Source organism: Bacillus sp. MUM 116 (assembly GCF_001866655.1).
In the GTDB taxonomy this organism is placed as follows: Bacteria; Bacillota; Bacilli; order Bacillales; family Cytobacillaceae; genus Neobacillus.
The window spans coordinates 1-57671 of the sequence record NZ_MLYR01000021.1 but is presented as its reverse complement, the minus strand read 5'-3'; the positions used below and the strand labels follow the sequence as shown (position 1 = coordinate 57671).

60 protein-coding genes and 3 pseudogenes (1 of these 63 running past the window's edge) are annotated in these 57671 nt (G+C 42.3%); 25 read left to right on the top strand and 38 right to left on the bottom strand.

All coding sequences use genetic code 11. The features are described 5' to 3' along the window. Window positions 1-430 carry the final stretch of a cardiolipin synthase gene (gene cls / locus BIV60_RS06305; RefSeq protein ID WP_071354879.1) on the top strand. The gene continues 773 nt to the left of window position 1, outside the view, so the window shows 430 of its 1203 coding nt (coding positions 774-1203); the start codon falls outside the window, past its left edge; it ends in the stop codon at window positions 428-430. On the opposite strand, the gene BIV60_RS06300 is transcribed toward cls, so the two are convergent. Further along, window positions 418-1047: a YitT family protein gene (locus BIV60_RS06300; RefSeq protein ID WP_071354878.1), complete on the bottom strand. Its 630-nt coding sequence runs from the start codon at window positions 1045-1047 to the stop codon at window positions 418-420. The two genes, cls and BIV60_RS06300, sit on opposite strands and share 13 nt — an antisense overlap. 140 nt (window positions 1048-1187) lie before the next feature. Between BIV60_RS06300 and BIV60_RS06295 the strand changes: the two genes are divergently transcribed. Next, window positions 1188-1319 carry a DUF4023 domain-containing protein gene (locus BIV60_RS06295; RefSeq protein WP_071354877.1) on the top strand — a complete coding sequence of 44 codons (132 nt, stop codon included), beginning with the start codon at window positions 1188-1190 and terminating at the stop codon, window positions 1317-1319. A gap of 202 nt (window positions 1320-1521) precedes the next feature. Here BIV60_RS06295 and BIV60_RS06290 read toward each other — a convergent pair whose 3' ends face one another. From BIV60_RS06290 to speE, 5 genes are all read right to left on the bottom strand, one after another. Continuing rightward, window positions 1522-1704 carry an H-type small acid-soluble spore protein gene (locus BIV60_RS06290; protein ID WP_071354876.1) on the bottom strand — a complete coding sequence of 61 codons (183 nt, stop codon included), beginning with the start codon at window positions 1702-1704 and terminating at the stop codon, window positions 1522-1524. Window positions 1705-1934: 230 nt separating this feature from the next. Continuing rightward, complete coding sequence (gene argS / locus BIV60_RS06285; protein WP_071354875.1) at window positions 1935-3593, bottom strand: arginine--tRNA ligase; 1659 nt, start codon at window positions 3591-3593, stop codon at window positions 1935-1937. Beyond that, the gene (locus tag BIV60_RS06280; RefSeq protein ID WP_256218309.1) at window positions 3590-4273 is read right to left on the bottom strand and encodes a YwiB family protein; all 684 of its coding nucleotides are present in this window, start codon (window positions 4271-4273) and stop codon (window positions 3590-3592) included. Before BIV60_RS06280 ends, argS begins: the two co-directional genes overlap by 4 nt. A 43-nt stretch (window positions 4274-4316) precedes the next feature. After that, a complete protein-coding gene (gene speB / locus BIV60_RS06275) occupies window positions 4317-5189 on the bottom strand; it encodes an agmatinase (protein ID WP_071354874.1) in 873 nt (290 codons plus the stop codon). 48 nt (window positions 5190-5237) lie between these two features. Then, entirely contained in the window at window positions 5238-6065 is an 828-nt protein-coding gene (gene speE / locus BIV60_RS06270) for a spermidine synthase (RefSeq protein WP_071354873.1), read from the bottom strand. 354 nt (window positions 6066-6419) lie between these two features. On the opposite strand from speE, the gene BIV60_RS06265 reads away from it, so the two are divergent. After that, window positions 6420-8486, top strand: coding sequence for a transglycosylase domain-containing protein (locus BIV60_RS06265; protein ID WP_071354872.1), 2067 nt, complete (start codon window positions 6420-6422; stop codon window positions 8484-8486). Between the two features lie 190 nt (window positions 8487-8676). Here BIV60_RS06265 and BIV60_RS06260 read toward each other — a convergent pair whose 3' ends face one another. Both BIV60_RS06260 and BIV60_RS06255 read right to left on the bottom strand, forming a co-directional pair. Beyond that, window positions 8677-9186: a YwhD family protein gene (locus tag BIV60_RS06260; protein ID WP_071354871.1), complete on the bottom strand. Its 510-nt coding sequence runs from the start codon at window positions 9184-9186 to the stop codon at window positions 8677-8679. A 15-nt stretch (window positions 9187-9201) separates the two neighbouring features. Beyond that, window positions 9202-9888, bottom strand: coding sequence for a site-2 protease family protein (locus tag BIV60_RS06255; protein ID WP_071354870.1), 687 nt, complete (start codon window positions 9886-9888; stop codon window positions 9202-9204). A gap of 189 nt (window positions 9889-10077) precedes the next feature. On the opposite strand from BIV60_RS06255, the gene BIV60_RS06250 reads away from it, so the two are divergent. Continuing rightward, window positions 10078-10263: a 2-hydroxymuconate tautomerase gene (locus BIV60_RS06250; protein ID WP_071354869.1), complete on the top strand. Its 186-nt coding sequence runs from the start codon at window positions 10078-10080 to the stop codon at window positions 10261-10263. Between the two features lie 23 nt (window positions 10264-10286). Here the strand turns inward: BIV60_RS06250 and BIV60_RS06245 are convergent, their stop codons facing one another. The 3 genes from BIV60_RS06245 to BIV60_RS06235 form a co-directional block, all read right to left on the bottom strand. After that, window positions 10287-10796 (bottom strand): YwgA family protein, encoded by a 510-nt coding sequence (locus BIV60_RS06245; protein ID WP_071354868.1) that lies wholly within the window; start codon window positions 10794-10796, stop codon window positions 10287-10289. Between the two features lie 21 nt (window positions 10797-10817). Then, the gene (locus BIV60_RS06240; protein ID WP_071354867.1) at window positions 10818-12125 is read right to left on the bottom strand and encodes an HD domain-containing protein; all 1308 of its coding nucleotides are present in this window, start codon (window positions 12123-12125) and stop codon (window positions 10818-10820) included. A 286-nt stretch (window positions 12126-12411) separates the two neighbouring features. Next, window positions 12412-12633, bottom strand: coding sequence for a YuzB family protein (locus BIV60_RS06235; protein WP_071354866.1), 222 nt, complete (start codon window positions 12631-12633; stop codon window positions 12412-12414). Window positions 12634-12922: 289 nt separating this feature from the next. On the opposite strand from BIV60_RS06235, the gene BIV60_RS06230 reads away from it, so the two are divergent. After that, the gene (locus tag BIV60_RS06230; RefSeq protein WP_071354865.1) at window positions 12923-13657 is read left to right on the top strand and encodes an RsfA family transcriptional regulator; all 735 of its coding nucleotides are present in this window, start codon (window positions 12923-12925) and stop codon (window positions 13655-13657) included. 229 nt (window positions 13658-13886) lie between these two features. Here BIV60_RS06230 and lipL read toward each other — a convergent pair whose 3' ends face one another. Together lipL and pta are read right to left on the bottom strand one after the other, a co-directional pair. Next, window positions 13887-14720 (bottom strand): octanoyl-[GcvH]:protein N-octanoyltransferase, encoded by an 834-nt coding sequence (lipL, locus tag BIV60_RS06225; RefSeq protein ID WP_071354864.1) that lies wholly within the window; start codon window positions 14718-14720, stop codon window positions 13887-13889. A gap of 292 nt (window positions 14721-15012) precedes the next feature. Further along, entirely contained in the window at window positions 15013-15984 is a 972-nt protein-coding gene (gene pta, locus BIV60_RS06220) for a phosphate acetyltransferase (RefSeq protein WP_071354863.1), read from the bottom strand. A gap of 245 nt (window positions 15985-16229) precedes the next feature. Here pta and hemQ point away from each other — a divergent pair, with 245 nt between their 5' ends. Together hemQ and gerQ are read left to right on the top strand one after the other, a co-directional pair. After that, on the top strand, window positions 16230-16973 hold the full coding sequence (gene hemQ / locus BIV60_RS06215) for a hydrogen peroxide-dependent heme synthase (protein WP_071354862.1): 744 nt from the start codon (window positions 16230-16232) through the stop codon (window positions 16971-16973). A gap of 228 nt (window positions 16974-17201) precedes the next feature. Next, window positions 17202-17666 carry a spore coat protein GerQ gene (gene gerQ, locus BIV60_RS06210; RefSeq protein WP_071354861.1) on the top strand — a complete coding sequence of 155 codons (465 nt, stop codon included), beginning with the start codon at window positions 17202-17204 and terminating at the stop codon, window positions 17664-17666. A gap of 140 nt (window positions 17667-17806) precedes the next feature. On the opposite strand, the gene BIV60_RS06205 is transcribed toward gerQ, so the two are convergent. The 6 genes from BIV60_RS06205 to mobA all read right to left on the bottom strand — a co-directional run bounded on the left by BIV60_RS06205 (window position 17807) and on the right by mobA (window position 21070). Beyond that, the gene (locus tag BIV60_RS06205; protein WP_071354860.1) at window positions 17807-18178 is read right to left on the bottom strand and encodes a DUF423 domain-containing protein; all 372 of its coding nucleotides are present in this window, start codon (window positions 18176-18178) and stop codon (window positions 17807-17809) included. Window positions 18179-18197: 19 nt separating this feature from the next. After that, complete coding sequence (locus BIV60_RS06200) at window positions 18198-18506, bottom strand: YwdI family protein (RefSeq protein ID WP_071354859.1); 309 nt, start codon at window positions 18504-18506, stop codon at window positions 18198-18200. A gap of 116 nt (window positions 18507-18622) precedes the next feature. Beyond that, window positions 18623-19642: a thiazole biosynthesis adenylyltransferase ThiF gene (locus tag BIV60_RS06195; RefSeq protein ID WP_071354858.1), complete on the bottom strand. Its 1020-nt coding sequence runs from the start codon at window positions 19640-19642 to the stop codon at window positions 18623-18625. Between the two features lie 19 nt (window positions 19643-19661). Further along, window positions 19662-19895 carry a molybdopterin converting factor subunit 1 gene (gene moaD / locus BIV60_RS06190; RefSeq protein ID WP_071354857.1) on the bottom strand — a complete coding sequence of 78 codons (234 nt, stop codon included), beginning with the start codon at window positions 19893-19895 and terminating at the stop codon, window positions 19662-19664. Beyond that, window positions 19888-20352, bottom strand: coding sequence for a molybdenum cofactor biosynthesis protein MoaE (locus BIV60_RS06185; RefSeq protein ID WP_071354856.1), 465 nt, complete (start codon window positions 20350-20352; stop codon window positions 19888-19890). The genes moaD and BIV60_RS06185 overlap by 8 nt, the downstream gene beginning before the upstream one ends. A gap of 76 nt (window positions 20353-20428) precedes the next feature. Next, a complete protein-coding gene (mobA, locus tag BIV60_RS06180; protein ID WP_256218308.1) occupies window positions 20429-21070 on the bottom strand; it encodes a molybdenum cofactor guanylyltransferase in 642 nt (213 codons plus the stop codon). Between the two features lie 87 nt (window positions 21071-21157). Between mobA and BIV60_RS29065 the strand changes: the two are divergent. The 10 genes and pseudogenes from BIV60_RS29065 to BIV60_RS06135 all read left to right on the top strand — a co-directional run. Beyond that, window positions 21158-21262 (top strand): annotated as a pseudogene (locus BIV60_RS29065) (pyridoxal kinase); the annotation flags it as partial. Window positions 21263-21576: 314 nt separating this feature from the next. Continuing rightward, on the top strand, window positions 21577-21924 hold the full coding sequence (locus tag BIV60_RS06175; protein WP_071354855.1) for a YojF family protein: 348 nt from the start codon (window positions 21577-21579) through the stop codon (window positions 21922-21924). 18 nt (window positions 21925-21942) lie between these two features. After that, entirely contained in the window at window positions 21943-22614 is a 672-nt protein-coding gene (gene bshB2, locus BIV60_RS06170) for a bacillithiol biosynthesis deacetylase BshB2 (RefSeq protein WP_071354854.1), read from the top strand. 372 nt (window positions 22615-22986) lie between these two features. Beyond that, window positions 22987-23442, top strand: a complete 456-nt coding sequence (locus BIV60_RS06165) for a hypothetical protein (protein ID WP_071354853.1) — start codon at window positions 22987-22989, stop codon at window positions 23440-23442. A gap of 17 nt (window positions 23443-23459) precedes the next feature. Next, window positions 23460-25331, top strand: a complete 1872-nt coding sequence (gene nosZ, locus BIV60_RS06160) for a Sec-dependent nitrous-oxide reductase (protein ID WP_071354852.1) — start codon at window positions 23460-23462, stop codon at window positions 25329-25331. 78 nt (window positions 25332-25409) lie between these two features. Continuing rightward, entirely contained in the window at window positions 25410-25985 is a 576-nt protein-coding gene (locus BIV60_RS06155) for a hypothetical protein (protein WP_071354851.1), read from the top strand. Window positions 25986-26047: 62 nt separating this feature from the next. Next, a complete protein-coding gene (gene nosD / locus BIV60_RS06150; protein WP_177177231.1) occupies window positions 26048-27325 on the top strand; it encodes a nitrous oxide reductase family maturation protein NosD in 1278 nt (425 codons plus the stop codon). Beyond that, complete coding sequence (locus BIV60_RS06145) at window positions 27289-28086, top strand: ABC transporter permease (protein WP_071354849.1); 798 nt, start codon at window positions 27289-27291, stop codon at window positions 28084-28086. Before nosD ends, BIV60_RS06145 begins: the two co-directional genes overlap by 37 nt. Then, window positions 28083-28760: an ABC transporter ATP-binding protein gene (locus BIV60_RS06140; protein ID WP_071354848.1), complete on the top strand. Its 678-nt coding sequence runs from the start codon at window positions 28083-28085 to the stop codon at window positions 28758-28760. The genes BIV60_RS06145 and BIV60_RS06140 overlap by 4 nt, the downstream gene beginning before the upstream one ends. Beyond that, on the top strand, window positions 28757-29659 hold the full coding sequence (locus tag BIV60_RS06135) for a FixH family protein (RefSeq protein ID WP_071354847.1): 903 nt from the start codon (window positions 28757-28759) through the stop codon (window positions 29657-29659). The genes BIV60_RS06140 and BIV60_RS06135 overlap by 4 nt, the downstream gene beginning before the upstream one ends. Before the next feature lie 156 nt (window positions 29660-29815). On the opposite strand, the pseudogene BIV60_RS06130 reads toward BIV60_RS06135, so the two are convergent. Next, window positions 29816-30369, bottom strand: a pseudogene (locus tag BIV60_RS06130) (recombinase family protein). 339 nt (window positions 30370-30708) lie between these two features. Between BIV60_RS06130 and BIV60_RS06125 the strand changes: the two are divergent. From BIV60_RS06125 to BIV60_RS06100, 6 genes are all read left to right on the top strand, one after another. Then, window positions 30709-32304, top strand: a complete 1596-nt coding sequence (locus BIV60_RS06125; RefSeq protein WP_071354846.1) for a spore germination protein — start codon at window positions 30709-30711, stop codon at window positions 32302-32304. Continuing rightward, entirely contained in the window at window positions 32301-33491 is a 1191-nt protein-coding gene (locus BIV60_RS06120) for a Ger(x)C family spore germination protein (RefSeq protein WP_071354845.1), read from the top strand. Before BIV60_RS06125 ends, BIV60_RS06120 begins: the two co-directional genes overlap by 4 nt. A 25-nt stretch (window positions 33492-33516) precedes the next feature. Next, a complete protein-coding gene (locus tag BIV60_RS06115) occupies window positions 33517-34611 on the top strand; it encodes a GerAB/ArcD/ProY family transporter (protein ID WP_071354948.1) in 1095 nt (364 codons plus the stop codon). A gap of 461 nt (window positions 34612-35072) precedes the next feature. After that, window positions 35073-35795, top strand: a complete 723-nt coding sequence (locus BIV60_RS06110; protein WP_071354844.1) for an ABC transporter ATP-binding protein — start codon at window positions 35073-35075, stop codon at window positions 35793-35795. Continuing rightward, window positions 35792-36898, top strand: coding sequence for an ABC transporter permease (locus BIV60_RS06105; RefSeq protein WP_071354843.1), 1107 nt, complete (start codon window positions 35792-35794; stop codon window positions 36896-36898). The genes BIV60_RS06110 and BIV60_RS06105 overlap by 4 nt, the downstream gene beginning before the upstream one ends. Window positions 36899-37066: 168 nt before the next feature. Beyond that, window positions 37067-37723 carry a TetR/AcrR family transcriptional regulator gene (locus tag BIV60_RS06100; RefSeq protein WP_071354842.1) on the top strand — a complete coding sequence of 219 codons (657 nt, stop codon included), beginning with the start codon at window positions 37067-37069 and terminating at the stop codon, window positions 37721-37723. A 24-nt stretch (window positions 37724-37747) separates the two neighbouring features. Here BIV60_RS06100 and BIV60_RS06095 read toward each other — a convergent pair whose 3' ends face one another. The 3 genes from BIV60_RS06095 to BIV60_RS06085 all read right to left on the bottom strand — a co-directional run bounded on the left by BIV60_RS06095 (window position 37748) and on the right by BIV60_RS06085 (window position 39823). After that, window positions 37748-37981, bottom strand: coding sequence for a hypothetical protein (locus BIV60_RS06095; protein WP_071354841.1), 234 nt, complete (start codon window positions 37979-37981; stop codon window positions 37748-37750). 66 nt (window positions 37982-38047) lie between these two features. After that, window positions 38048-39121 carry a PQQ-dependent sugar dehydrogenase gene (locus tag BIV60_RS06090; protein ID WP_071354840.1) on the bottom strand — a complete coding sequence of 358 codons (1074 nt, stop codon included), beginning with the start codon at window positions 39119-39121 and terminating at the stop codon, window positions 38048-38050. A gap of 18 nt (window positions 39122-39139) precedes the next feature. After that, on the bottom strand, window positions 39140-39823 hold the full coding sequence (locus BIV60_RS06085) for a DNA alkylation repair protein (protein ID WP_071354839.1): 684 nt from the start codon (window positions 39821-39823) through the stop codon (window positions 39140-39142). A gap of 125 nt (window positions 39824-39948) precedes the next feature. On the opposite strand from BIV60_RS06085, the gene BIV60_RS29505 reads away from it, so the two are divergent. After that, window positions 39949-40104, top strand: a complete 156-nt coding sequence (locus BIV60_RS29505; RefSeq protein WP_177177230.1) for a hypothetical protein — start codon at window positions 39949-39951, stop codon at window positions 40102-40104. Window positions 40105-40292: 188 nt separating this feature from the next. On the opposite strand, the gene BIV60_RS06080 is transcribed toward BIV60_RS29505, so the two are convergent. From BIV60_RS06080 to BIV60_RS06010, 15 genes and pseudogenes are all read right to left on the bottom strand, one after another. Next, window positions 40293-41402: a PRK06851 family protein gene (locus tag BIV60_RS06080; RefSeq protein ID WP_071354838.1), complete on the bottom strand. Its 1110-nt coding sequence runs from the start codon at window positions 41400-41402 to the stop codon at window positions 40293-40295. Between the two features lie 76 nt (window positions 41403-41478). Next, window positions 41479-41955: a Cys-tRNA(Pro) deacylase gene (gene ybaK, locus BIV60_RS06075; RefSeq protein WP_071354837.1), complete on the bottom strand. Its 477-nt coding sequence runs from the start codon at window positions 41953-41955 to the stop codon at window positions 41479-41481. A gap of 335 nt (window positions 41956-42290) precedes the next feature. Then, a complete protein-coding gene (locus BIV60_RS06070; RefSeq protein WP_071354836.1) occupies window positions 42291-42998 on the bottom strand; it encodes an ABC transporter ATP-binding protein in 708 nt (235 codons plus the stop codon). Continuing rightward, window positions 42998-43780, bottom strand: a complete 783-nt coding sequence (locus BIV60_RS06065) for an ABC transporter ATP-binding protein (RefSeq protein ID WP_071354835.1) — start codon at window positions 43778-43780, stop codon at window positions 42998-43000. The genes BIV60_RS06070 and BIV60_RS06065 overlap by 1 nt, the downstream gene beginning before the upstream one ends. Beyond that, window positions 43758-44727 (bottom strand): annotated as a pseudogene (locus tag BIV60_RS06060) (branched-chain amino acid ABC transporter permease); the annotation flags it as partial. The gene BIV60_RS06065 and the pseudogene BIV60_RS06060, both read right to left, overlap by 23 nt. A gap of 14 nt (window positions 44728-44741) precedes the next feature. Then, the gene (locus BIV60_RS06055) at window positions 44742-45620 is read right to left on the bottom strand and encodes a branched-chain amino acid ABC transporter permease (protein ID WP_071354833.1); all 879 of its coding nucleotides are present in this window, start codon (window positions 45618-45620) and stop codon (window positions 44742-44744) included. Between the two features lie 225 nt (window positions 45621-45845). Next, window positions 45846-47033, bottom strand: coding sequence for an ABC transporter substrate-binding protein (locus tag BIV60_RS06050; RefSeq protein WP_071354832.1), 1188 nt, complete (start codon window positions 47031-47033; stop codon window positions 45846-45848). Between the two features lie 300 nt (window positions 47034-47333). Further along, the gene (locus BIV60_RS06045) at window positions 47334-48536 is read right to left on the bottom strand and encodes an MFS transporter (RefSeq protein ID WP_071354947.1); all 1203 of its coding nucleotides are present in this window, start codon (window positions 48534-48536) and stop codon (window positions 47334-47336) included. A 406-nt stretch (window positions 48537-48942) separates the two neighbouring features. Beyond that, window positions 48943-50808, bottom strand: coding sequence for an ABC transporter ATP-binding protein (locus BIV60_RS06040; protein WP_071354831.1), 1866 nt, complete (start codon window positions 50806-50808; stop codon window positions 48943-48945). Next, complete coding sequence (locus BIV60_RS06035; protein WP_071354830.1) at window positions 50809-52536, bottom strand: ABC transporter ATP-binding protein; 1728 nt, start codon at window positions 52534-52536, stop codon at window positions 50809-50811. 178 nt (window positions 52537-52714) lie between these two features. Continuing rightward, window positions 52715-53053, bottom strand: a complete 339-nt coding sequence (locus BIV60_RS06030; protein WP_071354829.1) for an ASCH domain-containing protein — start codon at window positions 53051-53053, stop codon at window positions 52715-52717. A 118-nt stretch (window positions 53054-53171) separates the two neighbouring features. Continuing rightward, the gene (locus tag BIV60_RS06025) at window positions 53172-53972 is read right to left on the bottom strand and encodes an ABC transporter permease subunit (protein WP_071354828.1); all 801 of its coding nucleotides are present in this window, start codon (window positions 53970-53972) and stop codon (window positions 53172-53174) included. Window positions 53973-53984: 12 nt separating this feature from the next. Further along, entirely contained in the window at window positions 53985-54782 is a 798-nt protein-coding gene (locus tag BIV60_RS06020; RefSeq protein ID WP_071354827.1) for an ABC transporter permease subunit, read from the bottom strand. A 2-nt stretch (window positions 54783-54784) separates the two neighbouring features. Then, the gene (locus BIV60_RS06015) at window positions 54785-55663 is read right to left on the bottom strand and encodes an ABC transporter ATP-binding protein (RefSeq protein ID WP_071354826.1); all 879 of its coding nucleotides are present in this window, start codon (window positions 55661-55663) and stop codon (window positions 54785-54787) included. Between the two features lie 13 nt (window positions 55664-55676). Beyond that, entirely contained in the window at window positions 55677-56300 is a 624-nt protein-coding gene (locus tag BIV60_RS06010) for a TetR/AcrR family transcriptional regulator (RefSeq protein ID WP_071354825.1), read from the bottom strand. A gap of 197 nt (window positions 56301-56497) precedes the next feature. Between BIV60_RS06010 and BIV60_RS06005 the strand changes: the two genes are divergently transcribed. Continuing rightward, window positions 56498-57313, top strand: a complete 816-nt coding sequence (locus BIV60_RS06005) for a nuclease-related domain-containing protein (protein ID WP_256218305.1) — start codon at window positions 56498-56500, stop codon at window positions 57311-57313. The last annotated feature ends 358 nt before the right edge of the window (window positions 57314-57671 follow it).

Below are 57671 nucleotides of genomic sequence, written 5' to 3'. Positions count from 1 at the left end.
TATTCCCAGCAAGCTGCTTTTTCACGAACTAATTGGCGCACTCAGAAGGGGCGTTCAGCTTACGATTGTCGTCCCCTATACCTCGGACCATATTCTAGTTCAAGAGGCATCCCATCACTATTTAAAGGTACTGATCAGGGAAGGTGCAAAGGTTTTTCAATTTAAAAATGGATTCTATCATGCAAAAACGATTGTCATCGATGATAAGCTCTGCGATATTGGGACAGCTAATTTTGATAAAAGAAGTTTATTTTTAAACAAAGAAATTAATTGCTATATTTTTAATCCTGAATTTATCAGGCGTTTAAAATCGGTTTTACAAAAGGATATCGATGATTCCCGTCCATTAACGCTAGCCGATTTAACCAAGCCAAATCTGTTCCGGTCCATAAAGGAAGGCATCGCGGGAATTTTTTCTTACTTTTTGTAGATATTTTTAAGGGCGAGATCAATGGTTTTACAGGCAACGCAAAAGGTCGCTAAGGAATACGCCGCTTCGATCAGGCCAAAGACAAAAATCGCACTGAAAAAAATAAAGAAATTAAAAAACAATACGTATTGCCCAATCGAAAAAGATGTCCGTTTGCTTAATATAATTGCTAAAATTTCTGTGCCGTCAAGAGAACCCCCAAAGCGAATAATCATGCCAACCCCCATTCCTAAGCAGATCCCGCCGAGGAGGATGACGAGAATGGGGTTATTGGTAATGGCTGGGATAGGCTCAAGCATGTACAATTCCAGGCTCAAAAAAAGAAGTGAACCTAGGCTGATCATCAGAAACCTTTTTCCAAGGTAAAGTAGGCCAAGCAATAAAAATGGCGCATTTAACAGGAGAATATAATACTCCATCTCATGGTCGCTAATATGGGAAAGCAAGATGCTAATCCCCACGATTCCGCCATCAATAATATAATTTTTCACTAATAAAAGCTGCAAAGAAGCCGCAACAAGTGAAACTCCAATTAAGAGCCCTGTGCCCCGCTTAAAAAACGAGAAATGGGCTGATCTTTTTTCATTTATGTACGATTTAATCCGTTCCTTATACATATAGGCCCCCAAAGAATCCAATATCCTATTATGTATGTATGGTGGAATCCCTCATTTTATCCATGAAAAAATAAGACATGTTCCGTGGCATGATTTACGCCGCAAATGGTTAAAGTAACAAATATCAAGGAGGGATTAAGATGGAGAACACAAGTGAATTTGTACAAAAATTAAATGAGGACAAAAAGAAACAAGAATATAATAAAACGCACCAAGGCAATGGAAATCCGGACGATAAGCTTCCGAATAACAAGCACAGTAAGGCCAGATGAACAAAAGAAAAGCGCAAGCGCCTTGTTCTGCCTCAGGCATAGCCTAAGCCAAGCCGGCAAGAAGGTTGCTCTTGAACCTTCTTGACGGATTGGCTGTAGACCATCGAGGGGCAGGACGCTTGCGCTGGACAATTATCAAAGACGAAAATTTTATACTTTCTTTACTTTTGTAAAAAGCATCGGTTTATTCACCGATGCTTTTTCATTGTTCTTCGATTAAGTTAAGAACGGGAACATCCCTTTCTTCGTCCGGGTTATTCCGTGAATATATTCTCGCCATTTTCGTTGCTTCATCGACATGCTGAATGATCACCGGGTTCCCTTCATAGGAAACCTGGATGATATCCGACGACTCAGCGATTTCCTTCGCTCTACCTACATTCATGCAGCTCACTCCTAACTGAAAAAGTCTATTTTAATATTTGCTATTTTTTGGATGGTATTCATGTTTTGAGTGGCTTTTTTGAAGGAGTTGCATTTTACTGGCCAGTTCTTTGATTTTCTGGCTGAATTCCTGGGTTTACTGGTCGATCTAGAAAATTTACTGGCCACTTTTCCATCTTTACTGATCAAGCTAAAAATCCCCCTTTCAACCAAAGGGGGATTCGACACTAACTACATTTTTTCTGGAGCCGATACACCAATCAATGCAAGTGAATTGCGAAGAGTAATCTGGACCGCTTTAACCAGCCCCAAACGAGCTGCAGAACGTTCTGGATACTCGGGATCAAGGACTTTTTCCGCGTTATAAAAACTATGGAAGGTCGAAGCCAGTTCAAAAATATAGTTTGTAATGCGGTGTGGCACACGTTTCACGGCCGCCTCCCCTACCGCCAGTGGAAACTCGCCAAGCTTTTTCAATAAATCAATTTCCTTTTCTGAGTCAATTAAAGAAAAGTTCGCGTCTATGTCTACCTCTCCGCCCTGACGTAAAATACTTGAAATCCTTGCGTGAGCATATTGGGCATAATACACCGGGTTTTCATTGGATTCGGAAACGGCTAAATCCAGGTCAAAATCCATATGGGTGTCCGATGAGCGCATCGCAAAGAAGTACCGGGTGGCATCGAGGCCGACCTCATCGACCAAATCACGCATCGTTACAGCTTTTCCAGTCCGTTTCGACATCTTCATCTTTTCACCGTTTTTATAAAGGTGTACAAGCTGGATGATTTCCACCTCGAGGGCATCTCGGTCATACCCTAAGGCCTGAATCGCGGCCTTCATCCTTGGGATATAGCCGTGATGGTCAGCGCCCCAAATATTGATGAGTTGTTCAAAACCGCGGTCGAGCTTGTCTTTATGGTAAGCGATATCCGGCGTTAAATACGTATATGAGCCGTCCTGCTTAATCAGCACGCGGTCTTTGTCATCGCCGAAATCTGTGGAACGGAGCCAGGTTGCACCGTCCTCCTCGTAGATATAGCTGCTTTTACGCAATGCGGCAAGTGCCTCGTCAATTTTTCCATTTTTATAAAGGGAAGTTTCAGAGTACCAAACATCAAAACGCACGCGGAAATCCTCCAGGTCACGCTTTAATTTTTCCATTTCGTATTTCAAGCCATATTCACGGAAAAATTCAAAGCGCTCCACTTCATCGGCTTCGACATACTTATTGCCATACTCTTCCGCTAAGGTTTTTCCAATATTAATAATGTCCACACCGTGATAACCGTCTTCCGGCATTTCTTTTTCTAACCCTAACGCTTGGAAATAACGCGCTTCCACCGATTTGGCAAGATTATTAATCTGGTTTCCAGCGTCGTTGATATAATATTCCCGGGAAACATCATAGCCAGCCATTGCTAAAATATTGCAAAGCGAGTCGCCGACAGCCGCACCACGGGCATGCCCAAGATGAAGGTCACCGGTCGGGTTTGCTGATACAAACTCAACCTGGATTTTTTGCTTGTTTCCAATCGTTGTTTCCCCGTACTTTTCCCCTGCTTTCAGTACAGTTGGGATTAAATCCGTTAAATAGCTGTTATTCATATAAAAATTGATAAAGCCTGGTCCTGCTAATTCAATTTTTTCAATGGATGCCTTTGAACGGTCGAAATTCTCAATCAAGGCTTCGGCAATCATCCGTGGCGCCTTCTTTGCCACACGGGCAAGCTGCATCGCCATATTGGTCGAATAATCACCATGTACTTTTTCTTTTGGTGTCTCCAAAATCACATCGGGTAGCTGCTCTTCGGTGGCAAGGCCTGCCTTTAGAACCGCCGCTTTAATTTCCTCTTTAATTTTACTTTGGACTTGTTCCACTATATTCATTTTTGATCCTCCTGGAAGGTAATCTGTAAATGGTATGTACTTTTAGGCGAACCCTGCATCGTAAAGTCGTAGAGTATGTTAATTACGCCGCTACCCTTTTCATAAGAATGCTCGATGCTTTTGGCTTTGGTCGTTATGGCAAAATGGCCAAACGGCATTTCATAGCTGCCATTTAGTTTTCGATTTAATTCAAACGGCAGGCGCATTTTGATGGCGCCGCTACGCAAAATAAGGGCTTCATTTGAAGCTATTTTTACAATCGTCCGGACACTGCCTTCCTCCATTGCTTCCTCATATTGCAGATAGGAGGCATTCTCTTTTACAAAATATCGGCCAAACAATTGCAGCTCATACGTTTCATCTTGATCAATCGTCGTTTTCACATTTATTCTCACTGGTATCTCAGGGATCGACAAACCAACCGCACTCCCTCTAATCAAATTCACTTTTTCTATTATACCCATAATGGGCGGCAATTCAAAACGACAAAATTCGGGTGGTGTTTCTTTTACAAGAGCCATGGAGGGACATTTTGATTGGTTTTTCAAGGAATTTGTACTTCCAGACCTTCTGGAAATACACTTTCTCCCATTTCCTTCCGCGTTTTGTCCTTCCAGACCCGCTGGAGAGACACTTTCTCCGGTTCTCCCACCGACTTTGTCCCTTATGCCCCTTTTCATAAAAAATTGCCCCAAAATCAATTTGGGACAACCTTAAAATATATTATTTCACCCAACCAAGGATCATTTCGCGGATGAGTTTGCTGGCTGTGTTGGCGGTTTGCTCGGAATTGTCGTAGATTGGAGCTACTTCTACGAGGTCGCCACCGACGACGTTTACTTCGGAGCGGGCAATTTCATGGATGGAAGCCAATAGCTCTTTGGAGGTGATTCCGCCACAATCAACGGTACCTGTTCCTGGTGCATGTGCAGGATCCAATACGTCGATATCAATCGTTACATAGACAGGGCGGCCTGCAAGCTTCGGCAGAACCTCTTTAAGCGGCTCCAGCACCTCAAATTTGGCAATATGCATGCCGTTTTGTTTCGCCCATTCAAACTCTTCCTTCATGCCAGAACGAATCCCGAAGGAATAAACATTTTGCGGCCCAATCAATTCAGCAATTTTCCGAATCGGTGTTGAGTGCGATAATGGCTCGCCTTCGTAATTCTCGCGCAAATCGGTATGGGCATCAAAATGAATAATCGCTAAATCCGGATATTTTTTAAACACAGCTTTCATAACCGGCCAAGAAACTAAGTGTTCGCCGCCCATGCCAAGCGGGAATTTGCCGGCATCAAGCAATGAATCCACATACTCTTCAATTAAATCCAAGCTCTTCTGCGCATTTCCAAATGGCAACGGAATATCACCGGCATCAAAGTATTTAACATCCTCAAGCTCGCGGTCAAGGTATGGACTATATTCCTCAAGACCAATCGATACCTCGCGAATACGTGTCGGACCAAAACGAGAACCAGGGCGGTAACTTACCGTCCAATCCATTGGCATCCCGTACAGAACCGCTTTACTTTCTTCAAAATTCGGATGACTTTTAATAAAGACATTTCCAGAGTAAGCTTCATCGAAACGCATCTTAACACTCCTCTTTTATGGGGGTTAGACCCAACTTAAAACTCCTGCTTATTTCACTAAATCCCCAACAAACTTCGGCAATACGAATGCTGCTTTGTGAAGTTCTTTTGTGTAGTATTTAGTTTCGATTTCGTGGAAACGGTCGTCGCTTACTTCTAGTGGGTCATATTTTTTAGAACCGATGGTGAATGCCCATAGGCCGCTTGGGTATGTAGGAACATTTGCTACATACAGGCGGGTAATTGGGAAGATTTCTCTTACGTCGCGTTGCACATCGCGAATTAAATCTGCTTTAAACCATGGGTTATCGGATTGGGCCACGAAAATACCATCCTCTTTTAACGCCTTCGAAATTCCAGCGTAGAAGCCTTTTGTGAACAGGTTTACAGCAGGTCCAACAGGCTCTGTGGAGTCAACCAAGATCACATCATATTCATTTTCACTTTTGGCAATATGCATAAAGCCGTCATCGACACGAACATCCACACGCGGATCGTCTAATTTTCCGGCAATTCCTGGAAGGAATTTCTTTGAATACTCAATAACCTTACCATCAATATCAACAAGCGTCGCTTTTTTTACACTTGGATGCTTCAAGATTTCGCGAATAGCACCGCCATCACCGCCGCCAACAACTAAAACATTCTCAGGATTTGGGTGGGTGAATAATGGCACGTGTGCCACCATTTCATGGTAAACAAATTCGTCACGAACAGAAGTCATCACCATGTCATCTAAAAGAAGCATATTACCCCATTCTTCTGTTTCAACCATGTCGAGTTTTTGGAATTCTGTTTGCTCTGTATGTAAAGTCTTATTCACTTTCATTGTGATACCAAAATTTTCGGTTTGTTTTTCCGTAAACCAAATTGTCATGTTTATCATCCTCTCATCCATTTTCAACTTAGTAATCATTAAAGCTAATATTTATTCACTCAACTGATCACGAAGGGATTTCAATTTTTATCCTACCCAAACACTTAAATTACAAACAAGAAAAAGTATAGAGGAATCTAGCAAAATTTCAAGAAAAATTTTATTTTTTTACTAATCTAGCTCCGGGGTCTAGGGGTTCTAGGGGTCGCCCCTAAGCAAAAAGCCTCTGCTTTTTTGTTTGGGAAATGTTTAAAACCCATCCATTTTTTTCATACTAAAACTATAACAATTTTTAGAGAGAAAGTCTCGGACCAATCCAGAGACAGACAGTGAATGCAAAAAGGGGTGAACAATATGGAAATCATGACGAATCACGGGTTTCGGAAGACGATTAAGTATTTGCGCGCGATTATTTTCATCAGTTTGATCGGCATGGTTTGTATGCTCATTCTCTTTCTCGGCATTCTGGCCTATGCGAAAATTTTAGGAGCGCCGCCGCTTGCCGTTCCGCAATCCACCTTGTTTTTTTCCAATGACGGAACATTGATTGGTGAAAGTAACAGCGGGCAAAAGCGCTACTGGGTATCCTTAAAGGATATTTCCCCTGATTTAGTAGATGCGACCGTTTCGATTGAAGATAAAAACTTTTACCAACACCATGGATTTGATATGAAGCGGATTGCCGGTGCGGTCGTTGCCGATATACACGCATTCGGAAAGGTGCAAGGCGCGAGTACCATCACTCAGCAATACGCCCGGAACCTTTTTCTCGAGCACGATAAAACTTGGTCCAGGAAACTGCAAGAGGCCTTCTACACCATCCGCTTAGAAATGAATTATTCAAAAAAGCAAATCCTTGAAGGCTACTTGAACACGATTTATTACGGAAACGGTGCTTACGGTGTAGAAGCAGCAAGTCAGTTTTATTTTGGAAAAAAAGCTTCGGAGTTAACCCTTGCCGAGGCCTCGATGCTGGCAGGGATTCCGAAGGGGCCGGGGTATTACTCCCCGCTTGTATCGATGAAAAATGCGAAGCACCGTCAGTCGATTATTCTGAGGACAATGGTGACAAACGGCTATATCAAGGAAAACCAGGCAAAAAAGGTGGCACAACAATCGCTGACCTTTGTAGGCGCACACCCACACCAGCAAGTGAAGGTCGCTCCCTATTTTCAGGATGCGGTCAAGAATGCTTTAAAAGATCAATTGCATTTAGATGACCGAACGATTGCCCTTGGCGGCTTAAAAGTTTACACGACGCTTGACCTTAAGACACAGGAAGCAGCTGAAAAGCAGGTACAAAGTGTCATCGCCAGCGGCTCGGAAATTCAAACGGCGCTTGTGTCGATGGATCCGAAAACAGGCGGGGTCAAGGCGATGATTGGCGGCCGCGACTATGAAAAAAGTCAATATAACCGTGCAATCCAAGCGAAAAGGCAGCCAGGCTCAACGATCAAACCGATTCTTTATTACGCGGCGCTTGGCCAAGGTTTTACACCATCATCGACGATGCGGAGCGAGTCGACGACCTTTCATTTTGATGACGGCTCTAATTATACACCGCATAATTTTAACAATAAGTATGCTAACGGGGAAATCACCCTCGCCCAGGCACTCGCGTTATCCGATAATATTTATGCGGTTAAAACGCATTTATTTTTAGGAGAAGACACGTTAATCAAAACAGCGAAAAAGTTTGGCATTTCAACCGAAATGGCGAAGGTGCCATCGCTAGCCCTTGGGACATCAGGGGTCCGTATCATTGATATGGCTAATGCCTACAGCCTGTTTGCCAATGGCGGGAAAAAAGTTGAACCCACTTTGATTACACGTGTTGAAGATTATAATGGGAAGGTAATTTATGAAAAAGAGCAGGATAACAAACAGGTGTTAGATCCTGCTAAAGCCTACGTCATGACACAAATGTTGACAGGGATTTTTGATCCGAAGCTTGACGGGTATTCAAGAGTAACCGGAAGCACTGTCATCAAGGAATTGACTCGGCCTTATGCCGGTAAATCCGGTTCGACGGAAACGGACAGCTGGATGATTGGATTCTCACCTCAGCTCGTCACGGCGGTTTGGTCAGGTTTTGATGAAAGTAAACCGATTGATTATGTAGCGGAAAAGTCATACTCGAAAAAAATTTGGGCGCAGTTTATGGAGGAGGCGTTGAAGGATAAGCCTGTTAAGGCCTTTAAGCCGCCGAAAGATGGGGTCATTGGCGTTTATGTCAATCCGGAAAACGGCAAGCTCGCGACCAAGGAGTGCCCGGTGAGAAGGTTTACTTATTTTGTAAAAGGCACCGAGCCGACGGAATATTGTACCGAGCACATGAATCGTTCCGAATCAAATCCTTCCAAAAAGAACACCGAACATAAGGACCCATGGTACAAACGGATTTTTAAATGGGCGAATTAGTTTTTATAGACAGTTCTCTTTCAAACCGTAGATTTTTGTCTATAAAAATCCGCCTCAATTGTTTAAAATTAAACCCAATGTGAAAAGCTCCGGATGCCTCCGGAGCTTTTCGTGTCCTAGTTTTACGTGTATTCACGCTGTCTATAAGTTTACTTTTTTTCCAGTAAAACTACAAGAGATTTACCAAAATTTACTGAGTCAATAACCCTTTTTTTAGTTCTTCCGTCGAATTTTTCCATAAAACCTCATTGTGATTGTGCAAAAACTCTGCCAGCACTTTTTTCGATTTTTCATCCATATGCTCGACAATAATGTGGCGTTTTAGCGACTTATCCATCCGGTTCACATGCTCCGGAAGCAGCTTGTAGCCGCGGCGGATTTCCCGGTCAACCGTCATTTCACAGGCTGTCACCCCGGCATAATAAGGCCCTTCCTCATTGCGGTCAATCGTCACCCACACAATCCAGTACGGCTTTCCGTTTGGTACCTCATCCTTATTTGACAGGAACTTGATGCCCTTCTCGACCGCGCTGCGGGCATGCATCGCACCAACATCAATCTCTGCCTCCCCGGCATCCACATCAATAATTACCGGGGAAACATTATCAAGGCTAAGCGCCCCCTTGCCGTAGCCGCGATGCCCGTCAGTCGGGTCACTTTTAATAATATTAAAACCAACCTTCTTCTTTTTTTCTTCCATGTATCGATATTCCTCCTAGAAAAATAATCCATAATAAAAGTTGCTCAATCCACTTAACACCGATGGAATGACGCCATACATAAGCGGCGAAATCGTATACCTATCAAGCGGTGTAATTACAAGGATTAAAAAGATAAATGCCCCGTATGACTCATATTGAGTCATTTTTGCGCGGATTCCATTGGGGGCTAAATCCTCGATAATGCGGTACCCGTCAAGCGGCGGGAACGGCAGGAGATTAAAAATAAACAGAACAACATTAAGCTGAACAAATAATTCCAAAAAATCATGCAGGTTATTGGGAATATCCACGCCGCTCTTAAGCATCCCATACCAAATGATAAAGCCCAGCGAAGCTAAAACAAAATTACTGATAGGGCCGGCAACCGAAACGAGAACACCGGCAAGCCTTGGATTTTTAAAGAAAAAACGGTTTACCGGCACAGGGCGGGCCCAGCCAAACCCGGCGATAAAAATCAAGATCGTCCCAATCGGATCCAGATGCCGAATGGGATTTAATGTCAGCCTCCCTTGATTTTTTGCCGTCATATCCCCGAACTTATAGGCCACATAGGCATGGGCAAACTCATGGAACGTAAAGGCAATCACCAGCGTAATTACAACATAAGGAATATCCTTAAGTGGATAAGCTAAACTCAAATGGGTTTCTCCTCTCTTTTTTCTTTGTCTATATAGTTCCATTCACTGTATTCATTTTCCTTTTAGTATACATGAAACCGCCCTAAAAATGAAAAAAACAACCAACTTGAATTTTTTGATTTTTTATGAAAAACTTAAGAAAAGCTCCAGCGCCTTGATCAGGCGCTGGAGCTGGACAATTCTCAAAGCTATATACAAATTCTTATATTATAAAAAAGGAGGAATATACATATGCCAATCGTTACCGTAAAAATGTTGGAAGGCCGTTCTGATGAGCAAAAGCGTGCACTCGTTGAAAAAGTTACTGAGGCTGTAAGTGAAACATCGGGCGCTCCAAAAGAGAATATTTCCATCATTATCGAGGAAATGTCCAAAAATCATTACGCTGTCGCCGGCGTCCGCGCAATTGACAAATAAACCATGTAAAAAAGCTAAGACCCTTAATGATTCTTAGCTTTTTCTTTAAGCACCTCAATATATTGATATGCCTCATCAATTTCCGCTTCCGTATAGCGCTGCTTGCTTTTTAATGTAAAGACTTTATTCGCAACCTCTTCCTTGGGAAGATTATCAAAATATAAAACCGTGGAAACAAGCTCCAAAAATCTAGCATTTTGGCTGTTCATGTCCTCGAGACAATCTTGCAAATAAGGCATCTCTACCTCATTTAAGCTTAGAAACTCACTGCCATTTTCGGTTAGCGTATAACGATACTGGAAGTACCCGCCCTTTTTCTCTTTCACCTCATTCAGAAAGCCCATATTACATAATTCTTCTACTCTCAAAGTTAGTTCTTCCGAATAGGGGCCGTAAAAATGAAATTGAAACTTCTCATGGAATGGGAAAGACACTTTTTTGGCAATATAAATCATTTTTTGCAGCTTTTTTCTTCCGATGATTTCACCGGAAACCAAAACGGCCTTCATCAGCTTGGCGTGATCTTTTAACATCTTCACATCTCCTACTCCGGATCAATCGATCTCTATTTCTAAAAGGGCACGTATTTGTTGTTTAATCTCTTTTTTTGAAGATTCATCAAAAATAAAATCAGCAGGATAATAGAGCTTGTGATCTGTTCTCCTTTTTCCAGAGATTGCGTCGACAATCTCCGACTCTCTGGAAAGCTCGCGTAATTCCCCGCTTTTCATTAAAAGATGGATAGGAAGCCGCTCCTCCTCTTCACCTGGACGGTAAAAATCGTACGGTAAATCAGATGACGAGTCGACAACCAAATAATATTCAGGATCTAAATCCGCCTGTTTAAATAGCTCGTTCAGCTGCGCCAGCTTTTTGTATTCCTTAGCCGGGTCAAATTCAGCGTATTTAAACAGATTCCGGTTAACAAAGCGGCGGCAGAGGTCTTTTAAAATCGCATCCTCTTCCTCCTGCCAGATTTGAAAGTAATATAAAATCACAGCCTCATCCAATTTTAAATAGTCTTCTAAAATCGGTTGATTATGAAAGAACGAATAAAAATGAACCGGCTTATTTTTAAAAGTATAGTTTTGCTCAAATAAATCCTTTGCGCGGTGGAGGATTTTTGATAAAAGAACCTCGGCACTCCGGGAAACGGGATGGAAGTAGACCTGCCAGTACATTTGATAGCGGCTCATAATATAGTCTTCCACGGCATGCATACCGCTCTTTTTAATCACGACCTGATCTTCTCTTGGCCGCATCACACGCAAAATCCGTTCCATATCAAATTGACCGTAGCTCACCCCGGTAAAATAGGCGTCGCGCTGCAGGTAATCCATTCGGTCGGCATCAATCTGGCTGGATATTAAACTCACAACCAGCTTTTTTTCAGAGGTTTTCGCAATCACTTCGGCTACTTGTTCAGGAAAATCTCTTCCGGCCTTTGATAGCACTTTATTTACCTCTGTATCTCCTAAAATAATCGCCCGGGTAAAATCTTCATGGTCGAAGTCGAACACTTTTTCAAAGGAATGGGAAAAAGGGCCGTGCCCTAAATCATGGAGGAGTGCGGCACAAAGGGTCAGCAGACGTTCCCCATCATTCCACTCCGGACGTCCTGCAAAGACATCATCAATGATGCGGCGGACAATCTCATAAACTCCGAGGGAATGATTGAAACGGCTGTGCTCTGCACCGTGAAAAGTTAAAAATGTGGTTCCTAGCTGTTTAATTCGACGCAGACGCTGAAATTCCTTCGTTCCGATTAAATCCCATATCACACGGTCACGGACATGGACATAGCGATGAACCGGGTCTTTAAACACTTTTTCTTCACTCAGTTTTTCCATCGAATAAGCCATTTGATTCCCTCTTCCTCTTTTTCTTCTTTCTATTATAGCCCCAATTTATGGGATAATCACCCAAATTCCGGCAAAATCCCCCAGTAATTTTCGACAATCCTAATCGAAAGGTTGTTGATTTCCTCTCCAGGCTCTTCGCTTTCCGCGGGCGGTCAGGTGAGCCTCCCCTGCCCCGTGCTCCCGCAGGAGTCTTCGAGCCTTCCGCTCTAATCAACTTGGCTTCAAAATCAACTTCATACTACTAAACCAAAAAGAAAAACCACCCAGGTACATTTCAAAGGTGATTTTATTTAAGCTTCTTATTAATCTTTCCCATTAATTCCTCTTCCGATAAAGCCGCAAGCGGGCGGTTGTTCACGAACGCAAAGGTCTTTTTTCGGCCCGGACCGCAATAGGATTGGCAGCCAATCTTGATTTCAGCATTCGGGTCAATCTCTTTCAAACGAGGGATTAATGTCTTTAAATTTACGGCCTGGCAGTCATCACAAACACGAAATTCATTGGACATTTATTACAACCTCTTTCCATTTTTAACAAAAGCTTTATATTATTTTAGCCAACAAACCGCTGCAAAAATCAGCTTTTTGTTGAAAAAGTCGACATTTAACTCCATTGGTATTTTACAGTTTCTTGTTTTTGATTGCAAGGTGCATCTCCTTAGTAAACTCTAATAAAATCTACTATCCTTGCAACATTTTGGTATAAAGCATGGAAAACTTGTCCATCCTAAGACTAGAACTTTTAAAAACTCGTCACAAACGGGTTCATTGTATTAAATATTTAAGGGAGTTGAAAAAATGAAAGTTCGTCAAGATGCATGGACAGATGAAAACGATTTACTTTTGGCCGAAACGGTCCTTCGTCATGTTAGAGAAGGAAGTACCCAACTGAACGCATTTGAGGAGGTTGGCGATAAACTAAACCGGACTTCTGCTGCCTGTGGCTTTAGATGGAATGCCGTCGTGCGCCATCGTTATGAAAAAGCCTTGCAATTATCGAAAAAACAACGCAAGCAGCGCCAGCGGATTCTAGGAAAAGACCAAGGTGGCAAGAAGAAACTGCTTTACAATCCACCGGTTGTAGAGGAACTCGTTACGCTGGAGGTTCCAGTTGAAGCGGAAGAATCGTTTGAACTACCGGATATGAATACCGAAATGGCAGCGGAAACCTATACGCCTGCGGTACAAACCACTTACAGAACTGCACCTGCTTCGGCGTCAGGAGTTAGTCTTGATCATGTGATTGATTTCTTGCAAAACTTTAATCATTCCAATCTTCAAAATGAAGCACTAAAAAGTGAGAATGAAAGATTAAAGCGTGAAATTGCCGATTTGAAACGCCAAAACGATGAAATGTCGAAGAAAATTGAAGGTTTAGAGCAAAATACTGAAACGATTCAAGAAGATTATGAGACCTTAATGAAAATTATGAACCGTGCCAGAAAGCTTGTTCTCTTTGAAGAAGAAGAACGCCCGGCAACTACGAAGTTTAAAATGGACCGCAATGGCAACCTGGAAAAAGTAGCTGAGTAGAAAAAAGGTAAAGGGAGAAGCAAAGCATCCTCGTTAATTTAAAAGCGGAAGCGCCTTGGTCAGAGGCGACAAGTACAAGACGAGCCGGCGAGAAGGTTACTCTTTAACCTTCTTGATGGATTGGCTTGTGACCTAGAACCCTAGGACGCTTGCGCTGGACAATTCTCAAAGTCAAAATACATTTTTTTATACAACAAGAAGCCGTAAATCCATCATGGTATACGGCTTTTTACATTTTCTCATTGCGATCAATGACCCGCCCGTAGTAACCCGGGAAGAGCTCAAGCTCATAGTCATTTAACTGACCGGCATATAAGAAGTCACTATGACCCTTTAGTTCGTTTAACAGCCGAAGCATCACATCGGCAATGGTGAAATTTTGGTCCAGCAGTTCCGAAAGCGAAGCCATCACTTCGGGGACTACCTCCGGATAAGCAAATTTCGTCGCCTCACCCGCTTTAGCCATCTCATAAAATTGTTTAATAAGCTCAGCCCGTTTGCTGCCGCTGCCATTGACACAAAGGTAAATTTGCACTGCAACCCCCTTTTTTAAACGGCGCTGCGAGATGCCGGCAAACTTTTTCCCATCAATGCTCAGGTCATAGCTGCCAGGGCAATAGGATCCGATGATCTCCCTTGCTTCAATCGACCGGTCTGCAAAATCGGCAAACATTTGTTGAATAAGACGCCACATCGTATCATAGCCGCGGTTGATATCAATCCCTTTTTCCGTTTCTGGAAGAATCAGCGAGATATTCAATACCCCTTCATCCAAGACAACCGCTAAACCGCCTGAGTTTCGGACAATTGTCTGAAAGCCTTGCTGTTCAAGGAATTCCCTTCCTTTTTCTAAAAACGGCAGCCTCGTATCCTGAATGCCGAGGACAATTGTATTGTGGTGAACCCATGTCCTTGCTGTTGCCGGTGCATTACCGGTCCCGACGGAGGCGCAAAGGGTGTCATCTGTCCCAAATGACTGCAGAGCAGGAAAATGAATACCCACAGCTGACTGATCAATGACCCGCCACTGTGGCTGGCGCAGTAAATGGAGTGGTTTTTCCATTAGTGACACTCCTTTTTATTTAAAAATCCTTGTTTATTATACCAAAATGATTAGCCGAGTAGCCATTTGGGGAAGATATCAACACAATTTTTACGGATAACGACAGATTTTAAGAATATATCAACACAGTTTGGCGGAAAATCAACATAAATTTAATAGATATCAACAATTCCCCGGCAAGCCAGCGAAATCAACCAATCGCAATATCTACAAAATTACAAAATTATACAAAAGCCACACCTCTCAGCATAAAAAAAGCCAGCCCCCTAAAAAGGACCAGCTCCATAACCGATTATAACCCCTGTGCCGCCGTAATCAGCGCAAGCTTATAGACATCTTCTTCATTACAGCCGCGAGACAAATCATTCACCGGTTGATTCAACCCTTGTAAAATCGGCCCAACCGCTTCAAAGCCGCCTAAGCGCTGGGCAATTTTGTAGCCGATGTTTCCAGCTTCAAGGCTCGGGAAAATAAATACATTCGCATCCCCCTGCAGCACAGATCCAGGCGCTTTGCTTTTCGCAACAGACGGCACAAATGCTGCATCAAACTGGAACTCGCCATCCAAAACAAGTGACGGTTCACGACGCTTTGCTTCCTCCATCGCAGCGATAACCCGTTCCGTCTCCTCAGACTTCGCCGAACCCTTAGTGGAAAAGCTAAGCATTGCCACACGAGGGTCAATATCAAACATCGCAGCAGTTTTCGCACTTTCAAGCGCGATTTCCGCCAAATCCTGGCTGTCTGGCGCAATATTGATGGCGCAATCGGCAAACACATATTTCTCGTCACCGCGGACCATAATGAATACACCAGACGTCTTTTGCACGCCTTCTTTTGTTTTAATAATTTGCAGCGCAGGGCGTACTGTATCGGCCGTAGAGTGGGCCGCACCGCTGACAAGGCCGTTCGCTTTATTTACATACACAAGCATTGTGCCAAAGTAATTTTCGTCCAATAAAATCTTGCGCGCATCTTCTTCGGTTGCTTTACCATTACGACGTTCGACAAACGCCGAAACAAGCTCATCCATTCCCGCATAAGTCGCCGGATCATAAATTTCTGCCGCATCCAATGAAACACCAAGCTCTTTCGCCTTCGCTTGAATATGCTCAATGTTTCCTATCAAAATTGGAGTCATTAATTTTTCTGATGCAAGGCGGCCGCACGCCCGAATAATCCGCTCATCCATCCCTTCCGGAAAAACAATTTTCAAATCGCAGCCGGCAATTTTTCGCTTTAAACCTTCAAATAAATCACTCACGTTAACTCCTCCTCTAATAACCTATCTTTTATAAGCATACTTAACCAAAATGAATAATCAAGGTCAACCCTTATAGAGAACGTTTTCATAAAAAATAATTTTGTATTCAAAACAATCTAATTTTTATTATTTGTCTTTTTTAATAAACTTATCCAATTCTTACGTAAATGAAGTGTTTTATTCAAGCCATTTGGTCAAACTATGATATAGTATAAATGGTTAAAATTGAGTGAGGAGTGATCATAATGAGTGAAGCAGCACAAACGCTTGACGGCTGGTATTGCCTGCATGATTTCCGTACGGTCGATTGGACAACCTGGAAAATGCTATCCAGCGACGAACGCCAAGCAGCCATCCACGAGTTTCTAAGTCTAGTTGAAAAGTGGAACACTACCCAGGAACGCAATGAAGGTAGCCATGCATTATATACAATCGTTGGTCAAAAAGCCGATTTTATGATGATGATTTTAAGGCCGACAATGGAAGAGCTAAATGAAATTGAAAACGAATTCAACAAAACAAAATTGGCTGAATTCACCGTCCCGGCTCATTCCTATGTATCTGTTGTCGAACTCAGCAACTACCTGCCGCAAGGAGAAGACCCATACCAAAACCCGCAAATTTTGGCCCGCCTGTACCCAAAATTGCCGAAAGCAAAGCATGTATGCTTCTATCCAATGGATAAGCGCCGCCAAGGTAATGACAACTGGTACATGCTTCCGATGGAGGAGCGCAAAAATTTAATGCGCAGCCACGGAATGATTGGCCGTACATACGCAGGCAAAGTTAAGCAAATTATTACAGGTTCTGTTGGCTTTGACGATTACGAATGGGGCGTTACCCTATTTGCCGATGATGTTCTGCAATTTAAGAAGCTTATATATGAAATGCGCTTTGATGAAGTCAGCGCCCGCTATGGTGAATTCGGCGCCTTCTTCGTCGGCAATATTCTCGAAGAAGAACGCGTACCCGGATTTCTTCACGTTTAGGCCATTAAGTCCTCAGTCACTGGGGACTTTTTTCAATTTTAAGCAAGTCATATTTTTTCCTCTCCACACATACTTATAAAACAGCGAGTCTAAGAAAAGCTCTATCCAACTCGTAAAGAGAGGTGACAATCAAACATTGCACCTGCCCTATTGCAACCAAATGGGGATGAGTGGAGTAAGAATAGAATGTTTGGCCTTATCGTCATTCATATTTAGGAGGGGAAAAAGATGAGTCAATACTATCCACAAGGGTTTCAACCCTATACAGGAGTAGCAGGACAGCCGGGAGCACAACCGCAGCAGCAGGCGTTCTTTCCACAAACAGGAGCTCCGTCATTTCCGCCGGTCAGCACTGGTGGCCCATTATCGACCACCCCAGGTGCAGCAGGGCCAAAACTGCCCGGCCAATTACCGATTGAGCAATCCTACATTGAAAACATTTTACGATTAAATAAGGGCAAACTCGTCACCGTATTTGCCACCTTCGAAGGCAACAGCCAGTGGAACGCCAAAACCTTCAAAGGCATTATCGAGGCCGCAGGGCGTGACCATGTCATCCTCAGCGATCCACAATCTGGCACTCGCTTCCTCATTCCAATGGTTGCCGTTGACTACATCACTTTCAGCGAAGAAATCGAATATGAATATCCATTCGGAAGTGCGCCTGGTATGGGCACATATCCACCAAGATAAGCACAAACAACACCAATTGGAACCCCCAATTGGTGTTTTATTTCTTTTTAAAAAGGTCGCAAGCCTAGTTTCCAAACGAATACAGTGCCTTGAAAGTTTCCAACAAAAAAAGCACTGGAGCCTCGCCCCAATGCTTATTTTTATAAATGCTTCACGGCCCCAATCACCACTAAAATCCACGCTGCCAAGAAGCAAACGCCGCCAATCGGAGTAATCGCACCTAAAATTCCGATTTTGGTTACACTTAAAACATATAAGCTGCCGCTGAAGAAGATAATGCCAATCAGCATTAACCAGCCGGACCAGGTAAATAACGAGCTGTCTGCCACTTTTGCCAGCAGAAGACCGACCACCAAAATTCCAATTGCATGAAACATTTGATAGGTTACACCCGTTTTCCAAATCTCCAAATAATGAGCGTCCAGCTTATCCTTTAGTCCGTGTGCTCCAAAAGCCCCCAATGCCACGGCCAAAAAGGCATTAATCGCCCCAACAATAATAAAAGCCTTCATCCTTATTCCCTCATTTCTTTTAGAAATCAAACAATGAATCGCCATTTGCTTCGTCGCCCAAATCCAATTTTTTCGATTGATTGCTGGCGGCTTGCTGTTGAAAAACAGGCTGCTGGAAGGCAGGCTGCGCCATCACCGGCTGCTGGATCATCGCTTGATTGGATACATCCATCTTGGCCGGTATTTCCCCTTTTTCATCGAGGATGAGTTCGCATAATATTTTAATCGAGTAAACTCGTTCCCGCAAGCTTTCTCCCTTGGGGCTTACTTTTGCAGACTGCAATTCGTCTTCGATTTTCGCCAATAATTTTTGAACTGAAATATTCAAAGATCCTCACCTCACATTTCCGTACATTTTACGACAAATTCACCAATGTTTCACGTGAAACATGTCAGATCTTGCCATGCCATAAAAAAGAGACTGTAAAGTTCAGTCTCTACATTCTATCCTAAAATCTTTTGATACACTGATTTCGCGTGCGTCAAATCCTTCGTTCCGTGAATGAGGGCACGCCCGTCCTTAAAAAGGACCATACGCTCTTCCCCGAGTTCAACCGATAGCAAATAAGGATTTCCTTTCACTTCATATCCCAATGCACGAAGCTGCCCGGATAAGTTTTCAAGCGAAAGTTCTCCGTTACCCGCGGGGCGGATTTGCACTGTATCCCTGCCGCAAAGTACAGTCGTCTTTGTAGTATTTTCCTGATCCAAATAGGGATAGGTCGGGTGGTCGCCGCATGACAAGCATCCGGCAAACTTCGCCTTTGACATTTTCACGCTGGTGTATTGATTTCGCCACAAATCAAAGCTGACAAAGGACGCCCGAACTGCTTCCCAATCCCCAACAAGAATTTTTAGCGCCTCTGCTGTTTGATGGGCAATCACCATCTGCACCGCAGGCGAGATAATCCCGCCCGTATCACAGGTCATTCCCTGCAGTGGAATCGTTCGCAATAAGCAATTAAGGCATGGTGTTTTTCCGGGAAGAATCGAAAAACTCATCCCGAAGCTTCCCACACAAGCCCCGTAAATCCAAGGAACTTTGTACTTTTGCGAAACATCATTGATAATCATGCGGATCTCAAAATTATCCGTCGCATCGATGATGAGGTCGGCCTCACGGGCTTCTTCTTCCAGCCACTCAGCGGTTGCCTCACCTATGACAGCGTTAATCTTTACATCGGAGTTAATCGCCATTAACCGTTTTTCCGCTGCGGCCGCTTTAGGGAGCTTTTCGGCTACATCTTCTTCCGTATAGAGCTGCTGTCGCTGCAGATTGCTCGGCTCCACATAATCGCGGTCGATGATGGTCAGCTTGCCGATACCGGACCGCACCAGGATTTCAGCATTCCCCGAGCCGAGCGCCCCGGCGCCAATCATCAGTACATGTTTTTGGCGGATTTTTTCCTGCCCGGCTTGTCCAATTCCCGGAAAAAGAATCTGCCGCGAATACCGATCATTCATTTGTAAACCCCTCCCCAAATCAACCACCGCTAACTGGTGGTATAAAGGCAATGACGTCACCGTCATTGATGACCTCGTCATTGGAAGCAAATTCTTCATTAATTGCCGTCATAACGGTATCCATTTTGGGCAAGTTGTAAATAGCGGTAAGTTCAATTTTCAAATCGGAGACTGTTTTTCCAGCAGCCTTTAATGTCAATGATTCTTCCCCCACTGCATCCCGCAAATGTGCAAAAAACAATACCTTATTCATGTAAGTCTTCCTCCTCCGGTTTACCGGATGGGTAAGCAACGGTTTCTAGCTGATTCCCCATCCATTCTTCTCCATTTTCCCAATGTTCCTTTTTCCAAATTGGAACAATCTCTTTAATTCGTTCAATCGCATAGCGGTTCGCTTCATAGGCATCGGCGCGGTGCGGTGTTGAAACCGCAATGACGACGGCCACATCGGTAATATCGAGTTTGCCGACACGATGCGTGATGGCCACTTTCGAACCTTCCCAGCGTTCTTCAATTTCACGGCCAATCTGCTCCAATTTTTTAACCGCCATCGCCTCATAGGCTTCATATATAAGAAACAACGTTTTTTTCCCCTTGGTCAATTCACGGACCGTCCCGATAAACGTTGTAATCGCCCCAGCCTCACGTTGGACCACCTTATCAATTACCGCTTGAATTTGAATCGGCTCTTTCGAAATTTCATAGTTCATATCATCACCCTTTTTCGCACCACATTTTATCGTTATTATAGTGATTTTCGTCAGCTTCGGCAAATAATCACAATTGTCAGTTATCTTGTTTTGCCCATTTTTTTGCTTGCTCGTATTCCTCCGGATCGTTCATATTGAAAAAGGTAAGCTCTAACTTCCGGATGCTATACTCCGGAAGGTCCTTTTCCGTCAAATACAAGGCATGCAGTTTTTCAAAAAGCTCAGTCATCCTTAGTTTCCCTTTTTCGAGACTTTCCGCAATCACCGGTAAAATTCTTTTATGATAAACAGCGAATAATGGTTGTTTCTTTCCGTCGATGACAGGGATGACAGCATCGAAACCGTCGTTTTTTGCTGCTATTTTTTCGGCAAGCGAACCGGAAATAAACGGCATATCACAAGCCACGACCACATTTACTTCATGTGTCGATGCACTTAGGCCTGCCTGTAGACCCGCTAATGGACCCAAACCGGGAAATTGATCGGGAACCAACTTCACTCCTAAAAACCGGTAGTCATCAGGATGATTGGTGACGAGTATGATTTCTGCAAAAAAACCGTGTAGCTCCTCCACTATTCTTTCAATATTGGTTTTTTCATTTATTTTTAATAGGGCTTTATTCGTGCCCATCCTGCTTGATTTCCCGCCGGATAAAATAATCGCTGCTGCCTTCACCGCTTCACCCCGCTCCCGTTTAAAATAATTTGTTTTCCCCATTTTAAAACACTTTTTCCCCATTTGACAGCAGGAATAGATTTCCTTTGACACCCCTTAACAAAATACTGCTAAAAACTACTATATTTCGCCAAAGGTAAATCCGTTTATGAAGCTGTTCAAGTAGCAAAAGACTTTGTCTCTGCCGGTATCCGCCGCGGCTTCCGTTTGAACGAATTTGTAGGACCAACCTAGAACGGTGCTTACCGTGAAGGGTTAAATAAATAATTAGTTAGAGCGAATGGCTTGAGCCATTCGCTTTTCAATTTGTGAGTCGAGCAGCTATTTGCTGGTTGCCACGAGCTAAACGCCAGTTGGAGACAGTCTTGCGCCAGTTACGAGCCCTTTTCCGCCAGTCGCCCCTTCTTCAGTACTCACCATCCACCACTCTATTTTTTCAAGCTTTCCCTTCGCTTTTTTTTACTGATTTTAGTATGATAGTTACATTATTAATTACAATAGAAAAGTAGATAATATACATTTTAGTATCGGGAAAGGAGCCACAGGTTATGGAATTAATTGATGTTGCCAAAGTCCAGCAAGTGATCAACAACTTTGCACATAAAGATGTCTATCTTCACCTTGAAACCACGAATGGAGCTTATGCCTCACACTTCGATCAATCATTTTTTTCTGCAGGCGCCTATATCCGCAATGCCCTTGTTCAATATGAATTAGGAAAAATCACCGGAAACGGCCCCTATCGAATTGGTTTAAAAATCAATCTCGGCTGGGTCTATGCAGAAGGACTCACCCATTTTGAAATTGACGAACAAAACCGCCTTCTTCTGGCCGGCCACGACAGTAAAGGAAAACTCGCCGTTGCCCTGGAAATCAGCAACACTCCATTTGAATAAAGGAAGGAGAAAACCATAATGGAAAAAGAACGTCAGGTATTAGTCATTTTTCCGCATCCGGATGATGAAGCATTTGGGGTATCCGGCACTATTGCCACTCATGTCGAGAATGGAACCCCCGTCACCTATGCTTGTTTAACATTGGGTGAAATGGGTCGAAACATGGGAAATCCCCCTTTCACCAACAGAGAAAACCTTCCTAAAATCAGAAAAGAAGAGCTAAAAAACGCAGCAAATGCAATTGGCATTCAGGATTTACGGATGCTTGGATTCCGTGATAAAACGGTTGAATTTGAGGATGAAGAAAAGATGACAAACCTCATGTCATCTTTAATTGATGAGTTGAACCCATCACTCATCATTACATTCTATCCCGGATATTCCGTCCATCCCGACCATGAGGCGACCGGTGCGGCTGTCGTTCGGGCTGTTGAAAAAATCCCTGCTTCCGCACGGCCGAAATTACATTGTGTAGCCTTTTCAAATAATTGCTTAGAAGAGCTTGGTGAAGCCGATATTATCAATGATATTTCCACTGTTGCCGACAAAAAGCTTGCGGCCATGAGGGCACACCGCTCACAAACTGAGCAAATGCTTGGCGACATGACTGAAAAACTCAAAAATCAAGATCCGCAAGTCCTGGCTTGGATTAATAACGAACGCTTTTGGACATATAAATTTGCAAAATAGAGGCTGCCCTAGGAATCTGGGGCAGTTTTTTTTATAGGTCAAGTAGAACCCATTTAGACGACCATTTATGAAATTCGAAGCTGCGATCAGGCGACTAGAACCCCTCTAGTCGTCCGTTTTTCCAATCAGTAACCGCGTTCGGAAACCCCCTCTTCCCCCATGGTATAAAATTTCTTTTTTTAAAAAAGTAGCAAGGTTCACTAAACGGTTTCACAAAACATTCATTTTTCAAAAACCGCGCCATTACTACGGTTGACGAGCCCTTTCACAGAACGTTCACACACCCGATTAAAGGTGTGAGAAACATCACATTTTTAAAAGCCTTCTCTGAATAGGATAAAACTGTCATTCCAAATAAAAGGAGGGAAAAAAGTGAATAAGGCAATCATCAATTTTGTTATTAGTCTTTTCGTCGGATTTGGCCTTGGGTACCTAGTGTTTGATGTGATCATGAAGGATTCCGGACCCCAGCAGCCCCAAGTTGCAGCACACTCAGAAACAGGAGCAAACACAACCGCTAAGAATCAAGGTTCAGAATCGAAAGAATCGGCCGTAACCACTACAGCGGCAAACCTGGACAACATTCTTTCCAAAAGAGGCTGTCTAGGCTGTCACTCAGTTGAAGCACTAAATCTTAAAGGCGGTCAAGTAGGTCCGGACCTATCTCATGCCTTTGTAGAAGTGAAAGACAAACATGGCATGCCAATTGAAAAATTCCTAACAAAACCAAACTCTGCGGTCATGTCCGGGGTACTTGGAAAAAATCCATTAACGGATAACGAGCGCAAGCAAGTACTCGAACTACTTAAAAAAGCATCTGAAAAATAAAAAGGTGGTGTAACCGAATGAAAAAATGGATTCCAATCGCATCTGGTCTAGTAGCCGGCTTTGTGGCAGCGACCATTTCCTTTGCCGACTTATCCTCCACATCAAAAACGACGGAAGCGGCCAACAGCAGCACAAAGAGCAATGCAGAAAAAGTGTATGTTCCTTTTGGACAAAAGGATGATTATTATCTCGTTGATTCCGGCGGTCACTCGGGACAGCTATTTATCTATGGCGTTCCATCCATGCGGGAAATTCGGACAATTCCAGTTTTCTCACCGGATTCGGCAACAGGTTATGGCTTTGACCGAAGGACGAAAAAAATGCTTGGCGGTTATACATGGGGAGACCTTCACCATCCCGCCTTCTCGGAAACCAATGGCGATTATGATGGTAAATTCCTATTTGCAACCGATGTGGGCAACAGCCGTGCGGCAGCCATTAATTTAAAAACATGGACCACACGAGACATTATTAAAGTTCCGAATACGGCTGGCCCGCACTGTGCCGCATTCGTAACTGAAAATACCGAGTACATGTTCTTGCCAACCCGCTTCGCGGTGCCGCTTGGACAAAAATATGAATCGCTGGATGATTATCATTCAAAATACCGCGGCGTCATGTCCGCCGTCACCTTTGATCAAAAGAAAGAAAAGCTCAAAATTGCTTATCAAGTTGCGCTTCCGCCTTGGTCTTATGACTTATCGGACGCTGGTAAGAAAAGCTCAAAAGATTGGGCTGTGATAACTACCTACAATACCGAAGAAGCCACAACCACGATGGAAATCAATGCATCACATGCGGACCGTGACTACATTGTTCTTTTCAACTGGAAAGAGCTTGAAAAAATGGTCAAGGACGGCAAGTACGAAGATGTAAACGGGCAAAAAATGATCTTCCCGGAAAAACAAAAAGGCGGAATTTATTTAGTCCCTGTTGCCAAATCTCCACACGGTGTCGATGTTACACCTGACGGCAAGTACTTTATTGCTTCGGGAAAACTTGCACCATCGATGACCGTGTTCTCATTTGAAAAAGCCTTTAAAGCAATTGAAAACAAAGATTTCTCTGGGGAAAGAAATGGAATTCCGGTTCTAAACTACAAATCTGTCATGGAACGGGAAGTAAACCCGGAAAACGCGCTTGGACCGCTTCATACGCAGTTTGATGACAAAGGGATGGCTTATACAACGATGTTCATTTCTTCCGAAGTAGTGAAATGGAATCCAAAAACAGGCGAAACATTAGACCGCGTACCAGTACAGTATTCTCCAGGACATTCTGTTGCGGCGGAAGGCGATACGGTTTCTCCTGACGGACATTGGCTTGTAGCGCTAAACAAACTGGCAAAAGATAACTTCTTATCTGTCGGGCCTTCCCACCCTGAAACAATGCAGTTAATTGATATCAGCGGCAAGATGAAAGTGGTGGATACCGTTCCAGTTAACCCTGAACCGCACTATGCACAAATGATTAAAGCAGACAAAATCAAGTCGATTAATGTGTATCCGAAGGATCCGAAGAATCCGGACGCCATTTATAAAAAGTCCGATACAAGAATTGTTCGCAAGGGCAATGAAGTTCATGTTTACGGTGTTGCCCTCCGCTCAAGATTTATCTTCGATCATAAGGCAAAACGGCCGGACATGATTGAAGTAAATCAAGGAGATCATGTATTTATTCACTTGACCAATATTGATATGGATGAGGACATTACCCATGGATTCGCCATCAATGACTATGACTTAAACATGGAAGTTCAGCCTGGCGAAACGAACACATTAGAGTTTACCGCTGATAAAGCCGGTACCTTCCCTCTTTATTGCACAAACTTCTGCTCTGCGCTGCACCAGGAAATGAATGGTTACTTCCTTGTTAAACCAAAGAATTAAAAGAGAGGTGGCGGGTATCAATTTTTCGATTGGTACCCTCCCTCCTTTCAAGTTTCTAATATAAAAGGAGTGGTTAACTTGAATGCCAGCAGTAATAAATTGTCTGTCACATCTTCCTTACTCATTGTTTTGGCAGCCGTTTTATTTGTCGTCTCCAACTTTTTCCCATGGTGGAAGATGGTGTTTTGGGCTCCGCAATACCCGGAAGGTTTAAACATTATTGTGTATCCAAACAAGCTTGAAGGACAAATCGACATTGTCAATGGGCTGAATCACTATATTGGAATGAAAAACTTCAGTGAAAAGAACTTTCCTGAGCTTTCTTACCTCTCCTATTTGATATGGGGAGTGGCAGCCATTACCTTGTTAACAGCCCTTCTTAGAAAAAAAGTGGTTCTTTATGTCCTGATTGGTGTCATTGTGATTGGCGGCGTTCTCGGGGTATTGGATCTCCATAATGCGCTGCATGATTATGGAACCAACTTAAGTCCAGATGCACCCATTAAAATTGCCCCCTTTGTCCCGCCGGTTATCGGGAAAAACCAGGTGGCAAACTTTATCACACACAGCCTGCTTGGACCGGGCATCTATTTCTTACTGGCAGCCTTTGTGCTGCTGCTAATTCCATTATGGAAGGATCGAAAAAGAAAATGAAAAAATTGACGCTCTTTCTTTTCGTTTTTTCTCTCTTTTTTCTAATTAAACCTGAGAAAAATATGGCAGCCGAAAGCTTACAAGCAATGATCGACTCCGCGAAAGAGGGAGCGGTCCTGAAACTTGGGAATCAAACCTATCAAGGCAATATCGTCATCGATAAGCCGATTACGTTGATTGGCGCAAACAACACCGTGATCAAGGGGGACGGAAGCGGTAATGTCATATCCATCAAGGCACCGCATGTAAACCTAAGCCATCTAACCGTGACAGACGGAAGTATGGATCGCAACTCTGCCGAGGAATACGCATCAATTAAAATTTATACGAACCACAATCTGGTCGAGCATATCACCATCCGCCGTTCCTTTCACGGGATTTATTTAAGCAAGGCCCACTATAATACGATTCGCAATAACGATATCAAGGGGATGGGCAAGGGAGAAATTGCCGCCCAGGGTAACGGGCTCCATGTTTATTACGCACATGATAACCTGTTCATCAGTAACACCATCGAAGGCACGCGTGACGGGATGTTCTTCGATTATGCAAACAACAATCGCAGCATTGCCAATACCATCAGCAACACCCGCTATGGACTGCACTACATGTATTCGGATGAAAATGTCTTTAAGAAAAATATTTTCACGATGAATGAGGGCGGCGCTGCTGTCATGAATTCGAATCACCTTATATTAGAGAATAACCAGTTTATCGTAAATTATGGAAATCAATCCTTTGGCTTACTGCTGCTTCAAGCAAATGATAACAAAATCGAAAATAATACCTTTTATATGAATCAACGGGGTTTATATATAGATCAGGCAACACGAAATTTATTTCGTCATAACCGCATCATCCAAAACCAAATTGGCATTGAGCTTTGGGCCAGTTCTAACGATGAGACCTTTACATTAAACCGTATTACCGATAATACCATTCCCGCCGTTACCCTTGGCGGTACGGGGGAAAACAATTCCTGGAGCAAGGATGGCAAAGGAAATGACTGGGGCTCTGCCTTTCCGGTCACCGATTTCAACCAGGATCAGATTGGCGACTTTCCAGTAACCTATCATTCTTCCCTCCATCGGCTGATGGAGGATCAAGAGTTAACAAATTTATTTTTAAAAAGTCCGGCGATTAAAATCTATGAAAAAATGAATGCCGCGCTGTCGGGAGATGCAGTTATGTTTCGTGATCCACATCCTTTAGTCGGGAGCACAAAAGGCAGCTACACAAAAATTCTATTGATTGCACCAGCCTTCATCGTTTTGTGGCTGCTCACAAAGGGGAGAAAACTACTATGCACTATATTTGGAAGGAATGGAAGGAAAATATAAGAGGAAAAGGACTCTGGCTTGCGTTTAGCATTATTGTGCTGCTTTCCGTCAGTATTTTATTCCGCTCAACACCCCTTTCCTTTGATAGCGGCTTTTATGTATTACTGATTAACCTTTTTGATACGATTATTTATTTCATCCCGATTCTCTGCTTGTTTATTGGCGCCTTTTCGATTTTTCAGGAAAAAGAACAAAAAACATTAATCATGCTGCTGACGAAAAAGGATCATTACGCAAGCTTTTTAATCAAAAAAAGCCTTGGAATCTATGCTGTCGTTCTTGCGCCCCTGCTCATATGGTTTTTCATCTACCTATTTTTACTGAAATTTAACTTTCAACTAGATTTTAAGGGGTATTTCATTTTTATCGTAGCGATTGTATGTATGGCGATTGTCTTCCTTCAAATGGGTACAGCAGTAGGCAGTTTTAGCCGTTCAAGAATGCAGATCATCGGTTACACAATTTTTATCTGGTTTTACTTTTTCTTCTTGCACGATTTTATTCTTTTATCCTTTTTACCGGACGTCACCCATGAAAATGTAAAACTCTTTTCAGCCGTCTACTTTTTAAATCCATTACAGGCGGTAAGAATGTTTATCGAAACAGGGACAGGGGTATATTCCTTTGGACATATGTCAAGACTGCTGCAGGCGTTCATGTGGACCAAACCGGGATTCTTCCTCCTGGGCAACCTTGTATTCTGGCTAGTTGTCTCATCATTGACTGCGATTATTTTCCACCGTAAGGAGGGCTTTGAATGATTTCCGTAACCAATTTAAAACAAGCCTTCGGGAAAAATACCGTCCTGGATTCCGTTACTTTAGAAATTCAGGAACGGGAAGTCTGCGCTCTTGTCGGCCGGAACGGTGCCGGGAAATCAACGTTCATCAATAGTTTGCTTGGCCTGCTTCCGATTAAACAAGGCTCGATTAAAATTAATGGAATTGAAGTTTCCAAGAAAAAGGACGAATGGAAAAAAGCGATCGCTTACCTGCCGGAAAAATTCATGCTCTATCCGATGCTGACCGGACTTGAAAACATAAGGTTTTTTGCCGAAGCCGTTTCCGGAACAGCCGATCTAAAGCGAATCGAGGAAGTGCTGCGGTCTGTCAGCCTATGGGAGGACCGCGCTGTCCAGGTCAAGCAATATTCGAAGGGAATGCTGCAGCGTTTGGGGCTGGCGGTCACACTTTATCAAGATTCCAGCCTGCTGATCCTGGATGAACCAACGAGCGGAATTGACCCAATGGGAAGAATGGAAATTTTAGAGGTACTGAAGTCACTTCATGATAAAACCATCCTTCTTTCATCGCATCACCTGGACGAAATCAAACAGATTTGTACCCATGTCGCTTATTTAAACAATGGAAAAATTGAAAAATATAGCGTTAGAGAGTTTTTACAAACACAAAATTTAGGAGGGATTAAGTCATGATTAAGCGGATGATGCTCGCTACTGTTCTATTGATAGCGATGCTTGCGGGCTGCAGCTCAGGTCCTGATTATAAAATTGACCTGACAAAACCGCTTTATATCCAAAAGGATAAAGCAATGCCACTTGAAATTAAAGTAACGGAAAGCAAAAAGGCGGTTAAAGGGCTGAAGGTAGCAGTTGAATTATCGATGACCAATATGGACCATGGCACTTATAAAGCAAAGTTGACGGAAGGTATGGATGGCACTTATGCAGACAATATTCAGCTTGAAATGCCCGGGAAATATGAGGCTGAATTCACGTTAGAAAAAGGCGGTAAGAAAACGAAAAAGATAATGGACCTTGAAGTGAAGAAGCCGCAGGGTGTCGCCTCCATCAATGGAAAATGGATTACAAATGAGGATTTAGCATTTTATAAATTAATTAATAAACTTCAGCTTGAAATCAACCTTGAATCAGCGAAAAAGCACTATAAGGGCGAGCAATTAAAAGAAGAGCTCACCTACATTAAATCCCAGGAAAAAATGCTCGATGATAAAAACCAACGGTTAACGCAAGTCATCCGCCTTCGCTCGATGGCAATGCTGGCTGAAGAAAAAGGCCATAAGGCCAACCCTACGGTTGTCGAGCAGGAAATCCAAAAGGTTCGAAAGCAGTATGATCAATATGCATCTGTAAAAAAATTAATCAAGCAATATGGCGAAGATCAATTTTGGGCTAAAGAACGGGAGCAATATCAATCCATTGTCCTCATCCAGCAAGTACAGAAGGATTTGTTGGCCGCGGCGAAAAAAGACAATCCAAAAGCCGGCGAACAGGAAATCTACTATGATGCCCAGCAAAAATATGAAGATCTCCTTGTGTCGCAGGTTAACTCACTTAAAATTGTGATTCTATAAAATTTAAAATGCATCATGTCAAATTTTGCGTGATGCTTTTCACTTTTTTACCTATTTCACACAGTGCCTGGCACTTTTCTAAAATAGCCCAGTCCAGCGTTGCTGTAACCAGGGGCAAAGTAGACATACCTTAAGCACCTCTTGCCCCATTGGTTATTAGTTATTCTCTTTTTTATATCTTACGATAAGAGTCATTCTAGAGATACCGGCTTTCTCTGCAACATCTGTACGATTCATCCCTTGTTCCAGAAGAAACAATGCAAAATTAACCTTTTCTTCATCGGTTTTCGGTCTTCCAGGATGTTTTCCTCGTTTCCTAGCAGCCTGAATCCCTTCCTTTGTCCGTTCAGAAGTTAAATCTCTTTCAAATTGAGCAATTCCAGCGAAAATAGTAAATAACATTTTTCCATGTGCTGTGGTTGTATCCAGCCATGTTCCTTTAGACTTTTCAAGTGTGCTCCTTTTTGAAAAATTAGTTCCGTGATCTCAATTAGGTCTTTTGTATAACGTGATAATCGAGTTAGATCTGTTACAACTACCGTATCTTCCGGACGAAGAAACTCTAACATATGGTCCAACTCCGGTCGGTTCCGTTTTGTTCCAGTTATTTTTTCAAAGAAAATACGATCACATCAAAATTCTTCAGGTTGTTTCTTTTGGCGATCCAAATTTTGGTCAAATGTAGAAACACGCATATAGCCAAACTTCAAATTAATCCTCTCCTCTACCAAATATTTTTACAAAATTTTTTGTTACATATTTTTGTTACAGATATTATGCAAGTTTACTAGGTTAAAGCTTATCACTAAACAGTGCAACAAAAACGTTCGTTTTTGTTACACCGATTCTATGAAAAAGACTACTTACAAAAGTAGCGATAAACATTTGACATTAATTTGATATTCCTTATTGTAGGGTGGTTAGAAATTATTTTTTACTTGTTACTTGAAATGCAACCAATTTTAGGTAACGATTGAATAATTTTCAAATAAAAGTAAGATACTTTAACCAAATAAATTTATAAAAAATTATTTTGTGAGGGGGATAGTATGATGAAAAAACTTCGTAAGATAAAGCCTTTAAAAAAAGCTATTCTGGAACTAGAGAGTACCAGCGTACTGCCCCCAAATGTTCAAGACGGGGAACTTGGACAGAACATATCCGTGAATGAAGAGGTTTTGAAAAAAGTTTTTGACAATTGTTCCGATATTGTCTTTCGTCCCATTCTCGTAAATAGGCAAACCAAAATGCTTCTGATTTATATAGATGGATTAGTGGATACAAAAATAGTGGAACAGGTTGTTTTGAAACCAATGATGTTCGAAGGTATGCCTAATGGATTAGAGAATATGGGCTCAATAGGGGAAATCATCCAAAATCAGCTTATCGCTTTTTCCCAAGTAAAGACGGTTTCTAAAGTTCGTGAGGTTATAGAAGGAGTATTGAAAGCCAATATCGCCGTTCTGACAGATGGGGAGAATCAAGCGCTAGTTGCTGATTTAAAAGGGTTTGACAAACGTAGTATTGAAGAGCCTGCTGCTGAAATTTCTGTTCGTGGCCCTCGGGACGGGTTTACTGAAACACTTAGGGTCAATACGAGCCTTGTTCGTCGAAGAATTCGGAGCCCGAGGCTAAAAATGGAACCCTATTCAATTGGGGATTTATCACAGACAGATGTGGTGATTGCCTACATTGAGGGGATTGCTCCAAATACGGTTTTGGAGGAGGTTCGACAAAGGGTTCAGCGAATTCAAATTGATGGGGTGTTGGAGTCAGCTTTCATTGAAGAGTTTATCGAGGATCTTCCTTTTTCTCCCTTTCCTCAAATTCAGAATACCGAACGGCCGGATGTGGTGTGTGCAAGCCTATTAGAAGGGAAAGTCGCCATCTTCGTGGATAACACACCTTTTGTTCTGATTGTTCCCATGACATTTTGGACAGGTGTACAAGCAGCGGAGGATTATTATGAACGCTCTCTCTATACAACCTTTATTCGATGGATACGTTTTGTATTAATCAATATTTCATTATTTCTCCCTTCACTCTATGTTGCCGTTACAACCTATCATCCGCAATTGATTCCGACAAACTTACTTATCAGTATTGCAGCGGCACGGGAAGGTATTCCCTTCCCGGCTGTCGTAGAAGCGATGATGATGGAATTTTTGTTTGAAGGTTTGCGGGAAGCGGGGGTTCGGCTGCCAAAACCCGTTGGATCCGCCGTTAGTATCGTGGGAGCGCTTGTCATCGGACAATCCGCTGTACAAGCAGGCATTATCTCAGCACCCATAGTCATTGTCGTGGCTACCACCGGTATTGCGTCGTTTGCTTTTCCACGCTACAACTTGGGAACAGCCTATCGGATGCTGCGCTTCCCGATGCTGCTATTGGCGGGGGTGTTGGGGCTGTATGGGGTTGCTTTTGGAGCCCTTGCGATTATGATCCATCTAACTAACCTTCGCTCTTTTGGTATTCCTTATCTAAGCCCAGTGGCCCCTCAGATTCCTCGTGGTTTGAAGGACGTATTGCTCCGAACACCAAGGTGGAGCATGACACACCGCCCCATGTTGATATCTGGAGAGGAGAAAATGCGCATTCCAGAAGGCCAACAACCTGGGCCGAAACAAGGGGGCCAGACAGAATGAGCCGGTACAGGGCACTTTGTATGATTCTGGTTGTTTCTTTATTTTTCTTGACGGGCTGCTGGGATCGTACGGAGTTAAACGATCTGGGAATAGAATTGGGTTGGGGACTTGATAAAGCAAAAAATAATGGGATTGAAATCAGCGCTCAATTTATCATCCCTTCAAAAATGGGAATGGGACAGAGTGGAAGAAGTGAAGGTGGAAAGGCTGTTTTTGTTGAATCGGGAACTGGAAAGGACACACTTGAAGCTGTACAAAATATGCAGACGAAATTATCAAGAGAGATCTTTCGGGGACACCGTCGGGTCATTGTGATAGGAGAACCATTGGCAAGACGCGGTCTCGCTTCAGTATTAGATACATACAGCCGCGATCCTGAAATTCGCTTACGAGCAGATGCACTCATTGTGAAAGGGGGTACGGCGAAGGAGTTTCTGGAAGCACCCTACCCTTTAGAAGATATCCCAGTACGCGGGGCACTGAAAGAACATAATGAAATAGGCGGATTGGGAGATAAGTCATTATTACATTTTCTTATGGCTGCAACAAGTGATGGAAATACCCCGGTTTTGCCTGTTATTGCAATTACCCGTAATTCTAAAGAACAAGATCAAACGAATGCCAGAGGTTTCCAAATGGTAGGGTTGGGGATTTTTAACCAAGAACTTAAATTGATTGGGTTCTTAAATATGCAGGAGGATAAAATGGGTCTTTGGATCATCAATCGTTTAACCAAACAGACACTTACTGCCAATGTGCCGCAAGGAGATGGAAATGCCAGTTTATTTTTTACAAAAATGGGCAGTAAGATCATTCCCTCTATTCAAGGTCGCACCATTAAGTTTGACATTGTTCTTTCTGGTGAAGGAATCATTCGGGAGAACAATACGAATTTAGATCTTACGCAGCCGAAAAATCTTACTCTTTTAGAATATGTATTGGAAAAAAAGGCCGAAAAACAAGCTCTCCAAACCATCCAAAAGGTTCAAAAACAATATGGAACCGATATTTTTGGATTGGGAGAAGCCATTCATCAAAAATATCCATCTAAATGGAAAGGATTAAAGGAAAATTGGGGCAGCCAATTTCGAAGGGTACAAGTCTCTGTCCATGCCAACCTGACGATTCGACGTGTGGGTCTAACCGGACCGTCGTTACAGTTAAAGCAAGATAAAATCAAAAAATAAGGAGATTAGGATTGTGAGAAATTCAATGAAAATCTCTGGCACGCAAATCTTTTGGATGATGTTCACATTTGAAGTAGGAAATTCTCTTCTTCTGACCATATCAGCTACAATCCGTGAGGCAAAACATGATGCATGGATGTCGATGGTGATTGCAGGGCTTGTCGGCGTTGCTATCACTTTTTTCGCAGCCACACTCGGTTCGCAGTATCCGAACCAAACCATAATTGAATTTAGTCAAACCATTCTCGGTAAATGGTTTGGAAAGCTGCTGATGATTTCCTATTTACTTCTATGGTACTCAGCGTCTGGGATCATCATCCGTGAATTTGGTGAATTTATTAGTACCGCTTTGTTTCATAAGACACCTATGTGGGTCATTGTCTTTACCACCATATTACTGCTGATTTTTCTCATGTACCAAGGCGGGGTCGAAGGGATTGGTCGCTTAAGCGAAATCGTAGGTCCGATGGTTCTTTTGATGATTTTAGTCATTCTATTTTTAGATGTGAAAGATATGGATTGGCATCATATGCTTCCCATTTATCAAGATTCCGGCTTGCCTGCTATTTTTAAAGCATCCTATACTCCTATGGCCTCTTTTTTTGGTGAGTCTGTTATGATGACTATGTTCGTCTTTTTTATGGACAAACCCGACCAAGCGCCATCACGAGCGATGTTGGGAATAGGACTGGCCGTTTCAATGGTAACGATCGGAACATTGGCAGTGATTTTCACATTCGGCCCGGTTTTGCCTTCAAGGCTTTTGTATCCATTTTACGATATGAGCCGGTTCATATCGGTAATGGAATTCATTCAAAATGTGGATATTCTAATTGTGATCATTTGGTTTTTTAGTATCTTTATTAAGCTGGCGTTATATACGTTTCTTGCTTGTTATGGAACAGCGCAATGGTTCCACTTGAAGGATTGGCGAAAGGTTGTATGGTTTCTTGCCCCCATTTGGTTTATTTTGGCTGTGTCGATTAAGAATATCTCCATATTTGCTCAGTATTTTGATAAGTTTTACTTGCTTCCATTTGTATTTCCCGTCAACATGATTGGGATTCCCTTGCTATTGTTGGTAGTTGGCTGGATTCGGAGAAAATATGCAAAAACCTGATAACATCATGGAATTTGGGTGAAGCCATTCATCAAAAATATCCATCCCAATGAGATATTACTTTGTTTTGTTGGTAGTACCCTTTCATGAAGTATAAAGGCCATTTTCTACATGCTCAGGAAGTTGTGGGACCCGGAATTTCCAATTGGTTCGATTACGTAAGTAGGTAATAAGCGGTAACATATCATAGGGGTCCCCCGTAATGCCATGTAGGCACAAACAGCCAAGCTTACATCCTACACCCGCCCAATTCCTAGTAAATTACAGATGGATTAATTCTAGTTGTTAACATCCTCCGGCACTAGCTTTTGCAATAAAGATTTGTTTTTTTCCAAAATGCTAAACTTATATTTTTGTCGGATTTTCTCCAAATTTGTAAGTGATTACTCACTTTACATTCCCTCAGAAAGTACATATATTATTAATGAGTGATTACTCACTTCTAAAAGGAGGAGTACAAAATGACAGCCTCAATCATCGTAAACGAAATCAGCAAAAGCTTTGGAAAAAAGCAAGTTTTAAATCATGTAAGTTTAGTAATTGAACCTGGTCAGATTTACGGCTTAATCGGCCCTTCGGGATCAGGAAAAACCACCTTAGTAAAAATCATCGTTGGCATGGACCGCCCGACCAAAGGAAATGTCCGTGTTTTGGGTATCCCTGTTCCAAACTTAAAACTCCTGCAAAAAATTGGTTATATGGCACAGGCAGATGCCTTATACACGGATTTAACTGGTGAAGAAAACCTTGCCTTTTTTGCCTCGCTTTTTAAAGTAAAAAAACAGGAGCAAAAGAAACGGATTGCTTATGCTGCCGATTTAGTCAATCTTACGGTAGATTTAAAAAAGAAAGTCCATGCCTATTCAGGCGGAATGAAGCGCCGCCTGTCGCTCGCAGTTGCCTTGATCCAAGACCCAGACATCCTCATTCTCGATGAGCCGACCGTCGGCATTGACCCTGAATTGCGCTTGTCAATTTGGTCTGAGCTTTACCGCTTAAAGGATGCCGGCAAAACGATTTTGGTCACGACCCATGTCATGGATGAAGCGGAAAAATGCGACCGGCTGGCCATGGTCAGGGACGGCAAAATCCTTACCAGCGGGTCCCCTCAGGAATTAAAGCAACAATACGGAATTACAAGTTTAGAAGAAGTATTTTTAAAGGCGGGAGGGAAAATGACATGAGTGTAGCAGCCCTGGTAAAAAGAATTTTTCGGCAGATGCTTCGTGATAAACGGGCCCTGGCATTAATGATGGTGGCTCCTTTATTGATCATGACCCTCCTCCATTATTTATTTAACGGTAACACGGTAAACCCCATGGTTGGTGTTTCTGGTGCAGATGCTTCTTTAGTAAAGCAATTGAAAAGTAAGGACCTGATCGTTAAACAATATGATCAGGTGAAAAATCCCAAAGATACGATTATTGATGAGGATTTAGATGCATTCCTTCAACTCAATGATGAAAAAATAAATCTTACGCTGAAAAATGATGATCCTTCAACAGCAAAACCACTGCAAATAAAAATTCAGCAATCAATCGCAGCTGAAAATGCAAAAACACAGTCTAAAAAATTAAAAACGTTTATCCAAACCATGCAAAGTAAGCTGCCTAGTGTACCCATTAAACTAGATCCGGCGAAGGCTCCAAGCATCCATACCGATTATGTATATGGCAGTAAGGATGCCACCTTTTTTGATAAACTTGGTGCCATCTTTGTTGGTTTCTTTGTCTTCTTCTTCGTATTCCTGATTTCCGGAATCGCCCTGTTAAAAGAACGAACAACCGGTACATTGGACCGGCTAATGGCCACTCCGATTCAAAGAAGGGATATTGTTTTTGGCTACCTACTTGGATACGGCATCTTTGCCATTATTCAAACGGTAATCGTTGTCTTTTTTGCCGTTAAGGTTTTAAATATCATGCTGGTGGGTTCGCTATGGAATGTGATTTTAATCAATTTAACGTTGGCGCTCGTAGCCTTGTCGCTCGGTATTTTGCTATCCGCCTTTGCCAATTCCGAATTCCAGATGATGCAATTTATCCCGATCGTGATTGTTCCGCAAATCTTTTTTGCCGGCATATTTCCGGTTAAGGGAATGGCCGAATGGCTCCAGGTGATCGCAAAATGTATGCCAATGTACTACGGCGGCGATGCCCTGCAAGGCGTGATGTATAGAGGGGAAGGAATAAGCGGCATAAGCAGCGATCTCTTTGTCTTACTCGGATTCGCCCTCGTTTTTATCGTCCTGAATGTATTTGCCTTGAAAAAATACCGCAAGATATAAAGTGAAACTTCAATCAGTGGGGGTTTTTTCCATCCCCACTGATTGTTAGTTGAACAAATCGGGCTTTTACGGGCAGTTGTTCCCCCATTTATACTTATTTTTTCCCTTTAAGCCTAGAAGTGGGGGACTTACTGCCCGTTAATGCGGGATAATCGAAAGGAGTCACCCATGTCAGAGGAAGAAGAGTTAATCGAGCAGCTGTTTGCTGAAGAAGATGACCTAACCGATAAACAAAAAAAGATTCTCATTGCAGCAATTGAATCTTTTTCGGAAAAAGGCTATGCCGGTACTTCGACAAATGAAATTGCTAAAAAAGCCGGAGTAGCCGAGGGCACGATATTCCGCCACTATAAAACAAAAAAAGATTTGCTTATGTCCATTGTGGCTCCGATGATGGCAAAGTTGATCGCCTCGTTCATCATCAATGATTTAAATAAAGTTTTAGACCGTGAATTTGATCAGGTGGAAGATTTTATTAAAGCGATGATTGAAAACCGACGCGCGTTTTTAAAAAGGCATCTCTCCATTTTAAAAATTATGCTCCAAGAAATCCCTTTTCAGCCCGAATTAAGGGAACAGTTTTTCGAGCATGTGGCGAAAAAAACCTTTGAACGTTTCGTCAATGTTGTTAAGCACTATCAAGGAAAGGGGCAGATTATCGAAATTCCGCCGGCCAGTGCTGCCAGACTGGCGATTACCTCCATTTTTGGTTCTTTAATTGCTCAATATTTACTGTTTCCAAATGCAGAGTGGGATGATGAAGCCGAGACGGAACGGATTATCCAATTTATCATGCACGGACTAGGAACAACAAAAGCACGCTGAGTGAACTTTAGCGTGCTTTCCTTTTTATTCTTCAGGAGTATTCAAGATTTTAATGGTTTTAAAACCGAGATTGATTTTATAATTTAAATTCCAGCTGCTGCCATGAATTTCAATCTCACTTTCTTGTAGCGAGAAGCGGAGAACCACATCATGGTCTTCATCGATGATAACGTAAGCATTCTTGTTCGAAAAAATTTGATACGATGGATGCGAAATGATCGTCCAGCCATGTAATAGCTTGTTGCTTTTTGTGCTCATCATTACCCTCACTTTTTGCTAAAATTATATAACAAACTCGCCAACTTGTTAACTCTTTCTATTTGATTATTTTAAATTGCCAATCCATACGCGACAGAATTGATCGTCGTTTTGTACTGGGTTCCCTCTGCCGTCAGTATTATTGCTGACAAAATACAAGTATTCGCCGTCGATAAAGATGTCGCGAATTCTCCCTAAACCGGTAATGACCGGCTTAGTTGTGTTTCTCTGTAAATCATATTCACGGACTGCATTCCCTCTTAATGCCGCTACATAAAGCTTGCCGCCGGCTGCATCCATTCCGGATGGCGCCCATGTTTCGTCACCTGATTGAAAGATGGGGGTTCTCATTCCTGCTCTTTTTTTCCATCCAAAAGTAAGCGGCCAGCCGTAATTGGCCCCCCGCTGTATGAGGTTAATTTCATCATGGGCGGTTGAACCATGCTCTGATTCATATAATTGGCCCTGAACCCAAACAAGCCCTTGTGGATTCCTGTGTCCGAAGCTATATACGTAGGATCCTGGAAAAGGATTATCGTTCGGAATCGTTCCGTCCAAATTCATTCTTAAAATTTTCCCGTTTAGCGTTTGTAAATTTTGAGCCGTTTCCGGAACGGACGCATCACCGGTTGTAATGTAAAGCTTGCCGTCAGGTCCAATTTTTAACCGGCCGCCATGATGATAGGCAGCGCTCGGAATTTTATCGAGGAGGATTCGCTCTTCCGTCCACTGGTTTCCATTCTGGATTAACACGATAACCCGGTTGTACTGGCCATGATCCTCATCCGTATAATAGGCATATGCCTTATGATTTTCTGAAAACTGCGGATCTAACACTAATCCCAGCAACCCGGCTTCTGCTGCGCGGGCAAGTGGTTTCTTTAACCGCACCCGCTGCCGCTCCACTTGACCGTTTTCAATTTTTACAATGCTTCCTGTTCGTTCGCTGATGTAAAAAGTTTGACCAGCCTTCGCTATCGACCATGGGATCGATAACTTCTTAGCCACCACCTCCACTTCAGGCTGTATCACTGTAACTTCATCTGCCTGAGTGTCATTTCTTTTGGGAGTTTTCTCGTTAAAAGAGGTGCAGCCCGATAATAGCAGCATCACAAAGAAATAATTAAATAGTTTGTACATGGTTTCACTTCCTTCCCTTTAAATATACCTACTCCCTTCCCGCACACTTAAAGGTTCCAGTTTGTGGCTATCAATAAACCCTCTTACCGATTCCGGATTGGTTTTGGAATATTCACGTAACGCCCAGCCAATCGCTTTTTGGATAAAAAACTCCTTGCTGTCGGCATTTTTCAATATGTATTGGTAAAGAATCTCTTCCTTGGTGTCTTGTTTGTATTTCAATTGAAAAAGAATCGAGGCCCGCCGAAGCCACATATTTTCATGCACAGCCCAGTAATCAATTGTTTCCCCCATTACCTCCGGAAACATTTGCGCAATCGTACCAACCGGCTTCGGTGCCAGCACATCAACCGAATCCCACCATGATTTGGTGATAATCAGTCTTTCCATAAATGGTAAATCCGATTTATCCAGCTTCTTAAGCGATTTTTCCATATACCCTAATGCGGCATATTGATATTCTCTTTCCGCCTTCTCCCAAAGCTCTTGAACAAATTCAGGATGAAAAGGTTCTTTTAAAATTCCCGTCTCATTAAACAATTGCTTTTCAAGCTGTCTTCTTAACGGTGTTTTGATTCCAAGAAAGGGAAAATGACTTTTCATGTATTTTGCCATTGGTCCCGCATTTGTTAAATTGCGATTGTTTTCAAAAAGGGTTGTTAACAACCCGACTGCATCCTTCAAATTCTCATCCCCCGGCATCCCTATTTCTTTTATTCTAAAATAGATAGTCTAGTTATTGCCACTATTAGGAAGAAACAATCATGTGTATAAACAATGGAAGCAATGCCAAACTATAGGTTAGTTAACAGGAAAGGAGCTTGACTATGACAAAGAAATATAACAGAGGCAGCGGAAATCAAAATTCTCCACGGACAGGGCAGACGCAATCTGAATTTGCCAGTGAATTTGTCAGCGGCGACAACAGCAAAGGCAACAAAAATAATGTAAAAGCCCAGCAAAGCCCAAATCCAAAGCAATAAAAGCCAGGCGTTTGCCAGGCTTACTTGAAAGTAAAGAAGGTATAAAATTTTCGGCTTTGAGAATTGTCCAAACGCAAGCGTCCGGCCCCTCTAGGTCATAAGCCTGAGGCTGAACAAGGCGCTCGCGTTTTTCTTATTTGGAGATTTATACTTAGGATTTTTCTGATTTACAAGTCACATTCAGTTTCTTAGGCATTCACCTCGGCCAAATCCCCCAACTCATTGATTTTCTCACGAATTTGGCTTTGAATTTTTTCCACTACGGAAAAATCCATGGCAGAAACATAGATTTCCTCAAGCTCATCATGTAAGTCCTTTGCTTTAGCAAGATAAGAGGTAGCCTCAGTCATTTTTGCTTTATATTTCCCTGAGATATCACTTATAAAATCGGCGTAAATTTCATCGGTTCCAGGTTCAATCAAAAGTTCGTACATATCAATAATTTCATCGCCATCGCGGTTTGGGAAATATTCATGGGGCGCGGTGCTGTCAAAGATGGCAATTCCGAGTTCACGAAGAATCACCATATCAAGGCTGTTTGGATCAAAACCACAGTGATAAACTTCGGCATCGATACCTCGTTCTTCTGCTGCTGCCGCAAGCTTCTTCAGCATTGTTGATTTCCCGGAGCCAGGGCGGCCTTTAATAAAATAACGCTTCGTAATTTCTTCTGTTAAATTCGGTACAAAATCAACAGCCCCCATTGGGGTAGCCGCCCCTAAAAAGCGGTGACGAATATCGGCTTTTTTATTCAATTTCATTTTTCCAAAGAAATTTTCAATCAGTTTATTCGTTAATTGATCTGCCTTTTTAAAATCCATGCTGCCAATGTAAATTTTCTCCCACTCATCGTGAATTTCCAATGCCTGCTTAAATGTCGCATACGCTGTCTGGAAAGATTCACTGATTTGTTTGGTCAGTCTTTGAATTTTATTTTTATGAAAGCGAAGTTTCTGAGAATTCCATGCTTCTCCGAGGTTAATATATTCCTCAACTGCTCCAGGTGCCTGAGGTTCGATGACATGAGGAGCCGTTCCATCGACTATTCCTACCTTTAATGCTGGAATAATGACGCCGTCAATCGAGTTATTATCTGATGAACAATGGAGGAATTCGACATTGCAGCCTTTTTCCAGCCATTCATTGCCGATTTTTTTCATTAAGGAGGATTTTCCTGTTCCTGGCCCTCCTTTTAAAATAAATAGGCGGTCAAGCCCTTGGAGATTGGAATCATAGAGACTGTGAAATCCTCTGGCTGTATTGCCACCGGCGAAATAGTTTTTAACCTTTCCTACCACTTAACGACACTCCCTTTATCGTGACATTTCACCATATCATATGCGTTTGGCTTTTATAGGTGAATGCCTAGAGTGGTTATTTTGTAAGGTCAGCAAATTCAGCATTGGTAACTTCTTTTAAATGTTCAGGCTTCAAAACGATCTGTACACCAATTTTCCCGGCGCTGACGACGATCACATCAAGTTGCAGTAAGGCCTCGGCAATGAAGGTTTTATAGTCCTTTTTCATTCCAATTGGGGAACAGCCGCCGCGGATGTACCCTGTCCATTTTTGGATGTCCTTAACGGGAATCATTTCAACCTTCTTCTCACCAGAAACCTTTGCCGCCTTTTTTAAATCCAATTCTCCCTCAACGGGAATGACAAAAACAAAAATATTTTTTGATCCCCCTTGGGCTACAAGCGTTTTGTATACTTCCTTAGGGTCCCTGCCGATTTTATGGGCAACCGAAACCCCGTCAATTTTTCCATCCTTGTTATCGTATGTATGTATTTCATATGGAACCTTCTTTGCATCAAGAATCCGCATTGCGTTGGTTTTAACCTGTGCCATTTTCCATCATCCTTATCGACATGATTATTCTATTATAGCAAAGAAAAGCGCAAGCCCCTTGGTCAGGGGCGATATAAGAATACAAGTCGATTGGCGAGAGTAGCGAAGACAGAGACTTAGTAGTCCTTAATGCGTACAGAAAGCGCTAGCTTTCTGTAGCCAAGCACATGAACGAGACGGCTGTTGGTTGCTCTTCAACCTTCTTGACGGATTAGCTTGTGACCTCGAGCCCCTAGGACGCTTGCGCTGGACAATTCTCGAAGCCGAATTTTATGCTTTCTTATTTCTAAATATAAAAACAGAGGGTGTCCCTAGTAAGGAATACCCTCTGCTTATTAATGCCCCCCAAGGTAGGCTGATTTAATTTGATCACTTGCCGTGAGCTCTTCTGCAGAACCTGATGCAACAATTTTCCCTGTTTCAATGACATAAGCACGATCAGCAATCGATAACGCCATATTGGCATTTTGTTCGATGAGAAGAATTGTTGTCCCGGTTTTTTTTATTTCCTCGATAATATTAAAAATCGTTTTGACTAAAAGAGGTGCAAGTCCCATTGATGGTTCATCTAATAGCAGTAGCTTTGGACGAGCCATTAATGCACGCCCCATCGCCAGCATTTGCTGCTCACCGCCGGATAATGTTCCAGATAATTGCTTACGGCGTTCATGAAGGCGAGGGAATAGCTGATACACCTTATCGAAATCCTCGCGAATTCCTTGCTTGTCATTGCGCAAATAAGCGCCTAATTCAAGATTTTCCTCGACTGACATATTGGCAAAAACGCGGCGGCCTTCAGGAACATGCGATAATCCCATTTTAACAATCGACTGGGCGACTTTGCCGCCAATCGGTTTTCCTTCAAAAAGAATTTCACCGTTTTTTGGCTTCAATAATCCCGAAATGGTTTTTAACAGTGTACTTTTCCCGGCACCGTTCGCCCCGATCAACGTAACAATTTCACCCTGATTGATTTCAAGTGAAACGCCCTTTAAGGCATGGATGTTACCATAGTATACATTAATATCGTTAATTTTTAACATTACGAAATGACCTCCTCACCGAGGTATGCTTTGATGACTTTTGGATTATTTCTGATTTCCTCAGGAGTTCCTTCAGCAATAAGCTGGCCTGAATCCAGTACATAGATTCGTTCACATACGCCCATTACAAGCCCCATATCGTGTTCGATCAGTAAAATCGTTAACGAGAAACGCTCGCGGATTAGCGCAATCAGTTTCATTAATTCTTCCGTTTCCTGCGGGTTCATCCCTGCTGCCGGTTCATCCAAAAGCAATAGTTTTGGGTTCGCAGCAAGGGCACGGGCAATCTCAAGGCGGCGCTGCTGGCCATATGGAAGATTTTTCGCCTTTTCATACATAAATCCTTCCAGGCTGAAAATCTTTAAGAATTCAATCGCTTTTTCCTCCATTTCCTTCTCCCCAGAAAAATGGGAAGGAAGGCGGAAGATTGTGCTTAACATCGAATGCTTGGCCAGAGAGTGATAAGCTACTTTTACATTATCAAGCACCGATAATTCACTAAATAAACGAATATTTTGGAAGGTACGGCTAATCCCTTTTTTTGTGATTTTATATGGAGCCATACCATTTAATTTTTCCCCGTCTAATGAAATACTTCCTTCTGTCGGTACATAAACGCCTGTCAAAAGGTTAAAGAAGGTCGTTTTACCGGCGCCGTTTGGTCCAATTAAACCAACAAGCTCGCCTTGCTTTAATTCAAGGTTCACATCGGAAACGGCCCTTAAACCGCCAAAGCGGATTCCGGCATTGTCTACTTTTAGCAACGGTGTGTTTGCCATTATTTTACTCCTCCTTTAACGGATTTACTACCTTTAAAGAATGAGGTAATTTCTTTCGTTCCTAACAATCCTTGTGGACGATAAAGCATCATGACCACAAGCACTAAGCTATAAACAATCATTCGAACTTCAGGGAAGCCTTGTAAGAATGTTGAAATAATCGTAAGCAAGATTGCGGCAATGACTGCCCCAGACATACTTCCCAATCCGCCAAGTACGACAAAAATCAAGATATCAAATGATTTCAAGAAACCAAAGTTCGTCGGTTGGATAATGTAGAAGTTATGCGCATATAATGCACCGGCAACTCCTGCAAAAAAGGCACCAATCGCAAAAGCAGCTACTTTATAATAGGTTGTATTGATTCCCATCGCATCAGCGGCAATTTCATTTTCGCGAATTGAAATACAAGCACGACCATGTGTTGAATTCGTAAAATTTACAATGACTACAATCGTTACAAGCACACATCCAATCAACCATGGCCAAGTAGTGAAATGGGATACAGTCATCCCGCTTGCACCGCCTACATAGTCAATATTTAACAGGACAATCCGGACAATTTCTCCAAAACCCAGTGTCGCAATCGCTAAATAGTCACCCTTTAGCCTTAGGGTTGGAATACCAATGATGAGACCGGTAATTGCAGCCGCAATCCCCCCGACTAAAATAGCTACAGGGAAAGGAAGTCCTAATTTCATTGTAATGATTGCCGATGCATAAGCTCCGACTGCGAGGAAGCCGGCATGTCCAATCGAAAACTGACCGGTAACTCCGATAATCAAATGCAAGCTGGCTGCTAAAATAATATTAATTCCAATGAAAAACATGGTGTTTACATAAAACTGATTTAGTGTTCCGCCATTAATTAAAAATTGAACAACTACTGAAAAAACAACGGCTAAAACGATTGAACTCCAGAAGCCTTTTGTATGTTTAATTGTATTCATCGCTTAGCCACCCCCTATACCTTTTCCCTGACATTTTTACCAAATAGGCCTGCCGGACGGAAAATCAAAATTAAAATAAGAACAATAAAGGCAACGCCATCGCGCCATAAAGAGAATCCCAACGCACTGACAAGGGATTCGATTACACCCAATACAAGGCCGCCGGTCATTGCTCCCGGAATGCTTCCGATACCGCCTAGAACGGCTGCAACGAAGGCTTTTAGTCCTGGGATAATTCCCATTAATGGTTCAATTTTTGTATAGTACATTCCAAAGATAACGCCTGCAGCACCTGCAAGGGCAGAGCCGATTGCGAAAGTTGCTGAAATTGTGTTGTTTACATTTATACCCATTAACCGTGCTGCATCCATATCATGAGAAACAGCACGCATTGCTTTCCCAATTTTAGTTTTATGAACGATAAATTGCAGTAAGATCATTAAGATAATAGAAGTCGCTAGAATCAGCAAGGACTGTCCACTGATTTTTACACCAAATAAGTTTAATTCATTAAATGGAACAAGATTGTCCGGATACGCATCTGGCTGTGCACCGCGAATATAAATCATACCGTATTCAATAAATAAGGATACCCCGATTGCCGTAATGAGAGCGGCAATTCTGGTTGCATTTCTTAAAGGTTTATAAGCAATTCTTTCAATTAAAACACCAAAAACAGCACAAACGATCATCGATATAATTAAAGCAAGGAAAAAATTCAAATGGAAAAACGTGATTGAATAAAAACCGATAAATGCGCCCACCATGAAGACGTCCCCATGGGCAAAGTTAATTAATTTTACAATACCGTAAACCATTGTATACCCTAGGGCAATTAAGGCATAGATACTTCCCAGGGAAATGCCGTTTACAAGCTGCTGTATGATTTCCATGTATTACACTCCTTTTAAAAGGACTTTCATAAGAAAAGCGCAAGCGCCTTGATCAGCCCCGACAAGCATAAGACAAGCCGGCGAGAAGGTTGTTCTTTAACCTTCTTGACGGATTGGCTTATGACCTCGAGGGGCTAGGCGCTGGAGCTGGACAATTCTCAAAGTCAAAAGCTTTAAATTGGAATAGGGAGACATGAATCTCCCTATTCATTCCATTTCCGTTTTTTATTGAGGATTTACTTTTGTTTTAAATACTTGCTTACCATCTTTGTACTCCAGAATAACAGCAGACTTGATTGGGTCATGGTTTTTGTCAAGCTTCATTGATCCTGTTACAAGTGATAAATCAGTTGTTTCGGCAAGAGCCTTTTGAATTTTTTGCGAGTCACCAGAACCTGCACGCTTAATCGCATCTGCGATCAAGTAAGCTGAGTCATAACCTAAAGCGTTGAAGGCATCTGGAGTTTTGTCATTGTACTTAGCTTTGAATGCTTTTACGAATTCTTGTACTTTTGCATCTTTGTCACCAGAAGAATAGTGGTTAGTGATGTAAGTGTTATTTAACGCCTTAGCACCAGCAATTTCTACTAGTTTAGGAGAATCCCAACCGTCAGCACCCATCATTGGTACATTAAGACCAATTTCACGTGCCTGCTTCACGATTAATCCTACTTCTTCATAGTATCCAGGGATGAAAACAAAGTCTGGATTTGCAGCTTTAATACGTGTTAATGTGGCATGGAAATCAGTATCCTTTGCAACATATGCTTCCTGAGATACCACAGATCCGCCATTTTTCTTAAAGAAGTCTTTGAAAGAAGCTGCTAAACCTTTTGCATAGTCACTTGAGTTATCAATTAGGACTGCTGCTTTCTTCACTTTTAATTCATTAGAAGCAAAGTTAGCCGCCACTGTACCTTGGAATGGATCAATGAAACATGTACGGAATACATAATCATTTAATTTTCCATCTTTAACGGTAACCGTAGGGTTTGTTCCTGTTGGAGTCAAAATAGGTACTTTATTATCATTGGCGATTTGTACTTGTGCAAGGGTATCCGTACTTGTTGCCGCACCAATAACAGCTGATACTTTATCTTGTGTGATTAATTTGATGGCGCCGTTTGTTGCTTCAGCAGCATCGGATTTGTTATCGACACTTACTAACTCAAGCTTCTTGCCGTCAATCCCTTTTTTGTTGATTTCGCTGATGGCGAGATCAACCCCTTCTTTAATGGACTGACCGTAGGAAGCAACTCCGCCGGACAATTCAAGGTTTGCCCCGATTTTAATCGTTTTGCTGTCACTGCTTGAAGCATTGCCGCCAGTTGACGTACTGCTGCTGCAGCCTGCCATGACACTTGCTGCCACTAAAAATGATGCAACTACACCTGCTACTTTTCTTTTTCTCATGTTATACCCCCTAATAGATATTTTTTCCAATAGTTTTCTTATTGTTTCTAAAACAATTAATATTCTGAAAACATTGTACAAAATTATTTTCTTTTCGTCTAGTACTATTGTCCGTTATTTCAAAATAATTTTTAAAATAATAAATATATTACTCTCCCATTCTCTCTTATGGATTTTCGCGCTGTAAAGCGTTAAATTTCACTCTCATTCCAAAAGTAAGTTATTTCAAAAATATTTTTCAAAAAAAGAGTGATTAAAAAAAAGAGAACTCCTGAAATGGAATTCTCTTCATGTGAAAAGTTATTCTAATACTTTACTTTTTGTCTCTTTTCCAAGGATTAATACCGCGGCTGCCCCTACTAGTACGGTAATACAAAAGATCGTAAAGATCATCGAAACGGACGTCTTTCCTGCTACCAAATATCCTACCATTAACGGTCCAAGCACTCCGCCAATCCGGCCAAAGGCGGCAGCCATCCCTGTACCGGTGCCGCGGATTACGGTTGGATACTGTTCAGGCGAATATGCATAAAGACCACCCCATGCACCAAGGTTAAAGAAGGATAACAGAATACCAGACACCATGAGCGCCGCGGACGTATCAGCTGTTCCAAAGAAATAAGCACTAATGGCCGTTCCCGCTAAATATACGACTAAAACAAATTTCCGTCCAAATTTTTCAATAAACCATGCTGCAGTAAAATATCCCGGCAGCTGGGCAATGGTCATAATCAGCACATACTCAAAGCTTTTAATTAAACTGAAACCCTTCATCACCATTACACTTGGAAGCCATAAAAACATTCCATAATAGGAAAATACGACACAGAACCAAACAATCCACAGCATTGTCGTCTGGCGGCTATATTCCTTGGAAAATAATTTTGCCATACTTTGAAAGACTGAAATCTTCTCTTTTGCTTGTATTTTTGTGTATTGCGGAGAATCCGGCAACCCAATACGAAGATAAAGGACATAAAGGGCAGGAATGGTGCTGATTAACAAGGCTACCTGCCAGCCAAACCTCGGAATGACAAAGTACGAAATGACTGCAGAAACAAGCCAGCCGACCGCCCAAAAGCTTTCCAATAAAACCACGATTCTCCCGCGCTTTTCAACAGGGACACTTTCGGATACAAGTGTGGATGCGACCGGAAGTTCTCCTCCGAGTCCCATGCCAATGAAAAATCTTAGAACTAAAAACATGGTGATGGTTGTGGTAAAGGCAGAGGCACCGCTGCAAAGTGAAAATAGTAGAAGCGTAATCATAAAGACATTTTTTCGTCCGACCCGGTCGGCCATTAACCCAAAAACCAAAGCCCCAACTGCCATGCCAATGGAGTTGATACTGCCAATCCAGCCCATCTGCTGAGCACTTAAGTTCCAATCTACTTTTAAGGCAGCGATGATGAAGGAAAGCAGCCCCACGTCCATTGCATCAAACAACCAGCCTGTGCCGGCAATCCCCAGTAATTTACTGCTGGAAGCATCCCGGTTCCTCATGGATGCTCCCTTCTTAAAGACTTCCTGCTCGTTAATCAATTTGGATCCTCCTTTTTTCGAAACATTAATTTTACTATTTCCAATCCTTAACTCTTTTACTAAGTCCACCTGTATTCTAACAGGTGTCATTACAGCAGTCACTACATTTTTACGAAAACGCCTTGCTTATTGCTGAAAACGAATCATTAAGCATCCTTTTTTGATACCTTTAAGATTTTATATAACTTCATACCTTAGGTGAACTCCAAATCTTCCTGCCTTCTCATGAGTTCTGGCTTTCATGCCTTCGATGAACACCATATCTCCCTGTCTTCTCATGAGTTTTGGCTTTCATGCCCGGAATGAAAACAAAATTCACCAGCCACCTCGAGAGTTTTGATCAATATACATACAAAAAAGAGCACTGTCAGTCCAGTGCTCCTTCAATATTTTTAAATTGATTGAAAAACATATGATGGTATCTTCCGTTTTGCTTTATTAATTCATCGTGGCTGCCTTTTTCGATCATCTGTCCTTGGTCAATCACCATGATGGTGTCGGCATCGCGAATCGTATTCAAGCGGTGGGCAATGATAAAGCTCGTGCGGTCTTCCATTAACGTGAGCAGCGCTTCCTGAATATGAAGCTCTGTCCTGGTGTCAATACTCGAAGTAGCTTCATCCAAAATTAATATCGACGGTTTTGCTAAAATGACCCTGGCAATCGCCAGCAGCTGACGCTGACCTTGGCTTAAGTTGCCGCCATTCTCTGCAAGCTCTGTATCATATTGATTCGGGAGCCGTCTAATAAAAACATCAGCATTCGCCATCATTGCTGCAGCCACCACCTCATCATCCGTTGCATCCGGCTTTCCATACTTAATATTTTCCTTAATCGTCCCGGAAAACAAATACGTATCCTGGAGCACAAAACCAAAGCAACGCCGCAGGCTATCCCTTGTGTACTCCCGGGTATCGCGGCCGTCCAATAAGATTCTGCCACTCGTTACATCGTAAAACCGCGTTAATAGGTTCACCACTGTCGTTTTTCCGGCCCCCGTCGGCCCGACCAGCGCCGTACTGCTTCCCTTAGACGACTCAAAGCTAATATTTTTCAAAATAGGTACGTCTGTGCGGTAACCGAAACTGACATTTTCAAAAACAACATGACCTTTCGGATGGACTAATTCCACTGCATCCGGCAAATCCTCCGGCTCTTCCCCTTCATCAAGAACTTCAAAAACCCGTTCTGCACCTGCGACACCGGACTGCAGGATATTAAAAATATTGGCAAGGTCATTAAGCGGCCGGACAAATTGCCGTGAATACGTGATAAAGCTGGCAATCGCCCCAATTGTAATCATACTCTTTAGCGCGAGGATTCCACCGAAAACCGCTACTAGGGCAAAGCCGATGTTACCAATCACGTTCATAATCGGCATCAAGAAGCCGGACCAAATTTGCGCCCTGAGGCCGACCTCACGCAGCTGTTCGTTGACCCTATCGAATTCCTCCATCACTTTTCCCTCATGATTGAACGCTTTAACGACATGAAGACCGGTAATGGTCTCCTCAATGTGACCGTTTAATTTTCCAAGCTGTACCTGTTGATCCTTAAATAAAACACTTGTTTTTTTCGCAATCGTTTTGGTTAGAAAAAATACAAGCGGCACTGTTATTAAACTTACCACTGTTAAAATTGGGCTTAGGACCAGCATCATCACGAGTGATCCACAAATCACAATCAAACCTGACATCAGCTGTGTTGTGGACTGAGAAATCGTGTTACTGATATTATCGACATCATTCGATAACCGGCTCATTAACTCCCCATGCGTCCTCGTATCAAAAAATGCAATCGGCAGCTTTTGCAGTTTTTTAAAAAGGGAATCCCTTAAACTTCTTACAATCCGCTGTGATACTCCCGCCATTAGCCAGCCCTGCAAAAAGGTGAGGAGGGCATCAGCAGCATAGGCAGAGGCAAGAATAAGAATCATCATTTCTAATAATCCAAAATTCACCTTGCCGTGGAGGCTCATCGCATCGACTGCTTTCCCGATCAGATAAGGGGCAAGCAAAGTGAGCACGGAATCCATTAAAATAAAGATAAAGATAAAGGAAAGCATTTTTCTTTCTTTGCCAACAAAATGCCATAGCCGTTTTAATGTACTCTTAAAATTCTTTGGCTTCTCGACAGGCCCTCTGCCATGACGGGCACCTCCAAAGCCGCCAGGTCTGCCGCCGGGACCGGGAAGCGGCGGGGCTGTACGTGTTTGTTCCTTTTCCCTCGCCATCTAAAGCACCTCCTTGCCAATTTGGGACTGGAAGATTTCCTGATAAACCTTGCATTCGTGAATCAATTCCTCATGGGTTCCGACTCCGACTACTTCTCCATGATCCAAGACCACGATTTTATCTGCATCAATGATCGAAGTAATCCGTTGGGCAATTAATATACAAGTAAGTCCTTTTGCGTATTTTTTGAGAGATTCTTTTATTTTCGCCTCTGTCGCTACGTCCACTGCGCTTGTACTGTCATCCAAAATGAGGATTTCCGGTTTCTTGATTAAGGCACGGGCAATCGAAATCCGCTGTTTTTGCCCTCCGGAAAAATTCACACCGCCTTGGCCAATTTTTGTTTGATAGCCTTCAGGGGCAACCGAGATAAAGTCGTGGGCCCCTGCAATCGAAGCTGCCGCTTCCATTTCCGCTGTGCTGGCATCCTCTTTGCCCCATTTTATATTTTCAGCGACACTGCCTGTAAAAAGTATCGTCTGCTGCGGCACAATCGCGATTTTTTCTCTTAATCTTTGCGGCTGGACATCTTTAACCTCTTCACCATCGACCTTGATAATCCCGGCGCTGACATCATAAAAGCGGGGGATGAGACTTACCAGCGTGCTTTTCCCAGAGCCAGTCGAGCCGATAATTCCAACCGTCTCACCTGGCTTAAACGTGAGATTGATGTCTTTTAACACCGGTTCGCCACTCGTTCCCTCATAGGAAAACGAAACATGTTCAAAATCAATTCTGCCTTTCTCTGAAGGAATTTCGTTTATTTCGTCAGTCCATGTCTGGAAGTCCTCCTGTTCAAAGACCTCGCCAATCCTGCCTGCAGAAGCTCTGGCCCGAACAAACATATTAAATACCATGGAAATCATCATGAGGGAAAATGAAATTTGTGTCATATAGTTGGTAAATGCAATAATATGACCGACTTGAATATGACCTGATTCCACTCCCAAGCCTCCAAGCCAAAGGACAGCGACAATTCCCAAATTCACTGTCATCATGATGGCAGGGCTGAAAACTGACATTAATCTGGTTGCAGAAATCGATTGATCTTGAAAATGACAATTCGCTTTCGTGAATTTGGCAATTTCCACATCCATCCGATTAAACGCCTTGACTACCCGCACGCCCGACAAATATTCCCGGATTACAAGATTCACCCGGTCTAAAGCTTTTTGTACCTTCGTAAAAAGGGGAAAGCCCAGCCTCATATTTAAAATAATCAGCAATGCGACAATCGGTACGACGACCGCGAGGACCACCGCAAGGCGAAGATTTAGCCGTGAGGCCATAATCAATCCGCCAATTGCTAGAAGAGGTGCTTTTACAAACATCCGCATCATCCCGTTTACAAAAATCTGGACTTGGTTCACGTCATTGGTCAGCCTGGTGATTAACGTGGCGCGGTCAAAGCGGTCTATATTTTTAAAAGATAGTGATTGGATTTTCTTAAATAAATCTGACCGGAGTTCGGCCCCGAAATTTTGCGAAACCGTACTGGCCACAATGCTTCTTGTTGAAGCAGATACTGCGCCGAATGCCGTAACCAAGAGCATGATGCCGCCCATTTTTAACACGTAATGGATATCTCGTTTGGCAACACCGATGTCAATGATTTTGGACATGATGGTCGGCTGGAGCAGATCACATATGGCTTCAAAGGTTAAAAATAATACAGCAGTAAAAAAGAGTTTCCAATACTTCCTTGTATATTTACGTAAAAATTTCACGACATTATTCACCTCTAATTGCGGAATGGAATGAGGAAGTATCAAATGGAGATATATTTATTATAATGAGGTGACTGGTGATTGAACAAATATTAGCATAAAATCAGGTTAGTTTTTTCATTAAAAAAGCAACAATCCGCTAAATACGGAATGTTGCTTCATCATCGGAACTATGTGCTTATTCAACCGGGCGGAATTCATGAACCCAGACGCGCATTTGCGGCAGCCAAGGCATTCCCGGATGCATTGAAAGAATCGATTGCTTATAGTCTTCAAGGGAATTGAAGCCCTCGCGGCGTGCATCGTCATCTGTTAATTCACCTAGAGATTGCGAGTAAATCTTTTCGACAACAAATTGACGGCCCTCAAGTGTCATGATTTCACCTGGATCGGCATATCGTCCATTACGACGCGTTGCAGTTTTTTCTCCAGAAAGTACTTTTTGAACATCCTCCGGCACCGTTACCAAACGGTCAATGGTACAGGTCTTTGGTGGTAAAGTATTATTTTCAGACATATGATTTCCTCCTTACATAGATTATTTCACCATTTTAGCATTATTAAAATCATAAGAAAAGTTCGTGACTATATCAATGGAATCAAAACAAATATTAAAGCGGCAACACCTGTGTCTTTTATACATTTAAATCTCTTTTTCCGTAAAAAATATAGGTAGCTGTTAGCAAGCCAACAATGGCCACAAAAGATATACTAGCAAATAACGGATCAAGCGCGCCATCTGTTAAAACTCTTTTTGCTTCGTAGTATTTAAAAGGGGATACATATTTTATCCCATCCAGTTTATGATTTAAATCTGCCGCTATTGATAAAATATACATGATTAAAAGAATCGCTGTTCCGATGGATGCCGCTCGTTTCGGTTTCTTGATCGTTGCAGCAATTGCCGATCCTAATACAAGGAAAATCAATTGCAAAATAAACATCCCTGCCATCAGTGTGTAGATCACATCGATTGGGTCGCCGACTTTATTAAACTTTGTGATCATCGCAACAGAGAGAACTAGTGTCACAAGATTGAAGATGATCACATTTACAAGCGCCGCTGCCAGTTTAGCGGTTACGATTCTGGTGCGTGAGATGGGTTTAGCCATTAAAAATTCTGTTGTTTTATCCCGCTCTTCTTTTGCAATGATATTGGCCCCAATCATTAACGCATGAATTGCAGCCATTAAAAGTAAATAGGCAAATAGCATCCCGTAAAACCCGATTGGGGTTGAAAAATCCAGCTCTCCTACGCCCATCATTGCCTGTAAGGATTTCGGTAAGCTCGACATCAGTTCGTTAATCGACTGACCTGATGCTGAAGAATACCCCTCATATTTGCCCATTCCTGCTACAACCATAAACAGGATTCCAAAACACCAAATAATCAATGACTTCCGATTGGATTTCATTTCCCGTAAAAATAAATTCATGACCACACCCCCTTATACCGCATGAATGTCTTTTTTCGAATAAATCACGTAGCTAACAGCAATCGCTGCTAGGATAAAGACGATTTCAATGATGATAAAAGCAGCATCATAGCTTGAGTGTTTGATAATATAAGATGCTTCATAATACTTAAATGGGGTTAGATAACGAATCGACTTTTCGCCAATCACTGATCCCAGCATATTTAAGATGTAAAAACCAAAAACAGTCCCAAGTGAAATCGGCAACACGGATTTTATTTTTGGCACCGAGACGGAAATTAGCACTCCAAGCGCAACAAACATCAATTCGATTAACAATGCTGAAAGGGAAATCAAAAGAAAGGTGTTGAAATCAAATGATTTCTCACTTACGGCTGATGCTGCGATGAAGGCAATTACCATATAGATAACATTCGTCATCACTAGGGAAATAATCACTGCCAATAGTTTGGCTGTAACGATTTGCTTCCTGGTAACAGGTTTTGTCAGCAGGAAATCAGCCGTTTTTTCACGAACCTCTTTTGATAGAATCGAGGTTCCGAGATTCATAGCCTGAATCGAGCCGCACAATACCACATTTGTAAAGCCATAAGAATAAAACCCTAACAGGGATGTAATGCTGTCAATGGACACACCCAATGCCTTTCTCACTGTTTCCGGATAGTTCTCCAGCAGCTTTTTAAACTGGTCGGCATCCTGTGTTAAACCCGGAAACATGGATAAGAAGAAAACAATCAATGCTGACAGGGAAAGGGTCCAAATCATCGTCGATTTTCGATATGCTTTTAGTTCATGGAGAAAAATATTCATGGTTAATTCTCCTTTTCATAATAGTGCATAAAGATTTCCTCAAGATCCGGTTCATCAATCCAAAGGTTCTCGAGCTCAAATTCCGAGAGTTTTTTCAAAATTAAATTGATATTGCCGCTGTATAGGAAGCTAGTGATATTTTCTTTTACCTCAAGATTGGTGACCCCATCAATTGTTAGATTTGTGATCGGGGTCTTGGTTTCGAGCTTAAACTTTTTATGATTGTTTTCCCGTAAGGTGCTGATTTTTTCCACCTTCACAAGCCGGCCTTCTTTAATAATCGCCACACGGTCGCACATTTTTTGCACTTCACTCAATATATGAGAGGAAAACAAAATCGTCTTGCCTTTTTTATTTTCTTCTTTTAATAAATCAAAGAATTTTTGCTGCATTAACGGGTCGAGTCCGCTTGTCGGCTCATCAAGAATGATGAGCTCAGGATCATGCAGAAGCCCTTGGACAATCCCGACTTTCTTTTTATTCCCGAACGAGAGGTCATCAATTTTTTTATTGAGGTCCAGGTCCATGATTTCAGCTAATTCCCTGATCCGCTTACTGCAATCCTTTTTGTAAAAGCTGGCAGAGTATTTAAGAAGATCCTTTACTTTCATGTTGTCGTAATAGAAGACCTCTGATGGCAAATAACCGATTTCCTTTTTAATCTCGGGCGCAAATTTCACACTATCCTTTCCAAAAATTGTGGCACTGCCGCTCGTCGGGTAAATAAGCGAAAGAAGCGTCCGAATGGTCGTCGACTTTCCAGCACCGTTCGGCCCGATAAACCCGAAAATTTCACCATCTTCGACATGAAAACTGATATCCGTAATGCCCCTTGCGTTTCCATACGTTTTGGTCAGGTGATTCAGTTCAATCACATTCATCGCGTGAGCCCCCTTATTTATAAAAAGCCTTCATTAAAACTTCATAATACTCTTCGGTTTCTTGAATTGCTTCGTCATAATTAAATTCATGTGTCGGTGACTGCTTTGCCCTTTGAATCAATTCCTCACTAAATTGTTCGAATGTCCAAAAGATGATTTTTAATGCTTTTTGGACGTCAAGATCGTCTCTGAAAAGGGATAAATCAATATCCTCATACAGTTTCCCGATATTGTTTTTCGACAGTTGTTTTTTTCTTTGGTCTAATTCGAGTTTCACTTCCTTCGAATCTTCCATGACAGCAGCACTTAAAAAATTGAACAGATCCGGATATATGTTGAGTAATTCCATTTTCACAGTGACGGCTTGGCGCACTCTTTTAAAAATATCCCGTTCTTCGAGGTTAATTTTTTTGTAAAATTCATCGACAATGATTTCATAGAAATGGTCAAACAAAAATAAATACATGTTCTTTTTGTTGCCAAAGTAGTGGAACAAGAGACCCTTTGAAATATCCGCTTCTTTGACGATTTCATTTGTCGAGGCGTTATCATATCCCTTCTGGGCAAATTTCTTTATTGCTGCATTGATTATTCGGTCTTGTTTTTCCTGATCCAGGTTGAGAAATTTCGAAAACATACTGGCAGCCCTCTTTCTTGAATGATCTTCATTATTGACCACCCTAGTCAATGACATTGTAACTCCGTTGACCAATTAGGTCAATAGTGGTCAACGCCTATTTTTTTACAAATTTTAGAACGTTTTATTATGGGCTTAGTATGGATTTACGGGTTGTGCTAAGATACATACGAGGTTTTATTTTTGGAGGTGAAAAATTGAATTGTTTAAAAGAGAGAGACTCGTCCCTTACTCTTGCTGGTGTCATTTCTGCACAAAAACGGTTGAGTGTCAGACATCCTATTTTCCCTGCTTTATCCAGTAAACAAGCATCAGTGGAAGCAGGAATTGGCGGGGAAGAAAAGGTAGCAGAAATTTTTAGGAGACATTTGTTTCCGTTTGACCACCACATTTTCCACGATTTGTCCCCCAGCTCAGATGAAAAATTCCAAATGGATACCTATTTTATGACACCTTCCTATGGGTTAGTTTTAGAAACGAAGAATATTGGCGGCAGTTTGGAGTTCAGAGAAAATCCTCCTCAATTAATCCGCACAAAGGAGAACGGCGCAAAAGATGGGTTTGAAAGTCCAATTGTTCAATTGGAACGCAATCGTGAATTATTAAGTGCCTGGCTTAGGTCCCGAAACATTCATATTCCTATTTATGGTGCTGTTGTTCTTGCTTACCCAAAGCAAATTGTTGAAGTTCCTCCGAGGAAGGCAAAAATCTTATTCCCCAGCTCGATTCCCGCTTTTATTAACAGTCTCCCGCAGCAAGCAAAGAAGCTGGATCCAGTTACGTTTGATTGGCTTTCTTCAGCGTTTTTAAAAAGCCATCAGCGTTTTATTCCCAAACCCATTTGTGAGACCTATCAAATTAAATTTACGGATATTCGTCCTGGAGTCATTTGTAAGGTGTGCGATAGGATTGGGATGATGAAACACCGCAAGGTTTGGTATTGTCCTCATTGCCATGCCACTGATCCTTTAGCCCATGTGAGGACGATACAAGAGTGGTTTTTACTGTTTTAAAGGGAAATCACGAATCGAGAGTGTAGGGAGTTTTTGGGGATAGAGGATATTGATACTGCTAAACGTATTTTGCTTAATATGAACATGGCCTGGAAAGGGGCATTTCGATATCGGACCTATATAATGGACTTAAGTAAAATTTAGAGCGCTAGTTAGAAAGTACTTTACGCTAGTTGAAGGTCACTTTCCGCCAGTTGGGAGCTGCCTTCCGCTAGTTAGATTTGCTTTCGCCAGTTGGAGTGCTCTTTACGCTAGTTAGCGGCCGCCTTCCGCTAGTTGCATTCACTTTTACGCTAGTTAGATTTGCTCTCGCTAGTTGGAGTGCTCTTTACGCTAGTTAGCGACCGCCTTCCGCTAG

Bases quoted from the DNA above. Each gene is read 5' to 3' on its own strand.
- BIV60_RS06300 (WP_071354878.1), bottom strand. From the start codon at position 1,047: ATGTATAAGGAACGGATTAAATCGTACATAAATGAAAAAAGATCAGCC.
- BIV60_RS06295 (WP_071354877.1), top strand. From the start codon at position 1,188: ATGGAGAACACAAGTGAATTTGTACAAAAATTAAATGAGGACAAAAAG.
- BIV60_RS06290 (WP_071354876.1), bottom strand. From the start codon at position 1,704: ATGAATGTAGGTAGAGCGAAGGAAATCGCTGAGTCGTCGGATATCATC.
- argS (WP_071354875.1), bottom strand. From the start codon at position 3,593: ATGAATATAGTGGAACAAGTCCAAAGTAAAATTAAAGAGGAAATTAAA.
- BIV60_RS06280 (WP_256218309.1), bottom strand. From the start codon at position 4,273: ATGAAAAGGGGCATAAGGGACAAAGTCGGTGGGAGAACCGGAGAAAGT.
- speB (WP_071354874.1), bottom strand. From the start codon at position 5,189: ATGCGTTTCGATGAAGCTTACTCTGGAAATGTCTTTATTAAAAGTCAT.
- speE (WP_071354873.1), bottom strand. From the start codon at position 6,065: ATGACAATTTGGTTTACGGAAAAACAAACCGAAAATTTTGGTATCACA.
- BIV60_RS06265 (WP_071354872.1), top strand. From the start codon at position 6,420: ATGGAAATCATGACGAATCACGGGTTTCGGAAGACGATTAAGTATTTG.
- BIV60_RS06260 (WP_071354871.1), bottom strand. From the start codon at position 9,186: ATGGAAGAAAAAAAGAAGAAGGTTGGTTTTAATATTATTAAAAGTGAC.
- BIV60_RS06255 (WP_071354870.1), bottom strand. From the start codon at position 9,888: ATGGAACTATATAGACAAAGAAAAAAGAGAGGAGAAACCCATTTGAGT.
- BIV60_RS06250 (WP_071354869.1), top strand. From the start codon at position 10,078: ATGCCAATCGTTACCGTAAAAATGTTGGAAGGCCGTTCTGATGAGCAA.
- BIV60_RS06245 (WP_071354868.1), bottom strand. From the start codon at position 10,796: ATGTTAAAAGATCACGCCAAGCTGATGAAGGCCGTTTTGGTTTCCGGT.
- BIV60_RS06240 (WP_071354867.1), bottom strand. From the start codon at position 12,125: ATGGCTTATTCGATGGAAAAACTGAGTGAAGAAAAAGTGTTTAAAGAC.
- BIV60_RS06235 (WP_071354866.1), bottom strand. From the start codon at position 12,633: ATGTCCAATGAATTTCGTGTTTGTGATGACTGCCAGGCCGTAAATTTA.
- BIV60_RS06230 (WP_071354865.1), top strand. From the start codon at position 12,923: ATGAAAGTTCGTCAAGATGCATGGACAGATGAAAACGATTTACTTTTG.
- lipL (WP_071354864.1), bottom strand. From the start codon at position 14,720: ATGGAAAAACCACTCCATTTACTGCGCCAGCCACAGTGGCGGGTCATT.
- hemQ (WP_071354862.1), top strand. From the start codon at position 16,230: ATGAGTGAAGCAGCACAAACGCTTGACGGCTGGTATTGCCTGCATGAT.
- gerQ (WP_071354861.1), top strand. From the start codon at position 17,202: ATGAGTCAATACTATCCACAAGGGTTTCAACCCTATACAGGAGTAGCA.
- BIV60_RS06205 (WP_071354860.1), bottom strand. From the start codon at position 18,178: ATGAAGGCTTTTATTATTGTTGGGGCGATTAATGCCTTTTTGGCCGTG.
- BIV60_RS06195 (WP_071354858.1), bottom strand. From the start codon at position 19,642: ATGAATGATCGGTATTCGCGGCAGATTCTTTTTCCGGGAATTGGACAA.
- moaD (WP_071354857.1), bottom strand. From the start codon at position 19,895: ATGAATAAGGTATTGTTTTTTGCACATTTGCGGGATGCAGTGGGGGAA.
- BIV60_RS06185 (WP_071354856.1), bottom strand. From the start codon at position 20,352: ATGAACTATGAAATTTCGAAAGAGCCGATTCAAATTCAAGCGGTAATT.
- mobA (WP_256218308.1), bottom strand. From the start codon at position 21,070: ATGGGGAAAACAAATTATTTTAAACGGGAGCGGGGTGAAGCGGTGAAG.
- BIV60_RS06175 (WP_071354855.1), top strand. From the start codon at position 21,577: ATGGAATTAATTGATGTTGCCAAAGTCCAGCAAGTGATCAACAACTTT.
- bshB2 (WP_071354854.1), top strand. From the start codon at position 21,943: ATGGAAAAAGAACGTCAGGTATTAGTCATTTTTCCGCATCCGGATGAT.
- nosZ (WP_071354852.1), top strand. From the start codon at position 23,460: ATGAAAAAATGGATTCCAATCGCATCTGGTCTAGTAGCCGGCTTTGTG.
- nosD (WP_177177231.1), top strand. From the start codon at position 26,048: ATGGCAGCCGAAAGCTTACAAGCAATGATCGACTCCGCGAAAGAGGGA.
- BIV60_RS06145 (WP_071354849.1), top strand. From the start codon at position 27,289: ATGCACTATATTTGGAAGGAATGGAAGGAAAATATAAGAGGAAAAGGA.
- BIV60_RS06140 (WP_071354848.1), top strand. From the start codon at position 28,083: ATGATTTCCGTAACCAATTTAAAACAAGCCTTCGGGAAAAATACCGTC.
- BIV60_RS06135 (WP_071354847.1), top strand. From the start codon at position 28,757: ATGATTAAGCGGATGATGCTCGCTACTGTTCTATTGATAGCGATGCTT.
- BIV60_RS06125 (WP_071354846.1), top strand. From the start codon at position 30,709: ATGATGAAAAAACTTCGTAAGATAAAGCCTTTAAAAAAAGCTATTCTG.
- BIV60_RS06120 (WP_071354845.1), top strand. From the start codon at position 32,301: ATGAGCCGGTACAGGGCACTTTGTATGATTCTGGTTGTTTCTTTATTT.
- BIV60_RS06115 (WP_071354948.1), top strand. From the start codon at position 33,517: ATGAAAATCTCTGGCACGCAAATCTTTTGGATGATGTTCACATTTGAA.
- BIV60_RS06110 (WP_071354844.1), top strand. From the start codon at position 35,073: ATGACAGCCTCAATCATCGTAAACGAAATCAGCAAAAGCTTTGGAAAA.
- BIV60_RS06105 (WP_071354843.1), top strand. From the start codon at position 35,792: ATGAGTGTAGCAGCCCTGGTAAAAAGAATTTTTCGGCAGATGCTTCGT.
- BIV60_RS06100 (WP_071354842.1), top strand. From the start codon at position 37,067: ATGTCAGAGGAAGAAGAGTTAATCGAGCAGCTGTTTGCTGAAGAAGAT.
- BIV60_RS06095 (WP_071354841.1), bottom strand. From the start codon at position 37,981: ATGAGCACAAAAAGCAACAAGCTATTACATGGCTGGACGATCATTTCG.
- BIV60_RS06090 (WP_071354840.1), bottom strand. From the start codon at position 39,121: ATGTACAAACTATTTAATTATTTCTTTGTGATGCTGCTATTATCGGGC.
- BIV60_RS06085 (WP_071354839.1), bottom strand. From the start codon at position 39,823: ATGCCGGGGGATGAGAATTTGAAGGATGCAGTCGGGTTGTTAACAACC.
- BIV60_RS29505 (WP_177177230.1), top strand. From the start codon at position 39,949: ATGACAAAGAAATATAACAGAGGCAGCGGAAATCAAAATTCTCCACGG.
- ybaK (WP_071354837.1), bottom strand. From the start codon at position 41,955: ATGGCACAGGTTAAAACCAACGCAATGCGGATTCTTGATGCAAAGAAG.
- BIV60_RS06070 (WP_071354836.1), bottom strand. From the start codon at position 42,998: ATGTTAAAAATTAACGATATTAATGTATACTATGGTAACATCCATGCC.
- BIV60_RS06055 (WP_071354833.1), bottom strand. From the start codon at position 45,620: ATGGAAATCATACAGCAGCTTGTAAACGGCATTTCCCTGGGAAGTATC.
- BIV60_RS06050 (WP_071354832.1), bottom strand. From the start codon at position 47,033: ATGAGAAAAAGAAAAGTAGCAGGTGTAGTTGCATCATTTTTAGTGGCA.
- BIV60_RS06045 (WP_071354947.1), bottom strand. From the start codon at position 48,536: ATGAGGAACCGGGATGCTTCCAGCAGTAAATTACTGGGGATTGCCGGC.
- BIV60_RS06040 (WP_071354831.1), bottom strand. From the start codon at position 50,808: ATGGCGAGGGAAAAGGAACAAACACGTACAGCCCCGCCGCTTCCCGGT.
- BIV60_RS06030 (WP_071354829.1), bottom strand. From the start codon at position 53,053: ATGTCTGAAAATAATACTTTACCACCAAAGACCTGTACCATTGACCGT.
- BIV60_RS06025 (WP_071354828.1), bottom strand. From the start codon at position 53,972: ATGAATTTATTTTTACGGGAAATGAAATCCAATCGGAAGTCATTGATT.
- BIV60_RS06020 (WP_071354827.1), bottom strand. From the start codon at position 54,782: ATGAATATTTTTCTCCATGAACTAAAAGCATATCGAAAATCGACGATG.
- BIV60_RS06015 (WP_071354826.1), bottom strand. From the start codon at position 55,663: ATGAATGTGATTGAACTGAATCACCTGACCAAAACGTATGGAAACGCA.
- BIV60_RS06010 (WP_071354825.1), bottom strand. From the start codon at position 56,300: ATGTTTTCGAAATTTCTCAACCTGGATCAGGAAAAACAAGACCGAATA.